The sequence below is a fragment of the Brevibacillus sp. LEMMJ03 genome, from assembly GCF_007197875.1.
Classification (GTDB): Bacteria; Bacillota; Bacilli; order Brevibacillales; family Brevibacillaceae; genus Brevibacillus; species Brevibacillus thermoruber.
The window spans coordinates 1-55469 of the sequence record NZ_VKJN01000015.1 but is presented as its reverse complement, the minus strand read 5'-3'; the positions used below and the strand labels follow the sequence as shown (position 1 = coordinate 55469).

At 60.9% G+C, this 55469-nt stretch carries 56 protein-coding genes, 2 tRNA genes and 1 pseudogene (1 of these 59 running past the window's edge); 39 read left to right on the top strand and 20 right to left on the bottom strand.

All coding sequences use genetic code 11. The features are described 5' to 3' along the window. The 4 genes from FOI68_RS17815 to FOI68_RS17800 form a co-directional block, all read left to right on the top strand. Positions 1-99 carry the end of a 3'-5' exoribonuclease YhaM family protein gene (locus tag FOI68_RS17815; RefSeq protein ID WP_143863924.1) on the top strand. It extends 846 nt beyond the left edge of the window, so 99 of the gene's 945 nt are visible here — the last part of the coding sequence; the start codon falls outside the window, past its left edge; the stop codon is at positions 97-99. 351 nt (positions 100-450) lie between these two features. Beyond that, positions 451-1527: a hypothetical protein gene (locus FOI68_RS17810; RefSeq protein WP_143863923.1), complete on the top strand. Its 1077-nt coding sequence runs from the start codon at positions 451-453 to the stop codon at positions 1525-1527. Continuing rightward, on the top strand, positions 1524-1787 hold the full coding sequence (locus FOI68_RS17805) for a hypothetical protein (protein ID WP_044897784.1): 264 nt from the start codon (positions 1524-1526) through the stop codon (positions 1785-1787). Before FOI68_RS17810 ends, FOI68_RS17805 begins: the two co-directional genes overlap by 4 nt. Positions 1788-1830: 43 nt before the next feature. Then, a complete protein-coding gene (locus FOI68_RS17800) occupies positions 1831-3936 on the top strand; it encodes an SEC-C metal-binding domain-containing protein (protein ID WP_370512143.1) in 2106 nt (701 codons plus the stop codon). An 84-nt stretch (positions 3937-4020) separates the two neighbouring features. On the opposite strand, the gene FOI68_RS17795 is transcribed toward FOI68_RS17800, so the two are convergent. Further along, complete coding sequence (locus FOI68_RS17795; protein ID WP_143863921.1) at positions 4021-5247, bottom strand: MFS transporter; 1227 nt, start codon at positions 5245-5247, stop codon at positions 4021-4023. Between the two features lie 203 nt (positions 5248-5450). Here FOI68_RS17795 and FOI68_RS17790 point away from each other — a divergent pair, with 203 nt between their 5' ends. The 9 genes from FOI68_RS17790 (at position 5451) to FOI68_RS17755 (ending at position 14291) form a co-directional block, all read left to right on the top strand. Further along, positions 5451-6401 carry a carbohydrate kinase family protein gene (locus FOI68_RS17790; RefSeq protein ID WP_035295495.1) on the top strand — a complete coding sequence of 317 codons (951 nt, stop codon included), beginning with the start codon at positions 5451-5453 and terminating at the stop codon, positions 6399-6401. 53 nt (positions 6402-6454) lie between these two features. Continuing rightward, positions 6455-6592 (top strand): hypothetical protein, encoded by a 138-nt coding sequence (locus FOI68_RS23590; protein WP_162836717.1) that lies wholly within the window; start codon positions 6455-6457, stop codon positions 6590-6592. A gap of 229 nt (positions 6593-6821) precedes the next feature. Beyond that, the gene (locus FOI68_RS17785) at positions 6822-8249 is read left to right on the top strand and encodes an LCP family protein (protein WP_143863920.1); all 1428 of its coding nucleotides are present in this window, start codon (positions 6822-6824) and stop codon (positions 8247-8249) included. Positions 8250-8459: 210 nt separating this feature from the next. After that, the gene (locus tag FOI68_RS17780) at positions 8460-8774 is read left to right on the top strand and encodes a hypothetical protein (RefSeq protein WP_029099792.1); all 315 of its coding nucleotides are present in this window, start codon (positions 8460-8462) and stop codon (positions 8772-8774) included. A 70-nt stretch (positions 8775-8844) separates the two neighbouring features. Continuing rightward, on the top strand, positions 8845-9318 hold the full coding sequence (locus tag FOI68_RS17775) for a hypothetical protein (RefSeq protein WP_255433668.1): 474 nt from the start codon (positions 8845-8847) through the stop codon (positions 9316-9318). Positions 9319-9415: 97 nt separating this feature from the next. Next, complete coding sequence (locus tag FOI68_RS17770; RefSeq protein ID WP_143863918.1) at positions 9416-11419, top strand: NADPH-dependent 2,4-dienoyl-CoA reductase; 2004 nt, start codon at positions 9416-9418, stop codon at positions 11417-11419. A gap of 140 nt (positions 11420-11559) precedes the next feature. Further along, positions 11560-11856 (top strand): hypothetical protein, encoded by a 297-nt coding sequence (locus FOI68_RS17765; protein WP_029099795.1) that lies wholly within the window; start codon positions 11560-11562, stop codon positions 11854-11856. A gap of 67 nt (positions 11857-11923) precedes the next feature. Further along, entirely contained in the window at positions 11924-12769 is an 846-nt protein-coding gene (locus FOI68_RS17760) for a YtnP family quorum-quenching lactonase (protein WP_044897789.1), read from the top strand. A gap of 286 nt (positions 12770-13055) precedes the next feature. Further along, positions 13056-14291, top strand: coding sequence for an MDR family MFS transporter (locus FOI68_RS17755; protein WP_044897790.1), 1236 nt, complete (start codon positions 13056-13058; stop codon positions 14289-14291). Here FOI68_RS17755 and FOI68_RS17750 read toward each other — a convergent pair. Then, positions 14283-15071 carry a GDSL-type esterase/lipase family protein gene (locus tag FOI68_RS17750; RefSeq protein WP_143863917.1) on the bottom strand — a complete coding sequence of 263 codons (789 nt, stop codon included), beginning with the start codon at positions 15069-15071 and terminating at the stop codon, positions 14283-14285. The two genes, FOI68_RS17755 and FOI68_RS17750, sit on opposite strands and share 9 nt — an antisense overlap. A 103-nt stretch (positions 15072-15174) precedes the next feature. Between FOI68_RS17750 and FOI68_RS17745 the strand changes: the two genes are divergently transcribed. Together FOI68_RS17745 and FOI68_RS17740 are read left to right on the top strand one after the other, a co-directional pair. Then, the gene (locus FOI68_RS17745) at positions 15175-16149 is read left to right on the top strand and encodes an ABC transporter ATP-binding protein (RefSeq protein ID WP_185973976.1); all 975 of its coding nucleotides are present in this window, start codon (positions 15175-15177) and stop codon (positions 16147-16149) included. Next, the gene (locus tag FOI68_RS17740) at positions 16115-17110 is read left to right on the top strand and encodes an ABC transporter permease (protein ID WP_035289901.1); all 996 of its coding nucleotides are present in this window, start codon (positions 16115-16117) and stop codon (positions 17108-17110) included. The genes FOI68_RS17745 and FOI68_RS17740 overlap by 35 nt, the downstream gene beginning before the upstream one ends. A 112-nt stretch (positions 17111-17222) precedes the next feature. On the opposite strand, the gene FOI68_RS17735 is transcribed toward FOI68_RS17740, so the two are convergent. From FOI68_RS17735 to FOI68_RS17725, 3 genes are read right to left on the bottom strand one after another with little or no spacing between them, the layout of a single operon-like run. Next, positions 17223-18659, bottom strand: coding sequence for a hypothetical protein (locus FOI68_RS17735; protein ID WP_143863916.1), 1437 nt, complete (start codon positions 18657-18659; stop codon positions 17223-17225). Beyond that, positions 18640-19209: an RNA polymerase sigma factor gene (locus FOI68_RS17730; protein ID WP_029099802.1), complete on the bottom strand. Its 570-nt coding sequence runs from the start codon at positions 19207-19209 to the stop codon at positions 18640-18642. Before FOI68_RS17730 ends, FOI68_RS17735 begins: the two co-directional genes overlap by 20 nt. 52 nt (positions 19210-19261) lie before the next feature. After that, entirely contained in the window at positions 19262-20941 is a 1680-nt protein-coding gene (locus FOI68_RS17725; RefSeq protein ID WP_143863915.1) for a DNA repair helicase XPB, read from the bottom strand. Between the two features lie 177 nt (positions 20942-21118). Here FOI68_RS17725 and FOI68_RS17720 point away from each other — a divergent pair, with 177 nt between their 5' ends. From FOI68_RS17720 to FOI68_RS17700, 5 genes are all read left to right on the top strand, one after another. Continuing rightward, entirely contained in the window at positions 21119-22432 is a 1314-nt protein-coding gene (locus tag FOI68_RS17720; RefSeq protein ID WP_029099804.1) for a hemolysin family protein, read from the top strand. An 86-nt stretch (positions 22433-22518) separates the two neighbouring features. Further along, positions 22519-23526, top strand: a complete 1008-nt coding sequence (locus tag FOI68_RS17715) for an ABC transporter substrate-binding protein (RefSeq protein WP_143863914.1) — start codon at positions 22519-22521, stop codon at positions 23524-23526. Positions 23527-23615: 89 nt separating this feature from the next. After that, entirely contained in the window at positions 23616-24653 is a 1038-nt protein-coding gene (locus FOI68_RS17710) for an ABC transporter substrate-binding protein (RefSeq protein ID WP_029099806.1), read from the top strand. A 21-nt stretch (positions 24654-24674) separates the two neighbouring features. Continuing rightward, positions 24675-25607, top strand: a complete 933-nt coding sequence (locus FOI68_RS17705) for an ABC transporter permease (RefSeq protein ID WP_029099807.1) — start codon at positions 24675-24677, stop codon at positions 25605-25607. Next, entirely contained in the window at positions 25600-26394 is a 795-nt protein-coding gene (locus tag FOI68_RS17700) for an ABC transporter ATP-binding protein (RefSeq protein WP_029099808.1), read from the top strand. The genes FOI68_RS17705 and FOI68_RS17700 overlap by 8 nt, the downstream gene beginning before the upstream one ends. A 12-nt stretch (positions 26395-26406) precedes the next feature. Here the strand turns inward: FOI68_RS17700 and FOI68_RS17695 are convergent, their stop codons facing one another. Continuing rightward, entirely contained in the window at positions 26407-27642 is a 1236-nt protein-coding gene (locus FOI68_RS17695; protein ID WP_255433667.1) for an MDR family MFS transporter, read from the bottom strand. A gap of 125 nt (positions 27643-27767) precedes the next feature. Here FOI68_RS17695 and FOI68_RS17690 point away from each other — a divergent pair, with 125 nt between their 5' ends. From FOI68_RS17690 to FOI68_RS17660, 7 genes are all read left to right on the top strand, one after another. Then, the gene (locus FOI68_RS17690) at positions 27768-29579 is read left to right on the top strand and encodes an SgrR family transcriptional regulator (RefSeq protein WP_143863912.1); all 1812 of its coding nucleotides are present in this window, start codon (positions 27768-27770) and stop codon (positions 29577-29579) included. 105 nt (positions 29580-29684) lie between these two features. Continuing rightward, entirely contained in the window at positions 29685-30110 is a 426-nt protein-coding gene (locus FOI68_RS17685) for a tellurite resistance TerB family protein (RefSeq protein ID WP_029099811.1), read from the top strand. Positions 30111-30373: 263 nt separating this feature from the next. Then, positions 30374-31174, top strand: a complete 801-nt coding sequence (surE, locus tag FOI68_RS17680; RefSeq protein ID WP_143863911.1) for a 5'/3'-nucleotidase SurE — start codon at positions 30374-30376, stop codon at positions 31172-31174. Further along, a complete protein-coding gene (locus tag FOI68_RS17675) occupies positions 31171-32220 on the top strand; it encodes a hypothetical protein (RefSeq protein ID WP_143863910.1) in 1050 nt (349 codons plus the stop codon). The genes surE and FOI68_RS17675 overlap by 4 nt, the downstream gene beginning before the upstream one ends. Positions 32221-32486: 266 nt before the next feature. Next, positions 32487-32897: a hypothetical protein gene (locus tag FOI68_RS17670; protein WP_231558633.1), complete on the top strand. Its 411-nt coding sequence runs from the start codon at positions 32487-32489 to the stop codon at positions 32895-32897. Between the two features lie 113 nt (positions 32898-33010). Beyond that, a complete protein-coding gene (gene thpR, locus FOI68_RS17665) occupies positions 33011-33607 on the top strand; it encodes an RNA 2',3'-cyclic phosphodiesterase (RefSeq protein WP_065066954.1) in 597 nt (198 codons plus the stop codon). Between the two features lie 73 nt (positions 33608-33680). Further along, the gene (locus FOI68_RS17660; protein ID WP_065066953.1) at positions 33681-34349 is read left to right on the top strand and encodes a hypothetical protein; all 669 of its coding nucleotides are present in this window, start codon (positions 33681-33683) and stop codon (positions 34347-34349) included. A gap of 173 nt (positions 34350-34522) precedes the next feature. Here the strand turns inward: FOI68_RS17660 and FOI68_RS17655 are convergent, their stop codons facing one another. The 5 genes from FOI68_RS17655 to FOI68_RS17635 all read right to left on the bottom strand — a co-directional run bounded on the left by FOI68_RS17655 (position 34523) and on the right by FOI68_RS17635 (position 38243). Further along, on the bottom strand, positions 34523-35002 hold the full coding sequence (locus FOI68_RS17655; protein ID WP_143863909.1) for a chemotaxis protein CheW: 480 nt from the start codon (positions 35000-35002) through the stop codon (positions 34523-34525). Between the two features lie 90 nt (positions 35003-35092). Continuing rightward, complete coding sequence (locus FOI68_RS17650) at positions 35093-35413, bottom strand: AzlD domain-containing protein (RefSeq protein ID WP_029099818.1); 321 nt, start codon at positions 35411-35413, stop codon at positions 35093-35095. Further along, a complete protein-coding gene (locus tag FOI68_RS17645) occupies positions 35410-36144 on the bottom strand; it encodes an AzlC family ABC transporter permease (RefSeq protein WP_029099819.1) in 735 nt (244 codons plus the stop codon). The genes FOI68_RS17650 and FOI68_RS17645 overlap by 4 nt, the downstream gene beginning before the upstream one ends. Then, the gene (gene pdxR / locus FOI68_RS17640) at positions 36141-37568 is read right to left on the bottom strand and encodes a MocR-like pyridoxine biosynthesis transcription factor PdxR (protein ID WP_029099820.1); all 1428 of its coding nucleotides are present in this window, start codon (positions 37566-37568) and stop codon (positions 36141-36143) included. Before pdxR ends, FOI68_RS17645 begins: the two co-directional genes overlap by 4 nt. A gap of 153 nt (positions 37569-37721) precedes the next feature. Further along, positions 37722-38243, bottom strand: coding sequence for a hypothetical protein (locus tag FOI68_RS17635; protein WP_029099821.1), 522 nt, complete (start codon positions 38241-38243; stop codon positions 37722-37724). 129 nt (positions 38244-38372) lie between these two features. On the opposite strand from FOI68_RS17635, the gene FOI68_RS17630 reads away from it, so the two are divergent. Then, the gene (locus tag FOI68_RS17630; RefSeq protein ID WP_029099822.1) at positions 38373-39056 is read left to right on the top strand and encodes a TerC family protein; all 684 of its coding nucleotides are present in this window, start codon (positions 38373-38375) and stop codon (positions 39054-39056) included. A 167-nt stretch (positions 39057-39223) separates the two neighbouring features. Here the strand turns inward: FOI68_RS17630 and FOI68_RS17625 are convergent, their stop codons facing one another. Beyond that, positions 39224-39841 carry a MerR family transcriptional regulator gene (locus FOI68_RS17625; protein WP_029099823.1) on the bottom strand — a complete coding sequence of 206 codons (618 nt, stop codon included), beginning with the start codon at positions 39839-39841 and terminating at the stop codon, positions 39224-39226. Positions 39842-40157: 316 nt separating this feature from the next. On the opposite strand from FOI68_RS17625, the gene FOI68_RS17620 reads away from it, so the two are divergent. The 4 genes from FOI68_RS17620 to FOI68_RS17610 all read left to right on the top strand — a co-directional run bounded on the left by FOI68_RS17620 (position 40158) and on the right by FOI68_RS17610 (position 43370). Then, the gene (locus tag FOI68_RS17620; protein ID WP_143863908.1) at positions 40158-40880 is read left to right on the top strand and encodes a ZIP family metal transporter; all 723 of its coding nucleotides are present in this window, start codon (positions 40158-40160) and stop codon (positions 40878-40880) included. Between the two features lie 71 nt (positions 40881-40951). Beyond that, a complete protein-coding gene (locus tag FOI68_RS23585; RefSeq protein WP_156110356.1) occupies positions 40952-41119 on the top strand; it encodes a hypothetical protein in 168 nt (55 codons plus the stop codon). Positions 41120-41225: 106 nt separating this feature from the next. Then, the gene (fabI, locus tag FOI68_RS17615; protein WP_029099825.1) at positions 41226-41999 is read left to right on the top strand and encodes an enoyl-ACP reductase FabI; all 774 of its coding nucleotides are present in this window, start codon (positions 41226-41228) and stop codon (positions 41997-41999) included. A 135-nt stretch (positions 42000-42134) separates the two neighbouring features. After that, complete coding sequence (locus FOI68_RS17610) at positions 42135-43370, top strand: MFS transporter (RefSeq protein WP_143863907.1); 1236 nt, start codon at positions 42135-42137, stop codon at positions 43368-43370. Positions 43371-43586: 216 nt separating this feature from the next. Here FOI68_RS17610 and FOI68_RS17605 read toward each other — a convergent pair whose 3' ends face one another. Together FOI68_RS17605 and FOI68_RS17600 are read right to left on the bottom strand one after the other, a co-directional pair. Beyond that, positions 43587-45959: a UvrD-helicase domain-containing protein gene (locus tag FOI68_RS17605; protein WP_143863906.1), complete on the bottom strand. Its 2373-nt coding sequence runs from the start codon at positions 45957-45959 to the stop codon at positions 43587-43589. A gap of 182 nt (positions 45960-46141) precedes the next feature. Next, positions 46142-47509, bottom strand: coding sequence for a hemolysin family protein (locus tag FOI68_RS17600; protein ID WP_029099827.1), 1368 nt, complete (start codon positions 47507-47509; stop codon positions 46142-46144). A 265-nt stretch (positions 47510-47774) separates the two neighbouring features. On the opposite strand from FOI68_RS17600, the gene FOI68_RS17595 reads away from it, so the two are divergent. Beyond that, the gene (locus tag FOI68_RS17595) at positions 47775-48410 is read left to right on the top strand and encodes a YitT family protein (protein ID WP_143863905.1); all 636 of its coding nucleotides are present in this window, start codon (positions 47775-47777) and stop codon (positions 48408-48410) included. A 49-nt stretch (positions 48411-48459) separates the two neighbouring features. Next, positions 48460-49356, top strand: a complete 897-nt coding sequence (locus FOI68_RS17590) for an MBL fold metallo-hydrolase (RefSeq protein WP_185973977.1) — start codon at positions 48460-48462, stop codon at positions 49354-49356. Here FOI68_RS17590 and FOI68_RS17585 read toward each other — a convergent pair. Continuing rightward, positions 49347-49709 (bottom strand): YugN family protein, encoded by a 363-nt coding sequence (locus FOI68_RS17585; protein ID WP_035295428.1) that lies wholly within the window; start codon positions 49707-49709, stop codon positions 49347-49349. The genes FOI68_RS17590 and FOI68_RS17585 overlap by 10 nt on opposite strands. A gap of 108 nt (positions 49710-49817) precedes the next feature. On the opposite strand from FOI68_RS17585, the gene FOI68_RS17580 reads away from it, so the two are divergent. Further along, positions 49818-50660 (top strand): PHP domain-containing protein, encoded by an 843-nt coding sequence (locus FOI68_RS17580; protein WP_143863903.1) that lies wholly within the window; start codon positions 49818-49820, stop codon positions 50658-50660. 48 nt (positions 50661-50708) lie between these two features. On the opposite strand, the gene FOI68_RS17575 is transcribed toward FOI68_RS17580, so the two are convergent. The 3 genes from FOI68_RS17575 to FOI68_RS17565 all read right to left on the bottom strand — a co-directional run bounded on the left by FOI68_RS17575 (position 50709) and on the right by FOI68_RS17565 (position 52112). Then, positions 50709-50912 carry a hypothetical protein gene (locus FOI68_RS17575; protein ID WP_143863902.1) on the bottom strand — a complete coding sequence of 68 codons (204 nt, stop codon included), beginning with the start codon at positions 50910-50912 and terminating at the stop codon, positions 50709-50711. A 129-nt stretch (positions 50913-51041) separates the two neighbouring features. Next, positions 51042-51497 (bottom strand): GNAT family N-acetyltransferase, encoded by a 456-nt coding sequence (locus tag FOI68_RS17570; RefSeq protein WP_035295424.1) that lies wholly within the window; start codon positions 51495-51497, stop codon positions 51042-51044. Between the two features lie 105 nt (positions 51498-51602). Then, positions 51603-52112, bottom strand: a complete 510-nt coding sequence (locus FOI68_RS17565; protein WP_029099833.1) for a 2'-5' RNA ligase family protein — start codon at positions 52110-52112, stop codon at positions 51603-51605. A gap of 150 nt (positions 52113-52262) precedes the next feature. On the opposite strand from FOI68_RS17565, the gene FOI68_RS23580 reads away from it, so the two are divergent. Next, positions 52263-52421, top strand: a complete 159-nt coding sequence (locus FOI68_RS23580; protein WP_162836718.1) for a hypothetical protein — start codon at positions 52263-52265, stop codon at positions 52419-52421. Positions 52422-52423: 2 nt separating this feature from the next. On the opposite strand, the gene FOI68_RS17560 is transcribed toward FOI68_RS23580, so the two are convergent. After that, a complete protein-coding gene (locus FOI68_RS17560) occupies positions 52424-53128 on the bottom strand; it encodes an alpha/beta hydrolase (RefSeq protein ID WP_143863901.1) in 705 nt (234 codons plus the stop codon). 810 nt (positions 53129-53938) lie between these two features. On the opposite strand from FOI68_RS17560, the gene FOI68_RS17555 reads away from it, so the two are divergent. The 3 genes from FOI68_RS17555 (at position 53939) to FOI68_RS17545 (ending at position 54926) form a co-directional block, all read left to right on the top strand. Continuing rightward, entirely contained in the window at positions 53939-54499 is a 561-nt protein-coding gene (locus tag FOI68_RS17555; RefSeq protein ID WP_143863900.1) for a phosphatidylglycerophosphatase A family protein, read from the top strand. A gap of 242 nt (positions 54500-54741) precedes the next feature. Next, a tRNA-Ile gene (locus FOI68_RS17550) sits at positions 54742-54818 on the top strand. Between the two features lie 32 nt (positions 54819-54850). Beyond that, positions 54851-54926, top strand: a tRNA-Val gene (locus FOI68_RS17545). A 125-nt stretch (positions 54927-55051) separates the two neighbouring features. On the opposite strand, the pseudogene FOI68_RS17540 reads toward FOI68_RS17545, so the two are convergent. Then, positions 55052-55354, bottom strand: a pseudogene (locus tag FOI68_RS17540) (site-specific integrase); the annotation flags it as partial. Positions 55355-55469 lie beyond the last annotated feature (115 nt).

Genomic DNA, 55469 nt, shown 5'->3' with positions numbered 1-55469 from the left:
AGCAAGATGAACGCCCTGGGCCAGGCGCTGGCCGAGATGGGGGACGAGGAGTGGGCCTACGCCGGCGCCTTGAGGCGAAAGGTGTGGCGGGGCTATTAAAATCGACGAGTCAGGCAAAAGCGACTGCCGCTTGCGCAAGCCGGAGGTGCGGAGCGTGCAGTCTGTGCTTCCTTGCTGGGCGTAAACTGGGCCCCGCCGAACGCGAGCGTTAGCTTGTGTTCGGTGGGGAAAGCACGGAGCGGATGCCGGAAACGTGCTTCTCCCCTCAGCAGTTACTTTGTCTACACACTGACGAGCGGATCGGATCCGCTCGTTTTTTTCATTTTTGAAACAGACCGAATAGACAATCACTTTTGGCCGCAGTAGGATTTTTCCCGCAGGTGTCGAATACCCATCTTGATTCCCATTTGCTTGGCAGACCATTGCCAATAGCGTAGAAGGAGTAAGTTTATGAAACGGCCAACCTATACCCTGTCGAGTATCATCAAAAAGGTGTTTCGGTCTGGCGAACGCTCCCTTCCCCGCGAGGAGATCTGTTCCCGTCTGGAAGCGAGCGGGCTGATAACCGGCTTCGGCATGGACGGCAGCGCCCTGCTCGCCAAGGTGCTGCGGATGGATCAGTCACCGGTGCGGGTTGGGCGTTCCGAGGCGATCATCGAATTGACCTACCAGCCCCATCAACTGTTTGATCTGGCGTACCGTTTTGTGCGTGATACCCATACGCCCAAAACGTTGGAACAAATAGCGGCGGAGCTTCGCCGCCAGACCCAGTTCGGCTGGAATCAGATCATGCGCATGCTGCAGTTGGAGCGGGATCCCCGCTTCGTCCAGTACCAGGGCGATGCCCGCTGGTTTCTGGCGGAGTGGACGCTGGCCAACGACCAGGTGTACGCGTTCTGCCGCGCCAACGGCATCACCCAGGTGGCGGCCCGTTCCGTTCACCATTTTCTGGAGCAGGAAGCGGGCGTGGCGGTCGACGCGATGTTTTTGCCGGCGCTGGACGACCGGTTTCGTCTGGACGGCGAGACCTTGTACATAATCGCCCGCGACGGCGACGAAGAGGAAAAGCATGCCGGTCTGGAAGCGGCCGCAGCCGTGGAGACAGCGGAAGAAGCGGAGCCGGAGGCAGATCCGGCAGAAGCAGGCCAAACAGCCGCCGGTACGATAGACGCGGGGCTGTCCGGCGCTTCCCGGCCGCAGTCCACGGACGTGCAGCAGGGACGCGAGGAGCAGCGCGAACGAAGCGAAACACACCACCATCACGAAGTACACGAGCAACTTCACTTTGAGGAGGAACTGTCCATGAATACCGTACAAAACCAATCGGTTCTTGAAGAAGTGCAGCAACTGCTTCGCCAGGCGCTGGGACGCCTGGAGGCGCGCAGTGCGGAGATGGCCCAGGAAGTGGTGGCCCATTTTCAGCAAAGCAACATGCAGGCGATAGAAGTGCTGATGAAAGAGAAACATAAAAACGAGCAGATCGCACTTGGCATTCAGCAAGTGCTGGCGGCTACCGAACAGCAATGAGCGATCTGGAGGCCATGATCCGGTTTGAGCAGAGGTTTTCCTTGCTGCGCAAGATCATCGCGCGTTATCGGATTCGCCTACAGGAAATGGAACGGGAAGTGGTGGAACTGTTCGCCGCGAATCAGCTTTCCGCCATCGCCGACTGCATGAGCGAAAAGCAGCGCATCGTCGCGCTGATAAACCGGCTGGAGCAGTTTATCGCCCAGTGGGAGTCGTCCGCAGAGGCGGGCATCGCTCATGACCGAAACGAGAACACTTGAACACCTGATAAGAAATGCGGTATATATAGGGGGATTGCGCTAGATTCCCCGCGCATGCCGCGGCGGGAATGAAAGGAGATCCAAACCCCTTATGTCTGTAGGAAGAAATGATCTTTGCCCCTGTGGAAGCGGGAAAAAATACAAAAAATGCTGTGGGATCGTGACGCCAATCACGGAGCTGCGCAGCCGACACGAACAAAAGCTGCAGAAGGAGTACGCAGCTTGGGTGGAACGGCTGAACCACTTCGTCGCCGGCCAGGTCAGCAGCGAAACGGTTCAAAAGGCACGGGAGCGCTTTGCCGCGGACGTCGGGCTGTCGGATGAGAGCGTCATGCAGCCGGAGTGGGCGGCCCACTTTTTCAACTGGTTCGTCCTTGACGTCAAGACCAACGGCGAAACCGTGCTGGAAAGCTACCTGAAGCAGCACGGCCGCCGGATGGACCCGGATCTGCGCCGCTCCTTCACCCGCCTGCACCTGAACGCCTACGAGATCGTGCAGGTGGAACGGGACGTGCTGACGGTCCGCCATCCGCTCAGCGGCGAGACGCGCTATGTGCTGAGAACCAGCCCCCTGAACATGCAGCCTGGCCAGATCATTGTGGGCCGTTTGCTCAATCTGGGGCTCCGTGATCTTTTGTTCTCGGGCAGCATCATCCTGCAGCCGCATGTAAAGCCCGCGTTGGTGGAGTGGTTGGGCGAACATCCGGAAGTGGCGGAAGCGGCGGCCGACTCCGGAAAGCGCACCTACACCACCTCGCTGTACCGATTCATCGTCGCCTTTGGCGAGTCGGAGGGCGGCAGCCGCAGCGCCGGCCTGACTCGGCGCATCTACGCGATTCCGGACATGGACCGGCTTCGTCAGGCGATCGATTCGCAGCGGGCGTTTGAGTTGAAAAAGCGGGAAGGCAGCCGGGAAATCTGGGTGTACGCCCCGCGCAAGGAAGAGCATCTCTTTCCGGCGCTCAAAGATGCGCTCTTGGAGCTGTACGAGGTGCAGGCCGAAGTGATCCTGCAGGACAAAACGGCATGGGTGGAAGGCTATCCGGCGCAGCTTGACGAAGTGGCGTCGCTGTTGCAGCTTCCCGGCGAAGCCGCCGAGGAAGAGATTCGCGTGCTGACGTCCACCGGTTCCAAGCTGGCGAAAGGCACGTTGTTTGTCACCAGCGAGCCGATGCTGCCGTCCAACGTTCTGCAGTGGGCGATGCGTGCCTATTTTACGGAAAAGTGGCTCGTGACCCCGCATGAAGCCTTGGACGGTCTGGCTCCCACGCTGGCAGCCGCCTCCGCAAGCGAGCCGCTGCAACACAAGCTCCGGGAACTGATCGATCACCTGGAGCGGGACGGCCAGTCCGGCCAGGGTCTGGCCCGGCTCATCCACCTGGATACGCTCAAGCCGCGGCTGGCGCTGCCGAACGACACCCTGCACGTGGCCAACCTGCTCAGCCGTCCCCTGATTGAAGGACTGCCGGAGAGCGTCTATACGGTGCAGCCGGAGCGGCTGGCCGACATCAACCGCTTTGTGGTGGAAATGACCGAGGGCAAGTCGGAAGCGACGGTCAAGAAGTACGACGAAGCGATGAGCAACTTCCGCACCTTTGTCCGCAGCGCGTTTGGCCCGTCCTTTTCCTGGGAGCAGCTTCGGCAGGAAGACGTGGCGTACTTCCTCGTCCACGACATCTTTACCCGCGTGGACGCGGCGACCAAGACGCTGGCCGGCAACCTCTTGTCGGTGCTGATGGCCTTTTTCAAGTGGCTGGACAAGCAGTACGGCACGGCGATTGCCGCCGCCATGCAGCCGCTGTTCGGCGAGTTGAAAGAGGCGCTGCCGGAGGCGTACCGCCTGCGCGGCCTCCTGGAAAAAGAGGCGCACCAGCATCTGTTTGGCGCTGACGGGCCCAAGCAGGTGGCGGAGGAACACCTCGTGCTGATCGGCCGGGAAACAGACGGTTGGCTGGCGAAACGGCCGGGCGGCGAAACGATCCGGCTGTCGCTTGCCGCAGAGGCGGCCGACGCGCTGGCGCCCCATTGGACGATCGCCGGGCTGATCGGCCAAACCAAGGACGGCACCTGGTGTCTGTACGGGACACCCGAGCTGTATCCGCCGGCTGTATCCCAACTGCTGGGCGTCACCACCAGCGTTCCCGTGTAACCCGCATCACAGCAGAAAAAATCCCCCGAGGGCTGAACACCCCGGGGGATTTCGCTTTTGCGGCGCCGCTTTCGTGTCCCGCGCTCACTGTTCACCGCGCGCCCAGGCACGCAGGGTCTGATCCTTGGGCAGAAGCAGGCCGAGGGCGCCGATCAGCGGCATGAGCGAGCAGAGCGTGATGACGGACGTAATGCCGTACAGGTCGGCCAGGTACCCGAGCACCAGCGCGCCCATGCCGCCCATGCCAAAGGCCAGGCCGATGATCAGGCCGGAGACGGTGCCGATGCGTCCCGGCAGCAGTTCCTGGGCGTAGACGACGGTGACGGAAAAGCTGGACAGCATGACCAGACCGCTGAGGAACAAGGCAGGATAAATCCAGAAACCGGACACGTACGGTGTCAGGAGCGTCAGCGGCAGAGCGCCGAGCGTGGAGACGATCAGCAGGTTGCGTTTGCCGAACCGGTCGGCAATCGGGCCGCCCAAAAAGGTGCCGATCGCGCCCGCGAGCAGGAAGCCGAACACGCAGAACTGCGCGCTGTCATAGCTCATGTGCCGGGTGTCCATCAGGTAAAACTGGTAGAAGCTCTGGTAGCCCGCATTCATCCAGGAACGGATGCTGACGATCAGGACCAAGAGGCCCAGGGCGACCAGGCGCTTGTTGCGGTGGGTGTAGGCGATGGCCGCGGCGACCGCTTTTTTGGCGCGCTGCTGTCCCTGGTACCAGAGAGCGACGTACACCAGCACCGCACTGGCGGCAGCCGCCGGGACCAGAAACCACATCGCGCCCGGCTGGCCCAACTGTTTGAAGATCAAAATGGTCATCAGCGGCGCGAGCGCCTGGCCGGCATTGCCCCCCACCTGAAAAATGGACTGTCCCAATCCCCGGCGGGAGCCGGAGGCGTGGTGGGCGACCCGCGAGGCTTCCGGATGAAAGACGGCCGAACCGATGCCGACGCAGGCGACGGCGAGCAGCACGACGTAGTAATTGCTGGCCAGGGCCAGCGCCAGCATGCCGAGCCCGGAGATCAGGAGGGCGACCGGCGGCATGTACGGCCGCGACTTGCGGTCAGAAATGTACCCGACGACCGGCTGGAGAACGGAGGCCGTCAGGTTCATTACCAGCAGGATCATGCCCACCTGGGTATACGTCAGGGCCAGGTTGGCTTCGAGAACAGGCAGCAGGGCGGGAATGACCGCCTGCAGGCTGTCGTTCAGCAGGTGGACGAGGCTGATCGCAAACAACATGCGGTACACCGTGGGAGCGGCATGTACCGCCACAGAAGCGTTAACACTGCCGGTATGGGCACTCATAGGGTCATCTCCGTGATCGTTTTTGCTCTTAAATGTAGCACTGTTTGCGGCGGCCGTCACTACTGAACACCGATCATATGCCGACTCGGCATACACGTGCACGCGGACGCCCATTCCATCTCCGGTAGGGAAAAACAGGATGGTGTCGAATGAGTAAGGGAACTCATTCAGACAGGGAATGGCGACGAGGGAGGGCTGCTGAAATGCTGGGAAGCATGAAGGAATACTGGGTGTGCGCAGGGGGAGCCAACGTGGACGTGCAGGGGATCACATCCGCCGGACTGCTGCCGGGAACGAGCAATCCGGGCACCGTACGCCAGACGGCGGGCGGAGTGGCGCGCAACGTGGCTGACCACCTGGCGCGGCTGGGAGAAGAAGTGCTGCTGTTCGCGCTGGTCGGCGAAGATGCGGAAGGGGAATGGCTGCGCCAGACGACGGCGCAGAGCGGCGTGGCGACCAACGGGATGGTCCGCGTTCCCGGCGGCAGGACGGGGCGCTATCTGGCCATCCGCGCCGCCGACGGCGAACTGCTCGCGGCCATCTCCGACATGGCGGTGAACGAGGCGTGGACGGAGCAGATGGTGGAGGACGGCGTGAAGCGGCTGCAGCACGCATCCGGCCTGTTTCTGGACGCCAACCTGCCGCAGCCGGTCATCCGCCGTTTTGTGGAGGAAGGGAAGCGCCTGGGCAAACCTGTCGCGGCCGATCCCGTCTCCGTGAAAAAAGCGGAGCGGTGGCGGGGGCTTTTGAACGGCGTCAAGCTGATCGTCATTGGCACGGACGAGCTGGAAGTGCTGACGGGGAAGCCCGCGGCCTCGGCCGATGGCGCGGAAGCGGCAGCCCGCCTGCTGCTCAACGAGGGAGTCGAGCAGGTGATGGTGCTGTGCGGCGAAAACGGCCTGTATCTGTGCCGGCAGACGGAGTCGCTCTGGCTGCCGCAGCCCGATTGCTCACTGCGCGAAACCGCCAAGGATGCGTTTGCGGCGGGCGTGCTCGCTGCCCTGGGAAAAACCGAATCGCTCGCCGAGCAGGCGGCTTTTGGCGTGGCCGTGGCGGAACGGGCGGCCGCCTCGCTGCCGCTCGATCACGAAGCGCTGCGGCAGCGGACGGCAGCCTACGCGGCACAAGCGCGGGATGCCGTCGGCCGGGAATGAGACGCGGCGGTGTGACGTACACTATCCGGTAGCTTCAGTGAGGAGGAGTGTACATGGAAAAGAAGTCCAACGATCTGAACGGCAAGCAGGAAAGCCGCGTGCGGCACGGCGGAGACGCGCACCGCTCGACGCAGAAGCCGCCCGAAGGCCCCGTCCAGGGGTTCAGCCAGGCGCCGCAGGGGCGTCAATAAATCCATCCAATTGTTCAAAAGGAACCGCTCCCCCATCGACAGCCGATCGGGGGAGTTTCACGTTATGGTAACATTTTTCTACAAAAACGGACAGAGATGTGGTATAATACCGAAGTCAGAGTATTACTATTAGGAAGAAATATGCGGTGCTTCTTGTCGAAAAGCACTTTTCTTGTTTTTTTCAATCTTTTCACAACTTTTGCCCAAGCAAACAAGGAGTTCGATACATATGCCTGAAACTGTCGCAAGAACGCGCGCTTCCGCGCAGAAGAAAAAGCCGGCGCGCCGACGCAGACTGCGCAGGCGGCTGTTTTTGTTCAGCTTGTTCATGCTGCTGATGATCGGCGGCGCGGCCGGCGCGGTTTACTGGAAGATCGATCAGACGCTGGATACCGTGACACAACCGCAGGACGACTTTGCGCCGCTGGCTTCAAACACGGACCCTACCTACCATTCCGACAAGCCGCTGTCGTTTATCATTCTCGGCCGGGATACGCGCCCGGAGACAGGGACGATGAATACGGACGTGATGATCGTCGCCGTCGCCAACCCGGAGACGAAAAAAGTGACCATGGTGTCGCTCCCGCGGGATACGCGGGTAAAGATTCCGGGGTACCGGGACTACCATAAAATCAACGCGGTCTACGCCAACGGGGAGGCGGAGCGCCGGCAGGCGGAGCGGAACAACCAAACGCCGACGGAAGACGGCATTTCGCTGACGAAAAAGACGCTGACGGAACTGCTGGGCATTCCGATCCAGCACTACGTCGCAGTCGACTTTGAAGGCTTCAAGGCGGTCATCGACGAGCTGGGCGGCATTGAGGTCAACGTCGACCGCAAGCTGGTGTACGACGATCCGACGGACGGCACTCACATCAACCTGGAGCCCGGCCTGCAGCTCTTGAACGGCGAGCAGGCGCTGGGCTACGTCCGCCATCGGCACGACAACCGCGGCACCAAATACTTTTCCACCGACTTTGACCGCAACCGGCGCCAGCAGGAGGTCATCCGCGCTGTCGTGGACAAGACCACTTCGCTGGACGGCTTGACGAAAATCTTCAAAATCATGGACGTAGGCGCGAAGCACATCCATACCGATCTGTCCAAAGAGCAGATCAAGGGGCTCGCCTACGATTTCAAGGGGTTCAACTCCTCTTCCCTGGTCACGCTGGATAACGGGGCGTACTGGAAAGGCGGGTACACCTACCTGCCCAGGGAAAACCTGAACGCCATCCGAACCGCCCTGCAGACGGAAATGGGCCTGTCGGGAAGTGTCGTCGCCCAGTTGAACGACTCCCCCGTACTGGAAAGCGCCGAGGAGACGGTGACCGTCAGCAGCAAACCGCGCAAAAAGAGCACAACCGCGACGGTGGAGACGGCTGCGCCGGCGACCCCGCCAGCCAAGCCGAAGCCGAGCGCGGAAACGCCATCCAAGCCGGCACCGGTCGAAACCGAGCCGCAGCCGGAAACAGGTGCAACGCCGCCGCCGGACATTATTCCGCCGGCGACGGGACAGGAAGGCACGCCGTCGTCCAATCCCGTGCCTGCGCCGGCGACGGGAACCACTCCGCCGCCGGACATCGCGCCGCCGGGAAGCGGCCAGCAGCAGGAAGCGACAACTGTCGATCCGTCCGGCAAGCCGATCAGCAGTTCGTAGTCACCACAATACCACGTCAATACCAAGCAGAAAAACACCCGGGAGACCGGGTGTTTTTTGCTGGCGGAAGACGATGCCATTTTCGGCACACAAAAAGTTTTTTTGCAAAATAAACGCACAAGGTGGTTTAAAAACACCAAAACCATGGTAGAATAATAATATACTGATAAGACAGATCATTCAGACAATATGCTGACGGGAGGGATTTGGATGACGATTTTTTTAGTCAACCTGTTTCTGGTGATCGCGTTCGTATACCTGATCAGCCGCCAACAAAACGAAGAAATCATTTACGATGAAGATTTTTTTCTCCAGAACCCCTCAGCCTTGGAAGAGTATCAACAAATGCCGATCGACTTTCAGCAGGCGTTTTTCCGGAAGCATAAAGAGTGGATCAAGGAAAAGTACATGCGCGGTGAGAGCTACGTCCTCGCCTTTTGTCCCAATAAAGAAGTCCGGCGCGCCTGGCTGACGGAGTTCGTGAACCAAAAAAACGTCAAGAATACCCCGACCCCTTCCTCGTGAAGGGGTTTTCCGCTGCCCGGGCGGGCGTGATATACTGCAGAGGAAAGAGCCACAGCAAGACAGGAGGAGCATGTTTGTGTTGCAGCGCATGATGGAAGCATTGGATCAAGCACTCTCGGGCCACGGGGTGATCCGTGACGTGATCCTGCGGACGGAGCATTCCCTGCTGGAGGACGAGGAGACGCGGGAGATCACGGTGTACGTGACAGCTACGGCGGAGGAGGCCGAACAGCCGCTCGCGACCGTGCATCTGTTTCCGCTGCCCGACGGTGCCGCCTGCGAAGTGGAGGCGGAGATCGCCTATCCCGGAGCGGGTGAGGCAGAGGCGGCCGCTCTTCTGTGGGAGCGGGCGCGGGCGATCGTGCCGGAGGTCTCCCTGACGGAAAAGCGGCGCTGTCTCAAGCCGGGCGTTCCCGCCGAGCGCGGCGTGACGCTCGATTTTCACTTCGTGGTGGAAGGGCCGGAAACGAATGAAGCAAACGTACGGTGTCGGCAGGCCCTGGATCGCTTCGCGGCCGACCTGGGCAGATTGCTCCGGCTGTAAACAGGCCGGAGCGAGCAGGAAAACCGGCCGTGCCCGCCGAAATGATGGGAAACCAAAATGAATGAGCATTCATTCGATTTGTCAGGAGGGGGCACGAATGGAAACAAAACGCGTCTGGGAACCGATTCGCATCGGGGGGATCACCCTGCCCAACCGCATCATGATGGGCTCCATGCACGTTGGGCTGGAAAAGCTGGAGGGCGGCGTGCGGCGGTTGGCTGCGTTTTACGCGGCGCGGGCCCGTGGGGAGGCAGGCCTGATCGTCACCGGAGGGGCCGCCGTCCGGCCGGAAGGCGGTATGGGCGAGCAGTATTGCAGCGTCTGTCGGGATGAGCACATCGGGCCGTTGAGGGTGATCACCGAAGCCGTGCATCAGGCGGGAGGCAAAATCGCCCTGCAGCTCTTTCACGCCGGGCGTTACGCTTATCGGGAAGCCACCGGCCTGGAGCCGGTCGCGCCATCACCGCTGCAGGCGCCGATCAATCGGACGAGGCCGCGTGCGCTGACCGGCGAAGAAATCGACATGACGGTGCAGGCGTTTGCCGACGGCGCGGTGCGGGCGCGGAAAGCCGGTTTTGACGCGGTGGAAATCATGGGCTCCGAAGGATACTTGATCAATCAATTTCTTTCACCGGTCACCAACGTGCGCGACGATGAGTGGGGCGGCGACTTTGAACGGCGGGCCCGCTTCGGCGTGGAGGTGATGAGACGCGTCCGGGAGGCGGTCGGCCCCGATTATCCGGTGATCTTTCGCATGTCCGGGCTGGACTTGATCCCCGACAGCACGACGATGGACGAGACGCTGCGGTTTGCCCGCATGCTGCAGGAGGCGGGGGCCGACGCCCTCAACATCGGGATCGGGTGGCACGAATCGCGGGTGCCGACGATCGGGATGATGGTGCCGCGCGGCGCGTATGTGTGGGTGGCCCGCCTCGTGAAGGAAGCGGTGACGATTCCCGTCATTGCCAGCAACCGCATCAACGACGTGCGCCACGCCGAAGCGATTCTGCGGGACGGCTGCTGCGACATGGTTTCCATGGCCCGCCCCCTTTTGGCCGACCCGGATATCATCCGCAAGAGCCGGGAAGGGCGCTTTGACGAAGTCAACACCTGCATCGCCTGCAACCAGGCATGCCTCGATCACGTGTTCGAGGGAAAAACGGCGTCCTGTCTGGTCAATCCGGCGGCCGGCCGGGAAGAGGAATGGAGGCTGTCCCCCGCCCCCGTCGCGAAAAGGGTGGCCGTCGTGGGAGCGGGACCGGCCGGACTGGAAGCGGCCCGCGTGCTGGCAGAGCGCGGTCACCAGGTGGTCCTGATGGAAAAACGGCCGCAGATCGGCGGCCAGCTCAATTACGCGCGGCAGGTGCCGGGCAAATCGGAATTTAACGAAACGCTCCGCTATTACCGGACGCAGCTCGGCCTGCTCGGAGTGGAGATCCGGCTGGGCGTGGAAGCACAGGCGGAAGCGCTGCTCGCCGAAGGATTTGACGAGGTGGTGGTGGCCACGGGCGTCATCCCGCGGCGGCCGGAGATTCCCGGCATTGATCTGCCGCACGTGGTCAGCTACGCTCACGTGTTTGAAAAGCAGGCGGATGTCGGGCGGCGCGTGGTGATCATCGGGGCGGGGGGCATCGCCTGCGACCTTTCCCACCTGCTGGTCCAGGACGACAGCGTCTCGCCGCAGACCGCCCGCTACCTGCTGGAGTACGGCATTCTCAGCGCCGAGGAGGTGCATCGCCTGCAGCAGAGCGGCAGACAGGTGCGGATGCTCCGCCGCGGTCGGCACGTGGGCACCGGATTGGGCAGGACGACGCGCTGGGCGGTGCTGGCCAATCTCAAGCGGCACGGCGTCGAGATGCTGACCCAGGTGGAGTACAAGGAGATTACGCTGGAGGGCGTGCGCATCGTCCACGCCGGCGAAGAGCGGCTCCTTCCCGCGGACACGGTGGTGATCGCGGCGGGCAGCACCCCGGACAACCGCTTGTACGAAGCGCTGAAAGGACGGCTGCCGGTGCACCTCATCGGGGGCGCCAAGGAGGCGGGAGAGCTTGACGCCAAGCGGGCAATTTACGAGGGAGCGCTCATCGGCAGATTGATTTGAGGGACGCGCCCTGCTTTCGCATGGAAGGGGCCTGTTGTCGGGTTATGGGATCTTTTGTCGAAAGACTTTCATTTGGACATGAATTTTTGCAAAATGAAAGTACGCTGTTCAAATTCAGTTGAATGGGGGCACTCGCCTTGATGAATCACAATGGCATACTGCTGGGAAAACGGCACTTTCTCTACTCATCCGAGCGGGTGGTGGAAGTGGAGGGCTGGACGTTCACGATTGCCCCGGGGTTTAAGGTGATTGCCGGCGGAAGCGCCAACCCGCTGCAAACGTTGATCAGCATATACCGCGGAAGCGAGAAGGTCGCGCAGCTTGTGCTCAGCCATAAACGCCACGACTCGGATTTGGCGGTCCAGGCGGTGTCCAGTGACGTTCTGTTGGAAATGTCTCCGGCCACACGCACGGTCAGCGTAGCAGAAAAACAGTAGGGCACCCTGTACGGGGTGCTCTTTCACGCTTCCCGCATTTGCGCAAAAACACGAGGAGGCTGGTACCATGCAATTGACGAACATGCAGGCAGGCGCATTTTCCCTGACGTGGCTGCGGGGAGGGCTGACGCAGCTTGACGGAGGCGCGATGTTTGGCGTGGTTCCCAAACCGCTCTGGAGCAAGCGCTATCCGCACAACGATCTCAACCAGATACCGCTGCGGGCGGATCCGATTCTGGTGGAAGGCGGCGGCAAAATCATCCTGATCGAGTCAGGCCTGGGCAACGACCGGCTGACGGACAAGCAGAAGCGCAACTTTGGCCTGCTGGAGGAGTCGCAGGTGACGGAATCGCTGGCGGCCAAGGGATTGACGCCGGCAGACATCGACATCGTACTGATGACCCACATGCATTACGATCATGCCAACGGGCTTGTTTCCTGGCAGGACGGCCGGCTGGCCTCGACGTTTCCGCGGGCGGTCATCTACGTCCAGGAACAGGAATGGGCGGAGATGCGCGAGCCCAACATCCGCTCCCGCAACACCTATTGGGAGGACAACTGGAAGCCCATTCAGGATCAGGTGCAGACGTACGGCGACACGCTGGAGGTGCTGCCCGGCATTTCGCTGCACCACACCGGCGGACACAGCCAGGGACATGCGATCGTCCGCATCGAAAGCGGCGGTCAACTGGTGCTGCATCTGGCCGACCTCCTGCCGACGCACGCACACCAGAACTCCCTGTGGGTGATGGCCTACGACGACTACCCGATGACCTCCATTTTCGCCAAGGAAACATGGATCAAGGAAGGGATCCGGCAAGGCGCCTGGTTCACGTTTTACCACGACGTCAAGTACCGGGCGGTGAAATGGAACGAGCAGGCGGACATAACAGATTGCATTGAAGTGGAATAAGATCGGCCGTCGCCGGCGCTACACGCCTCCTTTCGGTACAGCGTAAGCATGTTCCCGAGCGGGGGGCTTTTTTGTGCCGGTTTGACAGCGTCTCCTCCCGTTCGGCCCTCCGTTTTTCTGTCCGGTCTTATCGATTTTTCGATATTCGCTCTAGAAAATTTTCATAATCCAAAAAGTTTGAACAGCGATTGACGAACACATGACCGCTCACTACAATTAGAAAAAACTTGCGATGACTGTTCTGTTTCGATTGTCGGGCAGAACAGTTGGAGGAGAGAGAGAAACAATGGATAGGGTCAAGGGGTTGTTGCGCGAATTTCACCCAATCGTCTGGTCGCTTGTGGTCGGCACGGTGTTTGTCCGCGCGGCCAGTTCGATGAGCATGCCGTTCTTGTTTTTGTATCTGTCCAATCACACCGGCATGGATCTGGGGACCATCGGCCTGACGATCGGCGCGGGGGCGCTGGCCGGGACGGTGGGGGGCTTCATCGGCGGGACGCTGTCCGACATGTTCGGCCGACGCCGCGTCATGCTCGGGGCGCTGTACGTCTGGACCCTGGTGTTTGTAGGGTTCGCATTCGGCAAAAGTCCGCTGTTCTTCTTGCTGTTAAACGTCGTCGGCGGGCTCTGTCGTTCCTTTTACGAGCCGGTGTCGCAGGCGCTGATGGCGGACGTGACGCCGCCGGAGAAGCGGTACCGCGTCTTCGGCCTGCGCTATACCGCGATCAACGTGGGCGTGGCCGTGGGGCCGATCGTCGGGGCGATGCTGGCGATGACCTCGGCCGCTCTGCCGTTTCTGATGACCGCCGTCATCTACCTGGTGTACGTCATCAGCTTGCAGGTGATGCTGAACGTGTTTGGCATCAAGCAGATCGAGGGACAGAAAAAAGAGCCGGTCAGCTTTCAGCGCGCACTGGAAGTGGTGGTGCGCGACAAAGCGTTCCGACTCTACATGGTGGCGGGGACGCTGGGGGCGATCGGCTACTCGCAAATGTCGACGACGCTGGCCAAGTTTACGGAGATGGCCGTTCCCGACGGGGCGAAGCTGTTTGCCATCCTGATGAGCGTCAACGCCATCGTTGTGGTGCTGATGCAGATGCCGCTGACCCGCTGGGCGGAAAACAAGACGCCCCTCACCAGCATCGTGGTGGGGAACGCCATGTACGCGCTCGGGGACCTGGGCTACGCCTTCGCCCACTCGTGGGTGATGTTTATCGTGGCGATGGTCGTCTTTACCATCGGGGAGATTCTCACCTTCACCGCGTCCGACGTCCTGATCGACCGGATGGCGCCGGAAAACATGCGCGGCACGTATTACGGGGCGAAAAGCTTCAGCAACCTCGGCCAGTTCATCGGACCGTGGATGGGCGGCATCCTGCTGGCTTCGTACGGCGGTCCCGTGCTGTTCGGAGTGGTCGCCGTCCTCTCCATGACGAGCAGCTTGTTTCAATGGGCCGGGCAGCGCGCCTACCAGCAGCGCACCGGCAAGTCGATCAACATCGCCCGGAACGCGTCACTGTAGCGCCTGCATGATCCGCTCGGCGATGCGGGCGTAGCCGGCCTCGTTGGGGTGGAAGTGGTCCGTGTAGAGATAGGTTTTTTCCTTGTGGACGAACAGGTCGTAGGTGGGGACGACGATGACGCGCGGATAGCGGGCCGCGATGGCGGCAGCGTCGCTGTTCCAGTCCAGCACGGGCTTGACGGTGTCGGCGGCCGCATCGGTGTCCCCGAACGGATTGTACAAGGTGGCGTAGACGATCGGCGCGCTGTCGTTCAGCTCCCGGATGTGCCGGAGAATCTGCTCGTAGTTGGCCGCAAGCCCTTTGACGGCAGCGGCCAATTTGTCGTTGTCGACGCGGTAGACGCCCCCGGACTGCTTGAACAAATCGTTTCCGCCGATGGTAAACAGGATGAGATCGGCCTGCGTCAGCAGCTTCTGCACCTGGGGCTGGGACAACTGCCCGACGAGGCCGGACGATTCCTGGCCGTTGATGGCCAGATTGGTCAGCGTGACCGGGTGGCCAGTCTGTTTTTCCAGCGCCTGACGGACGTGCCCCACGTAACCGAGCCCGTTGGCGTCGCCGGTTCCGCGCGTCAGCGAATCCCCCAGCGCCACCACGTGACGGATGCCTTCCCCCGGCGCCGGCGGGGCCGGATTGGCATGCTCGGCCGGTTCCGCGACCGGGCCGGATGCGAGCTGGCGGGGATCCAGCGCGAACACAAACCCTGCGGCAAACAGCAGAAAGGAGAGAACGGAGAGCAGGCCGACCGTACGCCACATGAGTTGACCGGATGTGCGCATCGGGTACCTCCCATTCGTTGTTCGATGGTCATGCATGGTATAATGTGACATGTACTGTCAGTGTATCACAAACGCCGTTTTCGCGTCAGCGAACGGAGTCAGGATGGGAGGGCGAGCAGTGGCCGAAACGGTCCTTTCCGTAAAAGGATTGCGCAAAACGATCGGCGGCAGGCCGATCATTCACGATATGACGTTTGACGTTTACGCCGGAGAGGTCTTCGGCTTTCTCGGGCCCAACGGCGCGGGCAAGACGACGACGATCCGCATGCTGGTCGGGCTGGCCTCCGCCGACGGGGGAGAGATTGACATCGGCGGCATTTCCCTGCGCCGCTCGTTTCCGCAGGCGATCGCCCAGGTGGGCTGCATCGTGGAAAACCCGGAGCTGTACAAATTCATGACCGGCCGGGAAAACCTGGAGCATTTTGCCCGCATGAGCGGGGGCATTCCCCCTGAGCGGATCGAGGAAATCGTCCGCTTTGTCGATCTGGAGCGGGCCATCGACGACAAGGTGAAAACCTATTCGCTCGGCATGCGGCAGCGGCTGGGCATCGCGCAGGCCCTCCTGCACCGGCCGAAGCTGCTCATCCTCGACGAGCCGACCAACGGCCTGGACCCGGCGGGCATCCGCGAACTGCGCCAGTTCATCCGCAGGCTGGCGGAAGAAGAGGGGCTGGCCGTGTTCGTCTCCAGCCACCTGCTCAGCGAGATCGAGATGATGTGCGACCGCGTCGCCATCATCAACAAGGGACGGGTGATCTCCGTCGGACCGGTGCAGGACCTGATGGAACAGTTTGCTGACCGGGTGGCGTGGACCTTTCCGCCGGAGGCCGAGCGGAGGGGACGCGACGTGCTGAGCGGCCTGCCCTTTGTGGAACGGGTGTGGCCGGACGGAGAGGGGCGGCTGTACTGCCGCATGGATACGGAGCGGATCGGCGAGGCAAACGCAGCGCTGGTGCGGGCCGGCGTCCCCGTCCTCGGCATCGCCGCCAAGACGGTGACCCTGGAAGATCTGTTCCTGGCGCTGACGGGGGGAGGTGGAGAAGATGGGGCCGAGCATGCTCGCACTGGTACAAAATGAGACGATCAAGCTGCTCCGCCGCCGCCGCTTTCTCGTCGTGCTGCTGATCCTGGCCGTCCTCATCCCGATCTTTACCTACGCGCAGTACCGCTCCGTGGTGACGGCCCAGGAGCGGATGGGCACGACCGACTGGCGGACGCTATTGCAGCAGCAGATCGTGGACACGCAAAACCGGCTCGCCTCCAGCAGACTGCCGGAGGAGTGGCGGGAGTTTTTAAAAATTCGCGTCCAGCAGCAGCAGTACTATCTGGACCATGACATCAATCCGATGGCGCCGGGGGCGCCCACGTTTGCGCGGGGCTTCATGGATCAGGCCGTGTCGCTGTTCCTGCCGATGATCATCGTCGTGCTGGCGGTCGATCTCGTCTCCGCCGAATACAGCGAGGGGACGATCAAGCTGCTGCTGACACGGCCCGTGCGGCGCTGGAAGGTGCTGACCAGCAAGTACATCACCCTGCTGCTGTTTACCTCGCTCACGGTGCTGATGACCTTGCTGTTGGCCTACCTGATATCCGGTGTGGTGTTTGGCTATGCGGGCTGGGACCTGCCGGTGCTGACCGGCTTCGACGTGACCGGCGGCGAACTGGTCACGTCCGCGGTGTTCATGCTGCCGCAGTGGAAATACCTGCTCATGCAGTACGGACTGGGCTGGTTTGTGTGCATCGTGGTCGGCACGATCACGTTCATGGTCTCCGTGCTGGTGCGCAGCGCGGCAGCCGGCATGGGCATCATGATGGCGGCCCTGATCAGCGGAACGATTCTGACCCAGATGGCGTCGACCTGGGAGTCGTCCAAATACCTCTTCGTCGTCAATTTGCAGTTGACGGACTACCTGGCCGGCACGCTGCCGCCGATCAAGGGCATGACGCTGCCCTTCTCGCTCGCCGTGCTGAGCGTCTGGGCGGTGGCGGCGCTGATTGTCGCCTACGCCGTGTTTATCCGCAGGGATGTCGCGTCGTGACCTTCTCCTGACCGAAGTGGGCGGGAAAACGAACAGGGACACTGCTTTTGGCAAAATGCCTAAAGCAGTGTCCCTTTTTTCCGCGCCCGGCTGTTTGTGTCGGCAGGAAGCATCAGCGCCACGTCAACTGCTTGGACACTTCGACCAGTTGGTCGAGACGGATGCCCCGGGCGGTCAGCACGACGTAGAGCGAGCGGTTTCCCGTCTGGGCGTTGAAGTGGACGGCGTGCTGGGCGGCCGCTTCGCCAGACGAGGCCTGCAGGTCAAACGAGACGGCGATGGCCTGTTCGCCGTTGACCGTGAACAACTGGGTAGCCGTAAAGGTGCCGGGGATGGACAAGCTGCGCTTCCCCTTTGCGTTGGGCACCACGTCCACCTTGATCCACTCCTTGCTGTGCCGGTATTGGGCGGAGAGGCGGACCACCTTTTGGCTGGTCGGCGATTCGTACTGTACGGTGACCGCCTGCAGGGCCATGCCGTCAGGCGGTTGGTTCAGCACGGGCACAGGCAGGTCGGATGACCGGACGGCTGTCTCCAGATCAGTGAAGGTGGAGAGCGTAATTTCCTGTTTGGCCAGAGCGGTCGCGGGCGGACCGGCTACGGGCGGCACGCTTTCGGTTGACGGATCGGCCGCGAGCGCAGCGCTGAACGTTTGGACGCCCGATTCGTTCTCCGCTGCGCGAAAAGCGGTCACCCCGCCTGTCGGATTGCTCGCATCCGTCTGTCCGGACGGCGTGTTCTCTTGCTGGGCCTGGTCGGCCGCCGCTTTTCCGTTGGCGTTGCGGGCGGCGATGATCGTCCGCTTGTGCGGGGACGGCACCGATTCGTTGACCGTTTCTGCAGCCGGCTGCTGCGGCGTCTGGGGGGCTTGGGCCTTCTCGGCGGCCGCCTCTCCCGGCCCGGCCTGCGGTTCCTGCGCCTGGCTTGCATCTGCTCCGGGCTGTTCGGTTCCGTTTCCGTTGAGCGCCAGCGCGCCCGGCTGATCCATGGACGCGTCCGGAGACGTCTGCCCGTCGGGTTGTTTCGCGGCGGGGGCTGACTGACCGGACCCGGCGGCCGGGCTGGACACGGACGTGTCAGGCGAAAGCCGGATGGACGGAGCGTCGGCAGGTTGACCGGCTTTCTGCTCGTCTTTGGCCGTGCTGCCGCTCTGCATGGCGCTTTCCGTGGCGGCGCCTTGCCCGGCCTGATGGAACTGCTGGTAGCCGGCCACCCCGACAGCGAGAAGGATGGCGGCTGCGCCGACCCACGTCAGTGAAGGGAGGAGGAACGTCCAGCGGCGGAATTCCGCCTGTTTGGGTGACGTCGTGACGGATGCCGACGCGGCGTGAGGAGGGACGCCTTGTCCGGCGGTTTGATAGATCGCCTGCATGATTTTCTCTTCCAGATCGGCCGTCGGTTGAGGAACCTCTTTCAAGAACTGCACCTCCTCGCCGCTAGTCAATTGGGCTTCCATCCAGGCGATGCACTCCTCGCACGTCTCGATATGGGAAAGCGTTTCGATGTCCGTCTCGTCTGTCCATGCTTTTCTAAATTCCTGGCAGTTCATGCACGAGCCCCCCTTCCTTGCGAGTAAGCAGTTTGGCCAGTTCCTGGCGAGCGCGCAGATAGCGGACACGGGCCGTTGACTCGGCGATGCCGAGCAGCGACGCGATTTTTTCAAACGGATATTCGTGCGTGCAGCGCAGCACGATGACTTCCCGATACGATTCGGACAGCATCGAAAAGGCTTTCTCAATCTCCCGGCGGCGCTCCTTGTTCATGAGGGAGTCCTGCGGCGATTCGTCGCTCGCCTGGGAGGGGACGTACGCCAGTTGTTCGTCGGATTCGTGAAACTTGCGCCGGCGCAGGAAGTCGATGGTCTTGTTTCGCGCCAGCGTATACAGCCAGGAGGAAAACTGGCTGTCCCCGCGAAAGCTGGAGAGTTTTTCATACGCTTTGACGAAGACTTCCTGGGTCAAATCTTCCGCATCGGAGCGGTTGTTTACCATCTTGTAGATAAACACGTAGATCATGTGCTGATACCGCTGGATCAGCTCGCGGTACGCTTCGATGTCGCCTTGGAGAATCCGCTGAATGATTTCGGCGTCGGATTGCATTGAATCTCCGGCCTCCCTTCCTCTATGAGACGCTGGTATCGAAACGAACGTTTCAATCCAGCGATTCCATTTCTATCACGTCGTAGTGGTATCCCTGTTCCACCAGAAACAACTGGCGGTGAAGCGCAAACTCCTGCTCGCGCGTGTCCCGGGTGACCAGCGTATAAAAATGGGCGGCGTTGTCGCGCTCTTTGGGGCGCAGAATGCGGCCGAGCCGCTGCGCTTCTTCCTGGCGCGAGCCGAACGTGCCGGATATCTGGATGGCTACATTGGCATCCGGCAGGTCGACGGCAAAGTTGGCCACCTTGGATACGGCGAGCCGGGTAATCTCGCCGCGCTTGAACTGGCGGTACAGCGCCTCCCGTTCCTTTTCCGGCACCTTGCCGGTAATCAGCGGGAGATTCAGCGCTGCGGCAAGCTGCTGGAGCTGTCCCACGTACTGGCCGATGATCAGGACGCGGTCGTCGGCGTGACGCTCCAGCAGGCGGCGCACGACCTCCAGTTTGCGCGGGTTTTCCGCCGCGATCCGGTATTTTTGCCGCGCGCCGGCACGGGCGTAGGCCTCCCGTCCGTTCGCTTCAAACGGCAGCCGAATTTCCCGGCAGTGCGCTTCCGCGATCCAGCCCTGTTCCTCCAGGGCCTTCCACGGCATTTCGTACTTTTTCGGCCCGATCAGGGTAAACACGTCTTCTTCCCGGCCGTCCTCCCGAACCAGCGTGGCGGTCAGCCCGAGCCGGCGCGTCGCCTGAATCCCGGAGGTGACGCGGAAGACGGGAGCGGGCAGCAGGTGCACCTCGTCGTAGACAATCAATCCCCATTCCCGCTCCGAGAACAGGCTCATGTGGGGAAACGATTCGTCCGCTTTCGAACGGTACGTCAGGATCTGATAGGTGGCCACGGTAATCGGTTTGACCTCTTTCCGTTCGCCTGTGTACTCTCCGATCTGCGAGGGATCGAGGTCGGTCTTGTCCAGCAGCTCGGCGATCCACTGCCGGACGGATGTGGTGTTGGTCGTCAGGATCAGCGTGGCCGTCTGGAGCTGGCAGATCGCTCCCAGGCCGATGACCGTCTTTCCCGCGCCGCACGGCAGCACCAGCACGCCGCTGCCGCCGGTGGCCGCGCCGGCCGCGTGGAAGGCGTCCACCGCCTCCTGCTGGTACGGCCGCAGCGCAAACGGCCGCCCGCCGGCGGTCACCTCCCGCAGCGCGACGGGACAGGCTTCCCCGGACGTGTAGCCGGCCACGTCCTGGACAGGGTAGCCGAGCCGGATCAGCTCCTGTTTGATCAACCCGCGGGCGTAGGGTTTCACCCGCCAGACGGCCGGACCGGTCTGTTCTTCCAGCAGGGCGTCCACCGTCTTGTATCCGGTGAGCTCGGCGAGCAGGAGCTGATCGTCGCCGGTCAACAGCAGGTGATCGCCGTCTTTTTCCAATCGGATCAGGCCGTACCGTCCCATCGTTTCGTCGATTTCCCGGACAATGGACGGCGGAACCCCGTATTTACTATACGTGCTCAAGACGCCGGTTACCTGCTCCGCCGTAAGGCCCCCTGCCGCGGCGTTCCACAGGGAGAGCGGGGTAATCCGGTAGGTGTGTATGTACTCCGGGCTTTTGATCAGTTCAGCAAAGCCGGACAGCGCCTGCCGGACTTCCGCAAACAGCGGATGCTGCGCTTCCAGCAGGATGGTGCGATCGCTCTGCACGATCAGCGGCAACTCGGGACGGTACGACACGGTCTTCACCTCTGCGGCTTTGTGGTCTCCATGTTCATACAGTCAATCGTATCACAATCGGGAAAAGAATGAAAAACGGGTTTCCCGCCGTCGCGCGCTTTTGACAGGAGCGGGCAACATTTGGCCGCCCGTGGGTTACACTAACGCAAGAAAACGGGCAAAAGGAGTAGGGACGGCATGGCGATATGGAGTACCCTTTTCAATCTGGTCCTGGTCGCATTTCTCGTCTTCCTCAACGGCTTTTTCGTGGCGACCGAGTTTGCCATCGTGAAGGTGCGGGAATCGCGCATCGCCCAACTGGTGGCGGAAGGAAACAGGCGGGCGGGCGACGTCGAACAGGTCCTGGACAACCTGGATGCGTACCTGTCCGCCACCCAGCTCGGCATTACGCTGGCGTCGCTCGGATTGGGATGGCTGGGGGAACCGGCCGTCGCCCATCTGCTCCACCCCGTCTTCCGCTACTTCGGGCTGAACGAGACGCTGGTCGGCAGCATTTCCTTCATCATCGCGTTCTCCATCATCACCTTTTTGCACATCGTACTGGGCGAGCTGGCACCCAAATCGCTGGCCATCCAGCGCTCCGAGCAGGTCTCGCTGTACGTGGCCCGTCCCATCCGGCTGTTTTACAAGCTGATGTACCCGTTTATCGCCTTTCTCAACTGGGCGGCGGCCAGGATTCTCGGGCTGCTCGGCATTGGCATGGAACCGCATCAGGAAGCGCACACGGAAGAAGAAATCCGCATCCTCGTCAACGAGAGCCACAAAAGCGGCCTGATCGACCAGACCGAGCTGATGCTTGTGGACAATATCTTTGATTTTTCGGAGACGATGGCCCGGGAGATCATGGTGCCGCGCACGGACATGGTGGTGCTCAACCTGCGCGACCCGTTTGAGGAAAACGTCAAGACCGTGCAAAACGGCCGGTTTACCCGCTACCCGGTGGTGGACGGGGACAAGGACCACGTGGTCGGCAGTTTGCATATCAAGGATTTGCTGACCAGCCTGCTGGAGGGGGAGCAAAAGAGCCTGGAGCAGTTGAGCCGCCCGGTGCTGACCGTTCCGGAGACGATATCCATCAGCCGGCTGCTGACCATGCTGCAGAAACAGCGCAGCCAGATGGCGATTATCATCGACGAGTACGGCGGCACGGCGGGCCTGGTGACGGTGGAAGATATAATGGAAGAAATTGTCGGTGACATTCAGGACGAATTTGACGACGAGCGGCCGGAAATCGAGCGGAAAGACGGCCTTTTGTCGCTGGACGGCCGCATGCTGCTGGAGGAGGTAAACGACTACCTCGGGCTTGATCTGGACGACAGCGAGGTGGACACGCTGGCCGGCTGGATCTACACGCAGATCGACCATCCGCCGCGCGTGGGGGACGCGGTCAAAGACGGCGGCTACGAGTTCATCGTCGGCGAGGTGGACCACTACCGGATCACCCGCGTATGGGTAAAAAGAGGAACGAAGGAAGCGGCGCAACAGGGATAAAACATCTTTTCATCGCCGGAAAGTGTGTTATAATGAAACACAAGTTTCTGTTATTGCAGAGCGCGAGCTTAGAGGAGGAAGAACAGATGAGACGAGCTGTGCATGCTGTACTGGCCGCATGTCTGTCGATTGCGCTGACGGCGTGTGGCGCCCAATCCGGCCAAAAGACGGACGCAACCGCGACCGCCGCGAACGGCCAGCAAACGGTGAAGCTGGGGCTGACCCAATTCGTGGAACACCCGGCGCTGGATGCGATCCGCCAGGGAATTGTGGACGGATTGAAAGCATCCGGATTTGAAGAAGGCAAAAACGTGGAGCTGGATTATCAAAACGCCCACGGTGACATGAACAACACGGTCTCGATCGCGCAAAAATTTGCCGGTGACGGAAAGGACCTGGTCGTGGCCATCGCCACGCCGTCCGCCCAGGCAGCAGCCAAGGCGATTGCGGACAAGCCCGTGATCTTCAGTTCCGTGACTGACCCGCTGTCCGCCCAACTGGTCAGCAGCCTGGAGAAGCCGGACAAAAACGTGACCGGCACCTCCGACAAGGTCTCGATGGAGCAGCAGTTGGAGCTGGTCAAACGCTTCCTGCCGCACCTGAAGAAACTGGGCGTCATCTACACCACGTCGGAAGTGAATTCCGAGGTGCAGGTCAAGGAACTGGAAGAAGCGGCGAAAAAACAAGGGATTGAGGTCGTCAAGGCGGGCATCTCCCAACTCTCCGAGGTGCAGCTCGCGGCCCAGGGGCTGGCCAGCAAGACGGAGGCCATGTTCATCCCGATTGACAACACCGTGGTCTCTTCGTTCGAAGCGGTGCTGGGAGCGGCGGAACAGCACAAGGTTCCGGTCTTCGCTTCCGACACGGATACGGTGAAACGGGGAGCCGTGGCCACCTACGGCATTGACTACTACCAGATCGGCAAGCAGACCGGGGAGATGGCCGCCCGCATTCTGAAGGGGCAGAAAGTGGCCGACACGCCGGTGGAAGTGTCCAAACAGACCGAGCTGTACATCAACGAGACGGCAGCCGCCAAGTTTGGCCTTGCCATCCCCGATGAACTGAAACAGCAGGCGAAAGAGATCTTCAAGTAGAAAAAGAGAGCCTTGCTCTCTTTTTCTGTTTGAAATGTGTTTCCATCATGGTAAAATGAAAAAAATTTCATACCTAGGGGGATTTTCACATGAGAAAGCAAAAATCTTGGCGTGTCGTCCAGAAAATTCTGTGTCCTTTGCTGCTTTTATCCGTTGCAGCTTGTGGGCAGCAAAGCGCTCCGGCGGACAGTCAGCCGGCCAACTCGCCGGCTCCTGCCCAGGAGACGAAGCAGTTGAAGGTGGGCATCGTCCAGATCGTGGAGCATCCGGCACTTGATGCGGCGCGGGACGGGTTCATCGCGAAGCTCGGGAAAAACGGCTACGAGAAGGACAAACAGGTGGTGTACGACGTCAAGTCGGCCCAAGGAAACATGGACCAGGCCGTGCAGATCGCGCAGAAGTTTCAGGCGGACAACGTCGATCTGATCCTGGCGATCGCCACACCGGCTGCTCAGGCAGCCGCCCAGGTGACCAAGGATATTCCGATTCTCTTCACCGCCGTGACCGATCCGGTGGCGGCTTCGCTGGTGCAGTCGATGGAAAAACCGGGCGGCAATGTGACCGGCACGACGGACATGAACCCGGTGGAAGAGCAGTTGAAACTGGTACAGGAACTGAAGGCGGACGCCAAGACGGTCGGCATCATCTACAACTCCGGCGAGGTAAACTCCAAGGTGCAGGTGGACGCGGCCAAAGCCGCATCGGAAAAACTGGGCCTGACCATCCGGGAAGCGGCCATCACCAGCCCGACGGAAGTGAAGCAGGCGGCCGAGTCGATGGTTGGCAAAGTGGACGCGTTCTACATCCCGACCGACAACATGGTGGTCTCGTCCATCTCCGCCGTGCTGGGGGTGGCGGAATCGCAAAAAATCCCGGTGGTGGCCGGCGAGGAAAACTCCGTGAAGAGCGGCGCGATCGCCACCTACGGCATCGACTACGGCAAACTGGGCGAACAGACCGCCGACATGGCGGCGAAAATCCTCAAAGGGGAAGCCAAACCGGCTGACATGCCTGTAGAGAAGCAGGCCGAGATGAAGCTGGTGCTGAACAAAAAAGCGGCGGAAAAAATGGGCGTAACCCTTCCGCAATCCCTGCTCGACCGGGCAGCCGAAGTGGTCGAGCAATAATCGCAGCAACAGGAGGACGCTATGAACCTGGCATATCACGGAGCAATCGAACAGGGCTTGCTGTTTGCGATCATGGCCCTGGGCGTGTATCTGACCTTTCGCATCTTGAACTTTCCTGACCTGACCGTGGACGGCAGCTTCGCGCTGGGCGGGGCATTGGCAGCCAAGCTGATCATCGACGGCATGAATCCGCTTCTCGCCACCCTGGCGGCCTTTGTGGCCGGCGGGGCGGCGGGCGCGTTTACCGGCCTCCTGCACACCAAGGGGAAAATCAATGGACTGCTGGCCGGGATTTTGACGATGATCGCGCTGTACTCGATCAACCTGCGCATCATGGAGAAAGCCAACCTGCCGCTTCTGCGGGAGGAGACGCTTTACACGTTTGTCAAAGACCTCGGCGTCCCCAATGTGGCCGTGGGCGGGTCCGTGCTGCTGACCGGTGTGGCGGTTGTGTTCCTGATTGGCATTCTGCTGCTGAAAGCCCTGATCGATTGGTTCCTGCACACCGATCTTGGCCTCGATCTGCGGGCCACCGGCGACAACCCGAAGATGATCCGCAGTTTCGGCATCAACACCGACACGACCACGATCATCGGCCTGGCCTTGTCCAACGCGCTGGTGGCCGTCTCCGGAGCCTGGGTGGCGCAGTACCAGGGCTTTGCCGACGTGGGCATGGGGATCGGGATGATCGTGATTGGTCTGGCCTCCGTCATTGTCGGGGAAGTGTTGTTTGGCAGTTCCTCCATCGTCCGGGCCACCATCGCCGTTATCGGCGGCTCGATCGTCTACCGGCTGGTGATCGCCCTGGCGCTGGACAGGGGGCTCAACCCGTCCGACATGAAGCTGATTACCGCCCTGATCGTGATCATCGCCCTGACGGTGCCGACCGTCGCCAAAGGCGTGTGGAAAAGACAGGGGATCCGCACGGCGAAAGGAGGGAACGGCGATGCTTAAAATTTCCGGCGTCCGCAAAGTATTCAACGAGGGAACCGTCAACGAGAAGGTGGCGTTGAGGGAAATCAACCTGCACGTCGCCCCCGGCGATTTTGTCACCGTGATCGGCAGCAACGGGGCCGGCAAATCGACGCTGATGAACATCATCTCCGGCGGACTGATCCCCGACAAGGGCACCGTGACGATTGACGGCAAGGACGTCACCCGGCTGGGCGAGCACCAGCGGGCCACCTTTGTCGGCCGCGTGTTCCAAGACCCGATGGCGGGCACGGCTCCCAACATGACCATCGAGGAAAACCTGGCTATCGCCTACGGCCGCGGCCGGCGGCGGACATTGTCGTTTGGCGTTACCAACCGCAAGCGGGAGCTGTTCCGCGAGCACTTGAAACAGCTCGACCAGGGGCTGGAGAACCGCTTGAAGACCAAGGTGGGCTTCCTCTCCGGCGGCCAGCGCCAGGCGCTCAGCCTGTTAATGGCGACGTTTACGGAGCCGAAGATCCTGCTGCTGGACGAACACACGGCGGCCCTGGACCCGAAACGGGCGCAGCTCATCGTCGAGCTGACCCGCAAGATCGTGGAGCGGCACAAGCTGACGACGATCATGGTCACGCACAACATGGAGCAGGCGCTGAACATGGGCAACCGCCTCCTGATGATGCACGAGGGCAGCATCATTCTGGACATTCCGGAAGAGAAAAAGCGGACGATGAAGCCGCAGGATCTGCTGCAGGCGTTTGAAGCGGCGCGCGGCGAATCGTTCAGCGAAGACCGTTACCTGCTGTCGTAGCGCGCGCCCCGTTTACATGCTTGAGCCTTCCCGAAGCGACGGGGAGGCTTTTTCCATTCGCTGCAGGAAAAGGTGCTGGGCCAGGGCCCCGACGAGCAGGAGAACGGCCGTGGCGCCGAACAAAAACGCGCCGCCGAAATGTAGAAGGACCAGACTGCCCAGATAAGGACCCACCGCGCGGGAGATGTCCCAGTGCAGCCCGGTGATGGCAAAGTAGCGGCCCCGCATGGAGGGCGGCGCGATCCGGGCCACCAGCGTCAGCAGGTGATTGAGGCCGACGCTTTCGCCGAGGATGAACACGAGCTGCATGGCAAGCAGCACGGCTGCACTGTCGGAATGGGCGTAGGCAACCGAGACGACGGCGAAGCAGACGTAGGAACCGGCGATGAGAATCCGGGGAGACACGTGCTGCGTCCATTTGACCAGCCAGAATTCCAGGAGGATGGATGCGGCCGCTTTTGTGGCGGCCAGCATGGCCAGCAGTTCCACATAGTCGGCGAATGTGTTCTTCAGATGAAGCTGCAGGTTGGTTTCCGTTTGCGCGTAGAACAGGCTGATCGGCATGGCCAAGAGCATCAGTCGGAGCGCGGGACGGAACGCGTGCGGGGCGCCGGGAGCACGCAAGTCCCCATCTGAGGCCGATGACGGTGTGCGTGCCAAAGACGACGCTTCTGGCGCAGACGCCGGTATCTTCCACCAGACGCACGCGGCGTAGAGAGCGAGCGAGAAGGCCGTCAGCAGAAAGGCGAGGCCGGGGGCGCTTTGATAGACCAGCACGCCCACAAGCGGACCGGCCGCCGCGCCGATATAGCTGGCCGTATTCAACAGGGCGAACGCTTCCGACTGGAGCCTGTGGGGGACGGTATCGGCCAGGAGGGCGCGTGCCGCCGGGATGAAGAGGGAGCGGCCCGCACCGTTCACCATGTACAGGATGGCAAAGGCCGCAAGCGAGTGGGCAAAAGCCATTCCCAGCATGGCCAGCGCCTGCAGGCCCAGGGCGACCAGCATGACGGATTTGCGCCCGTACCAGTCCGTCACGCCCCCGGCCGCGAGCGTCAGCGCGATTTCGCTGGCGGGCTGCAGCCCGATCACCAGCATGGTGAGGGGAACGGAGCTGCCCACCTGCTCGTTCAGGTACAAAATCAGAAAAGGGGCAATCATGCTGAGGGAGAGCTCCGTCACCAGTTCGCCGAAGAGACGGACCCAGACCGTGGTCGGATAGCGGGAGAAAAACAGTGTTCGTTTCATGTTCATCCTGGTATCCTTTCTGTATCGGGATTGGGGTTGTCCCCGATTGTACGCCGGGGGGAACGAAAGAAAAAGCGTACAAAACGACAGGTCGATTTTTCATGTTTTGAGGCGGTGACGTGGTCATGATCCTGTTTGAACACTATCATCGGCTGTTCGCCGGCTGCCCGCAGGCGGCGCTCGACAAGCCCATCACCCTCTCGCTGGCCCGTGCGGCTTCCATCTTGTGCTGCACCCCGCGCAATGCGGCCGGTACGGTAAAAAAGCTGCAGCAGCGGGGATGGATTCTCTGGCAGCCGGGAAAGGGCAGGGGAAATCAGTCCGTGCTGACGTTTCGCATCCATCCTGCCGACGCCGCGCTCTCTGTCGCCAGGGAACTGGTCCGGCAGGGAGAGATTCGCGGGGCGCGCGCGTTTGTTTCCCGGTATCGGGAGGAGTGGGCCGAGCTTGAGGAAACTTTTCAACGCTGGATGAGCAGCCAGTTTGGCCTGCATGTCAGCAGGAGCCCGGGAAGCCGGAAGGATGTGCTGCGCCTGTCCCAGGGCAGGCCGTTTCCCGTGCTGGATCCCTCCCGCGTGCTGCTTCGTTCGGAAGCCCATCTGGCCAAGCAGGTGTTTGACGGTCTTGTTCACTTTGATCCGGAGCGGGGCCGTTTCCAACCCCGGCTTGCCTTGTACTGGGAGGCCGATCCCCAGGGAACCGAGTGGACGTTCATTCTGCGGAAAGGGGTCTGGTTTCATCACGGCAGAATGCTGGAGGCGGAGGATGTGCGGTATGCCCTGCTTCGCCTGCGAGACCAGTCTCCCCTGCACCGGTGGCTTGTCCGGTCGATCCGTGCGGTGGACGTGGTCGATGCGTACACGCTGCGGATCAGGCTGCACCATCCGGACTCCCTGTTTCTGCACGCCTTGAGCAAGGAGTTCGCTTCCATCGTCCCGTTCGACTACACAGAGCGGATGGGCGGGCAATTTGGCCGCATGCCGTCGGGAACCGGGCCGTTTCGCGTGGTCCGCAATGACGACTCCATGCTGGTGCTGGAAGCGTTCGAACCGTATTTTGGCGGCCGTCCGTTTGTGGATCGGATCGAAATCTGGTGCGTCCCGGACATCGCGGCCGAAACGGAAGCCGGATGGCCCGAAATCGTGTACGCCAACGTCCCGGGGAGGGAGAAGCGGGATGGCTCGCGGTCAACCTGGACGGAGCTGTCCCGCAGCGAGCGGTGCTTTCAGTACCTCGGGTGCAACATGACCAAGCCCGGGCCGGTTCGGTCTGCTGCCTTCCGCGCCATCCTTGACCGCATCCTGGATCGCCGGCTGCTGCTGGAGGAACTGGGAGGAAGCCGGGAGCCGGCGGTCATCTGGGGAGAGCCGGAGACGGAGAGACGGGAGGTCGTCAGCTGCCCCCCGATGAGCGACTCGGAGATCCTGCGGCGCTTGAAGGCGATCGGTTACAAGGAAGAACCCATCCGGCTCGTCAGCTATCCCGACGAGGATCACGCCGAGGACGCGGAGTGGATTCGGCAGCGCTGCGCCCGTTATGGCATCGACGTTCGGATTGTGTACGTAGAGCCGGAAGAATTGGCCCGGCCCGAGACAATCAGGGGAGCCGATCTCGTGCTGGACAGCGCCAACATCGACGAGCGGGAAGAACTGTCGCTCCTGGAATTTTTGCACGACCAGGCATTCAGCCCCTGTCACCACCTTCCGCCGGAGGCCGTCAGGGAAGTGATGGCACGATCAGCGGTTCTCACGCGCACCTTCGATGAAAAAGAGCGGCGCCGGCAGGTGCGGGCGATCGTGTCCTGGCTGCGCCGTCAGCGGGTGTTTTTGCCGCTGTACCGGAATCGCATCGAGCTGCTCGCCCACCCCCGATGGTCCGGCCTTTCGCTCAATGCGCACGGGTGGCCTGATTTTTCCCGCATGTTTGTCCGGTCGTGATAAAAAATGTCACATTTTTGTCTGAAACCGCTTTCCCCTTTCGTCGTATAATTAGGCAAACACGGCATCTCACATTGCAGTGAGTTTCGGGGGAGGAAATACGAATTGCATACCAAAACGGAAAAGGACAAACAGATTTTGTTTGCGTCCATTCGCTTGATGATCTGCGTCGGCCATGCCGACGGATATATAGGCAACAAAGAAGTGACCCGGATTCAGGAGATGGTCAATTCGGAGCACTTCACGCTGAAAGAGCGGCAGATTCTCATGGATGACATGGATTATCCCAAGCGTCCGGAGACGATCGTGGCCGACATGGTGGACCTGACGCGGACGGAGAAGCTGATGCTGCTGCGCCAGTTGTACCGGATCGCGCTGATCGACCACAAGCTGTCGCCGGCCGAAACGAACGAGATTCGCCGCATCGCCCGCCTGCTGGGGATTCCGGAGGAAAAGGTCGTCCAGGTGGAGGAGTGGATCGAAGAAGGCATCCGGTGGCGGGATCGTTGGAAACAGATCGTCGACGAGTAGGCGGCGATCCGGAGGCGAAACGCGTGCAGCCCAAAACTTCGTGCGGACCTCAAACAGGATTGGGGTCCGTTTTTCATTTTTGGTACAATAAGGAGAAAAGCGGGCAGCGCCATTAAAGTACCCTGCGGGCACCCTGATGTGGCTTGACGAAGAAGCATAATCGAGGTGGCAGCGCCACTACGAAGCACCCTGCGGGCACTCTAATGTGGCTTGACGAGGAAGAATACTCGAGGTGGCAGCGCCACTAAGAAGGAGGACACAACATGTTGCGGATTTTGTTGACCAACGATGACGGGATTGAAGCGCAGGGCATCAGGCGGCTGGCGGAAGCGCTCCTCGATCTGGAGGAAGCGGAGATTTACGTCGTGGCCCCGGCGGAAGAGCGGAGCGGGGTAGGGCACGGCCTCACCTACCGCAGCGCGCTGGCTCCTGTCTCTCACGCGTTTTACGGCTTGCCGGTAAAAGCATGGGCGATCAACGGCAACCCGGCCGACTGCGTCAAGGCGGCCTGCCATCTGCTGTTTGAAGACCGGCGCAGGCCGGACATCGTCTTTTCCGGCATCAATGTCGGCACCAACCTGGGCCGTGACATCTATTACTCGGGCACCTGCAGCGGGGCCAGGGAAGCGGTCATTCTCGGCGTTCCCGGCGTCGCCCTCTCCTACGACAACTGGTACGCCCAGGACGACTTCGGCCGGGTGGGCGAGCTGATTCGTCCGCTGCTGCAGATGTTCTGCGAGCAGGCGGCCGACAAGAAACTGCCCGCCGACGTTTTCTGGAACGTCAACATCCCCCACCTGCCTCCCGAACAGGTGAAAGGAATCGCACCGGCCGCGCTCGCCCTGCACCACTACGAAGACAGGTACGATCGGGAAGACGGGGGGTACTGGCTGACGCGGGAATACCCGGACGGCCAGCAGCAGTCGGATACGGACGACTACCACTTGGTCAAAAACGGCTACATAACGGTCACGCCGGTACATATCGACGCCACCGACCGCTCGCTTTTGGCCGAAATGGCCGAGTGGCCGTTGGTGAAGCAGCGGGGACAGGGCACAACATGACAGGACAGCCGTTTCGTCCGGAGGTGGCGCCCGATCCGACGCTGACGTCGCCGACAGCGGCCACGCAGGGGGATGTGCTGGACGCCGCCGTCTTTGCCGATTTGTACCGCCTGGCCGGCGAAGAAGGGCTGCCCTACTTTGCCCGTCTCAATGCGGCCGGTGACGTGGAGCTGTTCCTCGTGTTCGAGAGCGTCGACGCGTTCAGCGAAGCGACCCGGGACGCCGTCTCGGTGGAGTTCAAGACCTACCGCGACAAGCTGCTCGCGGTGGTCTGGACCCTCTCCGATCCGATCCATCCGCTCGGCTTCCCGCTCGCGTTTGACATCAAGCGGCCGCAGGAGCGTCACATGGCCCTGCGCATGCTGGAACAGGAAAAGACGCTCCTGCACTACCTCTCCTACGAAGCAGGCCTGCTCACCCATATCTACACGGAAGCGATCACCTTTTCGCCGCTGGAGGCATCCCGTGCGGAAGCAATGATCCGCTCCCTGTACGAAGGGCGGACGGAAGAGGTGCCGCGCGAAGCAGCCGTGCGGGAAGAAGAGGCAGAGACCATTTCCGCTCTGGCGCTTCCCGATCAGGTGCTGGCGGAGACGGGCGTCGCCTACCTGATCGACTACGCCCGCATGCGAAAGAAGCACGGGGAGGAAGGGGCCCAGCACCTCTTGATGAGCGCCGTCCAGCAAGCGGTCTGGGTCATGCGCCGCCACGCCCGCAGCGAGGTGCGCGAGACCGCCTTTACGGTGTGGGCGGCCGAGCAGGGAGAGCAGCTTCGGCTGATCGTCACGCCTTCCTTGTCGCACGTGTTTGAAGTGGTGCACATGTCCGCTGACGAGGCCAACCCGTTTGCCCGGTTTCTCCTCGCGCTGCCGGAGTTTGTCCGTACCGAGGAGGCTGCTCCCCTTGCGTGGGGCGCCTTTCCGCTGATCCGCATGGAAGACGGCCGCCTGTTTCACCTGGAACTGGACGAAGCCGTGCAGGAACGGCTGCAGCGCTTGTTCGCGTCCCGCTGGCCCGCAGCGTCCAATCCGTACGGGCCGCGATAGGGGAAGCAAAAAGCCTGTCCGTCGCGACTGCCTGATACGCGGGGCCAATCCGATCGTTCGACACGTTTTCCGGTGGAATGTTTGTCGTTTCGCGAAAATATGGGTAAAGTAGTCAGGTTTCCACAAAGGAAACGACAAGCGGTGCTGCGAAGTTAGGAAGGACAGATATTCTGCTGGGAAGGGTGAGAAGGATGTACTCTGTTCAACCTTGCGTGTTTGAGGCGGTTTCGGACTGCGCCCGCCGTTTTCAGGAGGAGGTCGCGCAGTTGGCCGAGCGGTTCGCGCTGCGCATCGACGGCGGATTCCCCGCGCTGGAGCTGCAGGTCCATCCGCATTTTCAGGCGATCCTGGAGTACACCTTGTGGGGAGAGGCCGGCGTGGTGGTTATCCGCGGCAGGGTCAGCACGCAGAACGAGACGCCGCCGTGCGAGCCGATCGCCGTGACGATGAAATTTTCACTGTCGCACGACCCGCATCTGGACATCGAAGGCAAGAAGCAGCGGATCGAGGAAATCCTCGCCGGCGAAGCGGAGCTGTTCTGGATCGTCCCGCCGGCGGGACACGTCGGCCATGTGGAGCTGACGCTTCGCTTTGAAAGCAAGCCCGGTTCCGGCCTGGTGGGCGAATACGCCCGTACGGTCCTGGGCATTGTAACCGGAAAGGTGATGGCTGCCTGACCAAAACCTGCGCACCGCGGCTCCCCGGCTTGGGGGAGCCATTTTTTGACGGCGCCCGGAGCGGACAACCGCAGCCGGCCGGGCGCAAAACAACGAGGAGGCACGACTGGTTCATGCGTCTGTTTGTTGCATTGGATCTACCGGAAAACGCCGTTCAGTACATCGCCGGCGTCCAGCAGCGGCTGCGCTCGCAGCTTGCCGCCGACCGCTGGCAGCCGCTTTCGAACCTGCACCTCACCCTCCACTTTCTCGGGGACGTGGACGAGAAATGGCTGCCCGCCCTGCGCGAGGATCTGGACATCGTGAGCGCGATCATCCCGCCGTTTTCGCTGCAGACGGGCCGGTTGGGCGCCTTTCCTGACGCGGAGCGGCCGCGCGTTCTGTGGCTGGGGCTTGGCGGCCAGACTGACCGGCTGAAACAGCTTCACCTGCTCCTGGGCAAGCGCTTTGAGCTGCATCCCGGCGTTTCGTTCGACCGCAAACCGTACCGGCCCCACATTACGCTGGCGCGCGGCCCGCACGCGGCGGATGGCGGGCTGCCGCTGTCCGAGTGGAATCAGGATGTTCTCGCTCAACATCCGCCCCGCTGGCAGGTCACCTCGATGCACCTCTTCCGGTCGGAACTGCGGCCAGGCGGCGCCGTCCACACCGTTCTCCACACCAGCACGTTTGGCAAAGATCACGGCAAAAAACAAGCGCCTGATGAATAAACTGGTAGGGAGAACCATGGCTCGCACCGTTGCGCCAAGAAGGGGGAGCCTGCCAGAAAGCGGTGGAAATCGGATGGGTGAGTTCACGACCGGGATTTTGTATCCGCGCAAATACGAACCGAAAGTGCTGACCGCCCTGCCCAAATCGCGGCAGCCTTACTTCCACAGAAACGTCAATCACGACTGGAACGCCTTTTTCCTGCGGGACGAATGGCTGGAAACGCATCAAACCGTGCAGTTTCTCCTGCAGTTGTCCCGCCATTGTGTGCCGCTGCTCTGGTTTCACGACTCCGAAGAGAATGGGTGGGGCTTTCGGCTGTTCGACGGCGGGTACGAGGTATCCTCGGCCACGATCAGCTATTCGCTGGACGTGGAGCTGGCGGAAGCGGAGTTTGGGCGTCTGTTTCCGCACGTGGATCTTGAGGAAGGCATCGACGAAAGCGACGACGTCCGGCAGAAGTACGAGGAGATCCTGGATCGCGTGGTGCGATCCGACCGGTATCGACGGGAAGTGGGCAAAGGCATTACCCGGGTGCGTCCCCAATGTTTCAGCCGGTTGGTCGGCCACAAGCAGGTGCAGCAGATCCGTTCGCTGTTTGACCTGCAGCTCCTGACCGAAGTGGACGAGGAGACCGGGTCTTCGATGCTGTACGACTCGGTCGATCTGTTCAAGGAAATTCTCGGGATTGAGGAGATGGTCTGGGTCAATTACTCGTACCTGGCCAGCGGCGGCCGGGAGTAACAGAGAAGCGCGCGCCGATCACCGTTCGTTCCAGGAAGGGATCAACATGTCCATGGGAAGACGGCCAAGTCTGTCTCGCCGCGTTTTGCATGCGTGCTGTTTTCAGCGAACAATCCGGACAAAAGTGAAAACGCCCCTGTACCCGTTCCAGGTACCAGGGGCGTTGTTCGGTTTCAATCCTTTTTCCACTGCGCAAAAATTTCGTCCGCGTCCAGCAGCATGATCAGCTTGTCCTCCAGCCGGGCGATGCCGCTCAAGTATTTGCCCTCGACTCCGGCCACGATCGGGGGGGCCGGTTCGATCAACTGCCTGGACAGGTAGATCACTTCCGACACGGCGTCCACGACGATGCCCACATTCAGCCCCTCCAGCTGCAGGTCGATAAACCGGCTCTCTTCCGTCAGCGGCAGCGGCTCCAGACCGAACATCGTCCGCAGGTTGATGATCGGCAGAATCCGTCCCCTCAGATCGATCACGCCTTCCACGTACGGCGGTGACTTGGGGAAGCGGGTCACCGGCAGCGGCTTGATAATCTCCCGCACCAGCGAGATCGGCAGGCCGTAGGTTTCGTCCCCCATGCGAAACAAAATGGATTGGACGGAATCGCCTTCCGCTTTCCACTCTGTACCGTCCCGTAGTTGTACCGTTTCCATCTTCCATGTCCCTCCCACAACGCTTTACCATTCTTTACCCGTATTGTACCATGGACAAACGCTGAGGGTAGGCATTTTTTCCCGGTTTTCTCAGAGCGGGATCACGCCGAGCGACACGAGGACGACCAGCCCCAGGCTGACGCCAAAGCTGATAAAGACGTTGCGGCTGACCGCCATCACGGCCAAACAGACCGCGCTGGCGATCAGAAACAGCGGCTGCACCGCCAGTTGTCCCTCGGCCACGAACAGGGAGGGAAAGATGAGCGAGGCAAAGATGCCAAGCGGAATAAAGCTGAGACCGTTCTTCAGCCGGACGGAAAAGTGGCGGCTGGGCAATCGGAGAAACGCCCGGCGCGACAGGTAGGTGGCCGCCGCCATCACGAGATAGAGCAGGAGCGGATGGGTGCTCACGTCGACTCCACCTCCTTGGCGTTCTGCGGTTGGGTTGTTTCGGTCGGTTCCGGCGCGGGCAGGAAATAGCCGACGGCAAAGGCGAGCAGGCCCGCTACCAGCACGGGCAGCCCGTTGGGGAGCACGAACGTCAGCCCGACGGCGGCCGCCCCGCAGAGCAAAAACGTCAGGATGCGGACAACGGACGACAACTGGTAGTACGCGAGCGCCACAAACATCGCGGTAAAGCTGAAGCCAAGGCCCAGAGAGGCAGGGTCCGGTATCCACTGGCCGGCCGCCGTTCCCAGCCAGGTGCCGGCGCCCCAGGCGATGTACAGCGAGAGGCCCACCCCGAGGATGTACGACGTGTCGCTCGGATAGCGGCGAAAACGGTTCAGGGTAATGGCGTACTGCTCGTCGGTCAGCAGAAAAGCCAGCGCATTCACCTGGGCGGGCGAAAAGCGCTGATAATAGGGAGACAGCGACAAGCCCATCAAAAAGTGGCGCACGTTTAACAGGCAGGTAGTCAGAATGATCGCCCAAAAGCCTGCGTGTTCGGCGATCATCGAGCTGGCCGCAAACTGCGCCGCCCCCGAATAGACGAAAAGCGACATGGCCATGCTTTCCCAGGCGGCCAGGCCGGCCTGACCGGAGAGCATGCCGAATATGGCGCCGAACAAGACGTAGCTGGCCGTGATCGGCAGGGCGTCCAGCACACCCTGCTTCCACGCTGCGGTCTCACTCGTGTTCATGTCATCAGCTCCTTTCGGTCGTGCAGCAGACGGGCGATGATGGCCATGCCCCTGTCGATCTGCTCCGGCCGTTCGTGCGTAAAGCAAAGCCGGATATACGGCTGTTCCGCCTCCCGCAGCAAAAACATGTCGCCGCAGGCGAGCAGAACCCCCTGTTCCCGGCAGAGCGTCATCAGCCGGCGGGGGTTGATCTCTTCGGGCAGGGACAGCCAGAAATAAAACCCGCCGGCCGGCCGCTCCCAGCGGATGCCGAGAGGCCGCAGCCGTTCCAGGTGGCGTTCCATGATCGCCGCCTGCTCGGCGTATTGGCGGCGTGCGTCCGCCAGGTGAGGGAGCAGGGCGCCGTCCCGGAGAAAGGCTGCCACCGCCAACTGTCCCAGCGTATTGGTCGTGATCGACAGTTCCTTCAGCCGGGTCAGCAGGCGGACAAACGGCCGGCTGGCCGCCACCCAGCCGATGCGCAGGCCGGGGAACAGCAGTTTGGAAAACGTGTTCAGGTAGATGACGCTGCCGGTCTCATCCAGCGCCTTCAACGGCGGCGGCGGTTCCTCCGCGAGATGCAGGTGCCGGTAGGCGTCGTCCTCGACGATCGGGACGCCGTATCGTTCGCTCAGCGCCAGGAGCCGCTTGCGCCGTTCAAGCGACAGCGTCCGGCCGGTCGGGTTGTGATACGTCGGCACCGTGTAGAGAAAGCGCGGCCGGCAGCGGGCCAGCACGCCTTCCAGGACGTCGATGCGCATGCCGTCTGCATCCAGCGGCACCGGCACGATCTGCAGGCCGAGCGACTGGAAGAGCTGCAGCGAGCCGAAATAGGTGGGCATTTCCGTGACGATGCAGTCGCCGGGCCGGGCCAGGAGCGTGGTGATCAGGTACAAGCCTTCCTGGGAGCCGCTGGTAATCGTCACCTGCTCCGGTGACGAGACCTGTTCCATCCCCATCCACTCCACAAGCAGCTCCCGCAGGTGGGGCAGTCCCTGCACCGAGGTAAAGTAATACGAAGGCAGCTCTTCCGCCGTCGCCTTCACGTAGTCGGAAAAGCGGGAGGAGGCCAGGGTGTGCTTGCCCCCGTCGCCGTGGGCAAAGTTGATGGTATCCGGATAGCGGTCGGTGACCCCCAGCAGGTCCGCCATGTGCGACGGGGAGGCGGCCAGCGATTCGTAACCGTGTCGGCTGTTCCAGTCAATCCGCCTGATCCCCGGAGCGGGCGGGAGGGCTTCCACGTACCGGCCGCTGCCCATCCGGCTGGCGATGAATCCTTCCGCTTCCAATTCGCCATAGGCCCGAACCACCGTATTGCGGCTCACGCCCAACTGCTCGGCCAGCTTCCGCTCCGGCGGCAAAGGGGAGCCAATTGCCAATTCGCCGCTTAAAATTTGATAGCGCAGGTGATTGTACACGCGCGTGTAAATCGGTTTTCGCCCCATGATGCTGCCTCTTTTTCTGTCTGTGCTTTGCTCTCCACTATACCGGCTCCCGGCAAAAAATAAAAGAGCCAATTTTCCGGCAATAAAAAGCCAACAGACGGGCTGGGCCAGAGCCTGCCGATCTGTCCGTGAAAAAAGAAGGAGGAAGCCGTTTTACGGCTCCCGCAGCTCGTCCAACGAGATGCCTTGTTCCAAGGCAAATTCAAAGTCGTCTACATCGTAAAACTGAACGGGAACAACATATTCCAAAATCCGATCCTGGTAATCCGTCTGGTCGGTGATCAGCGGTATCTCAAAGCGCATCGATGTGAGCAGCAGTTGGGTTTCCACCGGATCGAACAGTTCTCCCCACATGGCGTTGTCGTCCACCTTGACCACGTTGAGCGTCACGCCGTTCGGAAACGAAAACGGCACGATGGACCAGGGAGCGATCAGGCCCTTTTCCATGCGCTTGCGGTTGAACGGGTCGGAGAAAAACTGGATCATTTCCTGCATGACCTTGCGTACGTGCTGATCGTCGGCCGGGATCGGCATGATCGGTTCCGGGCTATGGTAAAACTCGTCCAATTCGTAGATTGTCGACGCGGGTATGAAATACTCTACCGGTTGCGACGGTGCCATCAATTCCCCGTAGATGGCCAGCATGATCGCTTCGATAACGAATTGTTTCGGCATTTCGACAACCCTCCTCGTAACCATCATACTGAAATCGGAAGTTGACAACAACCCTGGACAGGCATAGCATGAAGGTGATTTCGATACGGCGTGGAAGACCATACTCATTTCGACAGGGGGTTGTCGGCCTTGTGGGATCCGGCGTTTTTTTCCGCACTCTTGCTTATTATTACCATCAATATCGTTCTGAGCGGCGACAACGCGGTGGTGATCGCGATCGCCTGCCGCAAGCTCTCGCGGGAACACCGCAAAAAAGCGATCCTCTGGGGGACGCTGCTCGCCATCATCGTCCGGATCGTCGCCACGCTGCTGGCCGTTTACCTGCTGCAGATTCCGTACCTCTACCTGATGGGCGGCATCCTGCTGGTCTGGATCAGCTACAAGCTGCTGGTGGACGATGACGGGGAAGCCCACATCGACTCCAGCGAGAGCCTGATCCAGGCGATCCGGACGATTGTGGTCGCCGATCTGATGATGGGGCTGGACAACGTGCTGGCGATCGCCGGCGCAGCCAACGGCAATGTGACCCTGATCATTCTGGGCCTGTTGATCAGCATCCCGATCATGATTTTCGGCAGTCAACTGATTCTGAAAGCGATGGAGCGCTTTTCCTGGTTGGTCTACATAGGAGCGGGGGTGCTCGCCTTGGCGGCGGCCAAGATGATTTTGCAGGAAGAGGTGGTCGCCGAACTGGCGCAGGCCTACACCTGGCTGGATGAGACGGTCAAGGGGGTCATCGTGGCAGGGGTGATCCTGGCCGGCCTGCTGCAGCAGAAGCGAAGCCAGGGGGAAAAAGCGGCGAAACAGCCGTAAGCCAAACCAAAAAGCTGAGACGAGGGTCTCAGCTTTTTTGGCTTTCCCGGAAATCGGCCTCATCCGCCCGCGCAGTTGGCGGCAGGCTTGTCCGGTGTGGGGGATTCGCTCCGTCCGGCCTGACCGTCATTTCGGAAACGACGCGGCACGGAACCAGGGGCATGCGGCTAGTTCCCGGCGGTGGCGCCCCGGTCGGAACGCGTAAACCAGCGGAACGGATTGAGCGACCAGCGGGGCTGATGCCGCTCGAACCGCTCTTTTCGCCGGGTCAGACGCTGCTGCATGAGATCCATTTCAAACGTGACGCGGCGCATCTCCAGACGCAGCGATTCCTGCATCTCCTCGATGTCCGCGATTTTTTGCAAAATGGTGGACTGCAGTTGGTTCAATGACGACAGTTGGGCCAGCTCATGCTGAAACTGAAGCATCATCTCCTGCACGGTCAGCTCCATCTCGCGGAGGCCGGCTGCCTTTGGCCCGGTCACGGAGACCAACTGCTCCTGAGCGGCGGCCGTTTCCTCATCGACCAGCATGTCCGCCGGGATTCTGCCTTCTTCAATCAACTGCCGCTGTATGTCGCGCAGGGAGTAGCTGCCTTCGTCCTTGCGGTGCTTGACTTCTTTCAGCAAGGAAAACCCTGTCTCACTGATCAGGTAGTGACCCTGCGGATTTTTCTGCCGCTCCTGCGCCGGCACGAACATCTCCAGCCAGTTTCGCAACGTCCGGACGTGAACATCCAACCGATCCGCCACTTCCTTGGAAGCCATCCACACTTGTACATCCATCCCGAATCACTCCTTTTCCCATCAGGTATTCCCGTGGCCTCATTATAGCACCAATTTTTCCCGGTAAAAGGGAATCGACAAAGGTTCTGAAAACTAGTCGCGTTTCGGCCTTTTCGGACAGGTTGGCGGTTTTTGTCATGCGTTCGCCGGACATGGAAGTAAGGGCGGGGCCATGCGAAACGGCTCCCCGCTTTGCCCCGGGAACCCGCAGCGGCCGGTTTTGCCTGCGGGACGACGGACGATCATAATGACCGGGACAGGCGCGTAGAATGGAAGGGACACACGTCCGACACCCCGGATGGAAAGGGGACGTGCCATGGAACCGGATCTGATCGTGATACTGGCGGCGGCAGCCGCCGCAAGCAGCATCGGCGGGCTTCTCTTGTGCCTGCGCGCCTGGTCGGAAGAGACGCTGTACGCCATGGTCAGCGTCGGCGGCGGGCTGCTATTGGCGATAACGCTGCTGGACCTGCTTCCCCATACATTGGAAGGGGAAAGCGAGCGGGCCATGCCGTTTGTGATGCTCGGGTTTGCCCTGCTGTTCGCGCTGGAGCTGATCGGCCGGTCGGAGCGGAAAGCGGGCTCCCCCAGCCTGATCGGCCTGCTCTCTGGATTTCTGCTGCACGCGTACGTGGAGGGCGTCTCGCTTATCGCCAGCTTTCACCTGGACAACGGCGTCGGGTTCTCCGTCCTGCTGGCGATGGTGCTGCACAAGGTGCCGGATGGAGTGACGGTCGCTTCGCTGGTGCTGGCGGCGACACGCTCGCAGCGGAAAGCGTTTTGGGGTACGGCCGCGCTGGGAGCGGCCACGCTGGCGGGAGCTTTCAGCGTAGGGGCCGTGGAACGGGTTTTCCCAAACGGATGGTCTTCCGTGGTGGTGGCCGTCACCACCGGCGTCTTCCTGTACGTCTCGGCCAGCCATTTGGTGCCGCTGATTCAGAACGGACGACGGGTACTCGGGGTGTACTTTTTTGCCGGGATGCTCGCGTACCTGCTCGTCACGGCCGTCTGGCTTCCGGGCGGTCACGTCCATGCATAAATGGCCGCTTCGCAAGCCAGCCTAAGAATGATTGCGGGCAGCAAAGCCTGGACGGAAGGGAGCGATCATCCATGGAGAACAGGGAAGGCTTGACGCCGGCCGACGAACCTGCGCAGCTGCAAGCGGAATTCCCGGCAAACGGAACGCCGCTCAATCCGGTGGAAGAATCCTGGGTCTTTTCCGACAGGGCGGCCGCTCCGGCGGACGATTTGGCGAAAGCGATGCAGCAGGGAGAATAACCGGCGGCAGCGGTCCCGTTTCGCGTTTTTCCGGCAGCCTCTCGTAACCGCGGACAAGATCGGTTATAATGTCAGGGAAAAAACGTTGAAAAGGGGCCGATACATAATGAATACATGGATGCAAGGCAAGAACATCGTCATCATGGGCGTGGCCAACCACCGCAGTATTGCCTGGGGAATTGCCCAGTCCCTGCACAAGGCCGGGGCCAACCTGATCTTTACCTATCAGGGGGAGCGGCTGCGGGAAAACGTGGCGGAACTGGCCCAAAGCCTCGGCGGCGAACCGATTTTGATCAACTGCGACGTGACCAAGGATGAGGAAGTGGAAGCCGCGTTCGCCCAAATCAAGGAAAAAGTGGGCGTCATCCACGGCGTGGCCCACTGCATCGCCTTTGCCAAGACGGAAGAGCTGGAAGGCGAGTTTGTCAACACGTCCCGCGACGGCTACGCGCTGGCTCAGGACATCAGCGCCTACTCGCTGGTGGCGGTGGCGCGTGCCGCTCGTCCGCTGATGACCGAAGGCGGAAGCATCGTCACGCTGACCTACCTGGGCGGCGAGCGCGTCGTTCCCAACTACAACGTCATGGGTGTCGCCAAAGCGGCGCTGGATGCCTGCGTCCGTTATCTGGCGAGCGACCTCGGCAAAGACAACATCCGCGTCAACGCCATCTCCGCCGGACCGATCCGCACCCTGGCGGCAAAAGGAGTGCGCAACTTCAACAGCATTCTGAAGGAAATCGAGGAAAAAGCACCGCTCCGCCGCACCGTGGACCAATCCGAGGTGGGCGACACGGCGCTCTTCCTGTTCAGCCATCTCTCCCGCGGCATCACGGGCGAAATCATCCACGTCGATGCCGGCTACAACATCATGGCACGATAAACGGCAGACACATAGCCCCTGCTCCGGTTTTTTCGACCGGACGCAGGGGTTTTCCCGTTTTCCTCAGCCCGAACGGCTGCGGCAGAATGTTTTGTATACAAATAAGAAGCAAATTTCCTGGAGGAGTGAAGCAGCGTGAACGAACGAAGATGGCGGATGGGCGTTCTCGTCATCGTCTGGATGGCGTTTTTGTTTTCCTTTGTGGACAGGCTTTCCTGGCCGCCGATCATCCCGCTCGCATCCAAGGAGCTGGGGCTGAGCAAGGCGGAGGCGGGCAGCTACATGACCGCCTTTTACATCGGGTACGTGATCACCCAACTGCCGGGCGGACTCTTGACCGACCGGTTCGGCTACCGGAAAGTGCTGCTCAGCTCGTTTTTCGTCATGGGCGTGTTTACTGCGTCGATGGGCCTGATTCACGATTTTGCGGCGGGTTTCGCGCTGCGCGTGCTGGCCGGTCTGGGATCAGGCGCCGTCTTTTCCGCCTGTGTCCGGGCGATTTTTGACTGGTTTCCGGCGAAAGGGCGGGGAACGGCGATGGGCTTTTTCATGACCGCCTCTTCGCTGGGGGTCTCCGTCGTCAACATGTTTGTCCCGGCTGTGGCCAATGCCTACGGCTGGCAGACGTCGTTTCTGGTGGCGGGGCTGCTGCCGCTGATCGGACTGGCGGCGGGGTATGTGATCCTGCGGGAAAACACGCCGGCAGCCGCCCGGCGTGCGCAGGCGCCATCCTCTTCCGACTTCTGGAAAAACGTGGGGCGCCTGTTTCAAAACCGCAACCTGATGATCACCGGCTTTTCCGGCTTCTGCGCCATGTGGGCCACCTGGGGAACGGCTACCTGGGCCAACACCTACCTGAACAAAGGGCTGAACCTCTCGCTGGTGGAAGCGGGCGTGATCATGTCGCTGTACGGCATGACCGCGCTCCTGTGCAAACCGGTCATCGGCATCCTGGCCGACGTGCTGAAGGTGCAGCGCAGGACCCTGCTCTTTATCGTCCTGGCCCTGTTCGGCCCGGCGCTGCTCTGGTTCGGCACCACCACCAGTGTCGCGATGCTGTACGCGGCGGCGGCGGTCCTGGGCGTGGCCGCCTTTGTCTACAGCCCGATCATGAACACGTTCATCGGCGAGCTGGTGCCGCCGGAGATGGTGGGAACGGCCACCGGCTTCGTCAATACCATCTGGCAGCTCGGGTCGCTGATCTCGCCGCTGGCGGTGGGGGCCGTTCTGGATGCGACCAACAGCTATGTTTTTGCCTTCCTGGCCTTGGCCGTCGGGCCGATGCTGGGGGCAATCATCATCCTGTTCGTGAAGGAACGACAGCCGTCCGCCGAGGTCGCGCCGGAACAGACGGAACGGGCGGGGGCGTAAGGGAGCACGGCACTCCCTCGGCCCATGGGCTGCGCGGGTCTGCCCGATAAGGGCTCGCAGTCCACGCATGAAGCGCCGGCCCATCCCCGCACGCATAAAAGGCTCCCCATTTCCGCACGCTAGTACCAAACGTACGGAAGGGAGCCGTTTGCCGTGTTTCCAATCATTGCGTCGATGGAAGAATGGCTGATGTACATGGGCGGGGGACTGGACCGGCTATCCGCCCATTTCGGCGATGAACCGGGAGGGCCTGGTTTTCCGGCCGAACCGCTCGCGGGGGATGCCGACCGCGAGGGAATGGCGGGCCCGCGTGATGGCCACGTATAGGAGGCGCCGCTCTTCCTCCAGGGCGGACGACTCTCCCTTGCGCACGGCGTCCAGCGCGTACTCGTGAGGGAGAGCGCCTTCCACCAGGTCGGGCAGGAACACGTGGTCGAATTCCAGTCCTTTGGCCCGGTGAATGCTGAGAACGTGAACACCTTCCTCCGGGAGTGGCCGCTCATGGCGCCACTCCTTTTCCCGTTCCGCCATGCGTTCCACATGGTGCAAAAACTCGGCGACGGTGGCGTGCCGCCTGGCCGCGGCCAAAAGCTGCTGCAGTTCGTCGCTCCAGCGCTCCCGGCCGTCGTCCCGGTCCTTGGCCCGTTTTTTCAGGTAATCCCGCAGCCGGCCGTCCTCGTAAATCAGCTCCAGCGCCTGGGCGGGCGGACATTCCCGGCAGGCAGCGAGGATGTCGGCCACGGTTTGCAGGTGCTTGCGCTGGTAGACTTTCCACTGCGGCAGGCGGGGCAGCACGTGCAGGACCGGCAGATCCTCCAGAATGGCCTGGCTGCGTACCGCGTTCCACATCTCCTGGGAGATGTAGAGGGTGGGGAGAATCTCCCTCAGCGCGTCGGCATCGTCCGGGTCCAGCGCAAGCCGCAAATAGCCCAGCGTCCAGCGAACGGCCTGCCGCTGGTAAAAGGAGTCCTCCTCCTGCGTGTAGTGAAACGGGATGCCCGCTTCGCTCAGCCGCTCCAGGATCGGCCGGGCCGACTCGCTGGTGCGGTAGAGGATGGCGCACTCGCCGGGCGGGGTCCCCTGCTCGATCCGGTGGCAGATCTCGTCCACGATCCGCGAGGCCTGTTCTTCCTCGTCGTCCGGCTCGAACAGGTAGGTTTCTCCTTCCTCGCTGTGAAACGAAAGGCAGTCTTTTTTCCAGCGCGCCCGATTGTGGCCGATCAATGAGTAGCCCAGCCCGACGATGGCGGAGCGGGAGCGGTAGTTCACTTCCAGCGTAATCGTTTGGGCCTGGGGAAAATCGTGGGTAAAGCCAAGTATGTACTGCGGATCGCTGCCGCGAAATCCGTAGATCGACTGATCGTCGTCCCCGATGACGCACAGATTGTTTTGCGGCGCGGCGAGCAGCTTGACGGTTTCGTACTGGATGCGGTTGATGTCCTGAAACTCGTCGATCATCACATGCGTGATCCGCTCCTGGTAGCGGCGCAGGATCTCCGTCTCGTCCCGCAGCATCTCGTAACAGCCGATCAGCATGTCGTCAAAGTCAAACCAGCCGAGCTTTCGCTTGGCCTCCTCGTACAGCGGATACAGCTCGCCTGCCTGCCGTTCCGCGTCGCTCGCCGCTTCCCGCCGGACGGCCTGGCCGGGCAGCAGGTACTCGTTTTTCCAGCGGCTGATCACGCCGAACGCGTCCAGCACGTCGTGTTCCTTTTGCCCCAGGAGCTCGGGATGGCCGGCGAGCACGCCGCTTTCCCTGAGCAGCCGCCACTTTTGCCAGTCTTTTTTCAGCAGGCGGCGCTGATCCCAGCGTTCCGGCTGGTGGTACAGCAGCATGCGGTAAAAGATGCTGTGGAACGTGCCGGCGATCAGCTCCCGCGCCTGCTCGCGGGGGAGCTGGCGGGCCAGCCGCTGCCGGATCTCGTCCGCCGCCTTGGTGGTAAAGGTGACCACCATGATCTGCCGGGGCGGGACGCCTTTGTCCCGGATCAGGTGGGCGGTCCGGGCCGTCATCACCCGCGTCTTGCCGCTGCCCGCACCGGCCAGGATGAGAAGGGGGCCGTCCGTGGTCATGACGGCCTGCCGCTGGCGGGGATGGAGCGGTTCGTCCCGCTGTTCCGCCAGGTGCTGGATGCGCGTTTTCGGCATCAGCCGTTTGCGAAACAGCGGCGGTTCCGGCGCGGGCGTCACGCTGCCGCCGCCGATCGGCCGCCGTTTGGGCAGGCGAAAGGAGCCGACCCGAACGGATTCGCCGTCGATGTCATCTCCCACTGGAGAGGCGGCGTCCGTCCGACACGGGTTGGCGTCACGCGGCGCGGGATCGGCCGCAGCCGCGACAGCGGCCGCCAGCTCCGGACGCGCGGCGAGCAACTCGGGCGGGGGCTCGTCCCGCCCCTGCCAGGCACAATCGCTGTCCGCGGGATGGAGAAAGCGGGGTTCCGCACTGATCCCCGCCATCAGGCTGAGCGGTGAACCGCAGGCGGGGCAGCGCACCTTCCCCTGGCGGGCGGCCATCCGCCAGGCGGGTATGCGAGGGTAAGTCTCGGGCGTAAGCAGGATGACCTGGTCGTCTAGCTGCGCGAATTTCATTGCGACACCTCGTACGGAATGCGGCGTGCGAAATGGCGGAGTCGCCGCCTTGACACGCCTGCGGATGAGTCCATCGGATGATGGGAACGGGGGCTGCCGGTGTTGTACCGCCGGCAGCCGGAAAGAAGAAGTGCCCCCTGCGGACAGGGGACACTTGCCTGTTCATTTGTGGGATCGGTACGTCATGACTGTGCGGGCAAAAGAACGGTCTCTTCGTTCTCTACCGGTTCGTTTTCGCCCACGTAAGTGATGCCTACCCGGGTGATGCGGTGGTTTTCCAGCTCGGTGATGGTGAAGAGGTAGTCCTGGAAGCGGACCGACTTGCCTTCCGCCACTTCCTCGTTCAACTGGCTGTAGAGCCAGCCGGCAATCGTGTCTACCTCATCGGAGTGCATCTCCACGGCGATATAGTCGTTCAGCTCGGTGAGCAGCGTCTTTCCCGAGACGGACCATTCGTTGTTGTTGGAACTTTCGATATCGGGACGTTCGTGTTCGTCGAATTCGTCCTGAATGTCGCCCACAATCTCTTCCAGAATGTCTTCCATGGTGATCAGCCCGGCGGTGCCGCCGTACTCGTCGATGACGATCGCCATCTGCGAGCGGCGCTTCTGCATCAGCCGCAGCACGTGGCTGATTTCCATGGACTCCGGCACGGTCAAAAGCGGGCGGAGAAAATCCTTCAGCTCCGCTTTCCCATAGGTGAGAGCCGACAGGTAAAAATCCGAGGTGTGGACAAAACCGATCAGCCGGTCCTTGTCCTCGTGGGCCACCGGAAACCGGGAGTGTCTCGACTGGCGCATGATTTCCAGGTTCTCCTCAAACGTGTTGTCATCGTAGAGGCAGACCATGTCAATCCGCGGAATCATGATTTCCCGGGCCAGACGTTCGGAAAACGCAAAGACGTTGTCCACCAGCGCCAATTCGGTCTGGTCGATGTGGCCGCTTTTGTGGCTTTGGTTGACGAGCAGGCGAATCTCTTCTTCCGTGTGGGCGGAGTCGTTTTCCGTCGCGGGCTCGACGCCCAGCCGCCGGATGAAGAAGTTGGCCGTACCGTTCAGCATCCAGATCAGCGGATAGCTGAGCTTGTAAAAGAACATCAGCGGCGCCGCCGTCCAGAGGGACGTGGTTTCCGCTCTCTGGATCGCCAGCGACTTGGGAGCCAGCTCCCCGAAGACAATGTGCAGGAAGGTAATGAACCCAAAGGCGATCGCCAGCGATACGGGCGTTGCCAGGGATTGTGGCAGGTTCAAAGAAACCAAAACGGGTTCGACAAAATGGGCGACGGCCGGTTCACCTACCCACCCCAGTCCCAGCGATGCCAGCGTGATGCCAAGCTGACACGCGGACAGATAAGCGTCCAACTGGCGGGTCACCTTTTGCGCGTAGGAGGCGCGCTTGTTTCCCTCGCTTGCCAGTTGGGCCAGACGGGTTTGGCGCACTTTCACCAGCGAGAATTCTGCTGCGACAAAAAAGCCGTTCAGGAACACCAGAAAGCCGACGAGCAGCAGATTCAGCACAATCTCCCCTATCGGACCTATCGGACTCTCCAAGAACGTCTCCCCTCTCGCATCCGCTTGCGCTTCTGCGACAGCAGGAGAATTCACCTCCACTTGTTATTGTCGGTTGTCGTTTTTCATGTACGAACGCCCCATGGCCAACATTCGCACCTATCCTGTTACTGGATAGTATACCAGTTGAAAAAGCGAAGAGTCAAAACCATCCGATTTGTGCCGGCCCATCGGCACAATTGCCATACATACCCGCACCCGCTCTGACATACAGTTAAGCGAAACCCTGTCCGGGGAGGAGAAGCGTGTGTACTGGCTGCAGAAAAGCGTGGCAATCCTGGCGGGCAGCGTGCTGGTCGCCGTGGGCGTCAACCTGTTTCTCGTTCCGCACAAGCTGATGGACGGGGGCATGATCGGCCTGGGGCTGTTGGCCACGTACTACCTGCATGTGCCCCCGGGGCTGGTGATGATTCTGGTCAGCCTGCCCGTCTACGCGCTCGTCTTCGCCTTCGACCGCAGGCTGTTTGCCCACAGCTTTCACGGCATGCTGATCTCTTCCTTTTTCATTGACATCTTCTCGCCGCTCCGGTCCAGGAATGCCTGGTCGACGCCCGCCTCGGCTGTCTGGGGCGGCGCTCTGATCGGCTCCGGCATCGGACTGATGCTGGCGTACAAGACCAACACGGGGGGCACCGACCTGTTGGCCCAGTTTGCGGCGAGGCGGTACGGACAGCCTGTGGCGCTCCTGATTCTCGGCATCGACGGAGTGATTGTCGCCGGTTCGCTGCCGGCGATCGGCTGGGAACGCACCGTCTATTCCCTGATCACCATCGTCGCCGTCGCGTCCTGCACCCATGTCTTCAGCGGCATTCGCCGCCGGCCTGCGCCGTACGTGGTAATCGGGCCGATCGGCAGGGATGGGGGACGCGCGTGGAGAAAATAAGGAAAAAGCCAGAAAAGAGGGAACGCGCGTGGCACAGCATATGCCCGAAATGATTACCGATCGGATCGGCTACTTTCCCGGCAGCGTCAACATCGGCCTCGTCCTGGGAACAAGCGGCGCCATCCTGATCGATTCCGGATTGGACGCACAGACCGCGAAAAAAATCAAAAAAGGGCTGGAGGCAATGCCCCAGCCGCTGGCTGCCATCGTTCAGACCCATGCCCATGCCGATCATTTCGGCGGCAATGCCTACCTGCTCACCTGCTGGCCGGAGGCGGTCGTATACGCTCCGCCGCTGGAGGAGGCGATCATCCGCTACCCGCTGTTGGAGCCGATTTACCTCGGGATGGGCGCCCAGCCGCTGGCAGAGCTGTGCAACAAGTTTTTGCTGGCGGAAGCCTCCCGGGTGGACCGCCTCCTGCCGGCGGAAGGCGAACTGGACATCGACGGCGTCCGCTTTGAGGTCATCTCCCTGCCGGGACATAGCTGGCAGCAGGTGGGCCTGGTGTGCGACGGCATCTGCTTTGCCGCCGACAGCTTTTTCGGCGAGGAAACGCTGAAGAAGCACAAGCTGCCGTTTCTCGTCGATGCGCATGAAACCCTGCGCAGCCTGGTGAAGCTGCTCGAGTCCGGCTGCCGCGGCTATCTGCCGGGCCACGGTCCCTACACCACCTCCCCGGAAGCGATCCTGACGAAAAACATCCACTGGCACCGCCGCCTGTACGACGTGATTGAAGAGATCCTGGCGGAGGAGAAAACGCTGGAACAGACGCTGGCCTTGCTGTGTGAACGCTTGCACATTTCCATTCAAAACGCCACGAGCTACGTGCTGTACCGGACCGCGCTGATGGGCTACCTGATCGGACTGGTGAAGGAAGAGCGCGTCAGCTACCGCTTCGCCGCCAATCAATGGCTGTGGAGCCGAAAAGGGACCGGTCAGGGCTGAGCGGCGGGACGGGACAGGTAGTCCGCGATTTCGGCCAGCTTGTGCTCGGCGGCTTCGCGGATTTCTTTGGGAATCACGAACTGGTCTTCGGCCGTCGCGTGCATGTAAAACTTCGCTTCCAGATAAGGGTGGCCCAATTTGACGGTCAATTCTCCCTTGCCGGTGGTGGTGCTGGTGTAGTTGGTCGGAATGCGGAGAAAATACGAAGTGCTGGTGGCGGAGTCGTAGATGACGACATCGTAGGTGGGGGGGCTGTCGCCGCCGGAGCGGTGGAACCCTTGCTGCCGGAGCATTTTGTCGACGTAGGACAGCGGCTGGACAACACCGGTCAGGTTTTTGCTTTTTAACCGCATGGACATCCTCCTTGGCTGACGCTCGAAATTGTGTGTTGCCTAATCATATGTGGAGGGGCGGCGATTCAGACTTACAGACAGGAGAATCATGAAGGAGTGGAACATCCCGTGAAACAAGCCGATCTGCATACCCATACACGCGCATCCGACGGCACCTGCGAGCCTGCGGAAAACGTCCGTCTGGCCGCGGAAGCCGGACTGGCCGCCGTCGCCATCACCGACCACGACACCGTCGCGGGGATTCCCGCCGCGCTGGAAGCGGCAGCCGGGCTGAACCTCGAGGTCATCCCCGGCGTGGAGATAAGCTCTGCCGCCAACGGACAGGATATCCACGTGCTCGGCTATTTCGTCCCGTACGACGACGAGACGTTTCAGGAGAAGCTGCGCGGGCTGCGCGAGACCCGGCACGAGCGCAACAAGCTGATGATCGCCCGCCTGCGCGAGCTGGGCATCCCGATCACCCTGGAGAGCGTCTACCGGCGCAAGAAGGGGGAGGACAAAAACATCGGCCGCCCCCACATCGCCGAAGAGCTGATGGAACTGGGCGTGGTCGGCTCCATCGACGAAGCGTTTGCCAAGTACCTGGGCCGCGAAGGAGCGGCCTATGTAAACCCCCCACGCATCTCGCCCCAGGAGGCGATCACGCTGATCCAGGAAGCCGGCGGCGCCGCCGTGCTCGCCCATCCCGGCCTGTACGACGACGATGAACTGGTGCGGGAACTGATCGCCTTTGGCCTGGACGGCATTGAAGTATGGCACCCGGACAACGACGCCGCCAACCGGGAGCGGTACCGCACCTGGGCAGAGGAGCACGGCCTGGTCATGACCGGCGGCTCCGACTTCCACGGCTGGCGCGGCGAAGAGCCGTTTCACGCCATGCTGGGCACGCACACGGCACCGCTGTCCGCGGTGGAGCGGCTGCGGGAAATTGCGGCGAAGCGGAAGGGGTAAAAGGAGGGCAGAGGGCCCGAACCATCAGGCAGACCGCGGGCAGCCTCCTTATCTTCGTTTTTTCTCGTCGTATTCCCGTGCCTTTTTGTCCAGATACAGATGGTTGTCGATACCGTACACCTGCCCGATGGCAGTCAGGACCGTAATGAGGAAAAAGATCAATCCGTACGCGATCATGAACCGGTCCAGCGCAAAGCAGGCCACAATGGCGGCGATCAGAACGGCGAGCGCAGCCCATACGACTGTTTTCATGGCCATCCCCCTTTTTTGATTCGTTCACGTCGAATCATACAGCGTACTTGTATGTACGGAGGATGTTTTGGAACGTTTCGGAAACGGACAACCCCGCGTCCAGTAAGGGCCGCGGGGTTGTTGGCGTACTTAGTTTGTATCCAGTTTCTTTACCATGGCGATGTGCTCAATGCCGGCTTCGTCAAACACGTCACCGTGCGGCTGGTAGCCGAGCTTTTCGTAAAAGCGTTGGGCGTGGGTCTGGGCGTTCAGCTTGAGGCTGTGGTAGCCGAGACGGCGGGCGGTTTTCTCCACGGCCAGCATCAGCTCCCGGCCCAGGCCGGTGCCGCGCTCGCTTTTCAACACGGCGACCCGCTCCACTTTGCCCACACCGGGAGCGTACGGACGCAAACGGCTTGCTCCGACGGGCGTTTCCCCCGCGTAGGCGACGAAGTGAACGGTCCCTGTGTCCGGCCGGTCATGTTCGTCAATCTCCAGCTCTTCCGGCACCTGCTGTTCCTCGATAAACACGGCCCGCCGCACCGACAGGGCATCGTTCATCTGCTTGTCAGACTGGACGGTCTCGATTTGGTACACCTGATTCATCGTCACGCTTCCTTTCGCTCTGCACAGAAGTTCCCTCCCCGCTAACCGTGAAGGGGGTTTAGAAAGGAGTCCGCTTGCATTCGCCCGCGCGGTATGTCCGCGTGGTTATTTTTTCAGCAGGAAGGTTTGATACACGCTCCAGATGCCGTCCTCCAACTGGTAAATCAAGTGGAAGCGGTCAATCTCCGAGGTCAGGTCGATCTTGACCATGCTCAGTTGGCTGGTCACGTCGCGCAGCTCGTCGTTGGACAGATCGCGACCGATGGTCAGATGGGGCACGTAGGCGTACGTTTCCGGGGTATTGACGCACTTGTTCACAATCTTTTCGTGCAGGGCCACAAACGGCTCCTTGTTCTGCACGGCAATGTAGATCACGTTGCTGGTCGGGTGGAACGACGAGATGCGGTGGAAATGAGCCGTAAAGCTTTCCGTCGATTGGGCTACCTGCTCGAGGTGGCTCACCAGTTCGGGCAGACGGTCGTCTTCCAGGTCAAAAGCCTCTTTCAGGCGGATATACGGCGGGATCAAAGCGTAGGTCGGGTCGTAGCGCTTTCGGTATGAGTTGGCCACTTCTTGCACCTTGCTGGATGGGAATACGACGATACTGTATTTCATATGGAACCCCTCCTTCTTCACGTTTGAACATGCCATCATATCCAATTATTTTAACAGAAAATTCTCCATTTGTGTAATGTTATGCGTCAACCCGTATATTCCTCCCGCGACGGGACAGACTGTTAACAGCAGGGAGGTGTCCAATCCATCGTGAAAACAGCCATGATGATTACCTTTATGTTCCTCGTTCTTTTTCTGCTGGCGCTGCTTACCTTTACGATCATTACGGTCATCCGCAAAGCGGAATTCGAAGAGGCGCTCGTCTCGCCGGGAAAGGAAGACGGCACGCAGGAAGAACGACCACGGTAAGTTTACCCAAACAGCGTGCGCAGCATGCGCGGCAGGTTGGCCTGCCAATCCCCCCACGTGTGGTCACCCGCAAAGGTCTCGTAAGCCAGGGTGACCCCTTTTGTTTCCAGGATGGCGCGCAGCCGTTCGTTGGCCGCGAGCAGGTTGAGCGTCCCGCGCGACGTCTCCACCGCCGTTTCGGCCGTCCCCACTTCCAGGTAGACGTGCAGGGAAGCGGGCAGAACCGCCTCCGCGACACGCCGGTTCAGCGCCTCGTCCATCGCCGCCGACTGGCAGGCCACCTGGCCAAACGTGTGCGGATACGCCAGCGCCGTAAACAGCGACACGACGCCGCCCAACGACTCGCCCAGCAGCGTCCGCGCCTGCCCCAGCGGATGGGTGGAGTAGTGACGGTCCACGTACCCGACCGCCTCGACGGCCAAAAAGCGCCGGTAGGCCAGATGCTCGTCGCCGTCCGGATGGTAGCGCGCGTACCGCCGGGCCTTATCCACCGGCAGGAAGACGGCGAGCAGGTCCGGGATCTCTTTCTCCCGGTGGAGCTGTTCCAGAAGCGTCGCCAGCCGGCCCAACGACAGGTAGTCCTCGCCGTCCTGCACGTACAGGACGGGATAGGAGTAGAGCGGGGAGTACCGCTCAGGGGTGTAGATGAGGAGCCGTTCCGTGGTTCCCAGGCAAATGCTCGTCAGCGTAATTTCGTTCAGCGGCACAGGGATATCCTCCTTTGGGTGTGCTGGTTTCATTATACCGGAGGGGAGGGGGCGGGGGGAAAGCGGTCATTAGTTGGCAGGCAATTCGGGCGTATGGCGCGATTGCGGATATGGTTTAATCATGAATTTGTTCGTGACTTGATTGTCCGTGCTTGGATAGGTTGGCTTTGTTTTGATCGGTGATCTTGTTTCGGAGCTTTACCCTTGCTTCGATCTTTGCTCCGTTTCGATCACTGCCTTTGCTTCGAATTCTGTCCCTGCTTCGATCTCGGTCTCTATTTCGATTTATAGCTATGTTTCGATCTTAGTCCTTGCTTCGATCATTTTCCTTGCTTCGACGGTTGTCCTTGCTTCGACAGTTGTTGCTTCGACCGTTGCCTTGCTTCAACCGTGGTCCTTGTTTCGACCGTGGTCCTTGTTTCGACCATTGCCCTTGCTTCGATCATTTTCCTTGCTTCGACCATTGTCCTTGCTTCATTGACCCTGCTTCGATCATTGTCTCTGCTTCGATTATTGCCCCAGTTTCGGTCAATTGTCCTTGCTTCGATCATTGACCTTGCTTCGAGCTTTGTCCTTGCTTCGATCATTGCCCCTGCTTCGATCTTTACCCTTGTTTCGTTTCTTTACGCTTGCTTCAGTCTTTGCCCTTGCCTCGATTACCATAAGCCTTGACCCATCTCGCCACATTTACCACCATGTAGCTCCTCCCTCGGACGGACACCCCGCCGGCCGAAAGATTGTCGCAATTCCGCCATCGTATGATACTATGATAGGGAATGACTTCACTCAATGGTGGAAGGGGTTGTCTCAATGAAGAAGCACGTACACAGCAGCGAAGTCAGAAATGCCGCCCTGACGCGCCTGGCGGAACGCGGCGTCACTGTGGAGGATATCGCCGAAATCGTCTATCTGATGCAGTCGCCGTACCATCCCGACCTGACCATGGAACCCTGCATTGAGAGCGTAAAAGCCGTTTTGGAAAAGAGGGAAATGCAGCACGCCATCCTCGTCGGCGTGGAATTGGATACATTGGCGGAAAAAGGCATGCTGTCCGAGCCGCTTCAAACCCTCATCGCGACGGACGAAGGCCTGTTCGGCTGCGACGAAACCCTGGCGCTCGGCTCTGTGTTCGGCTACGGGAGCATCGCCGTCACCACCTTTGGCCACCTGGACAAACATAAAGTCGGCGTCATCAAACGACTGGACACCAAGCGTTCCGGCCGCGTCCACACATTTCTGGACGACCTCGTCGCCAGCATCGCCGCCAACGCCTCCAGCCGCATGGCCCACCGCCTGCGCGACGAGCAGGAACAGCAAGCGGAGCAGGCGGAGATTCGGATTGAGAAGAAGAAGGCGGATCAGGCTGGGTGAAAAAGGGAGCGGACGGCTCCCGGGACAGCTTTCGCGAAATATGGTTTCATGTGGATAGAGATGAAGCAGAAGAAGTACCGGAAACAAAACGAGAACAGGGCCATTCTCTTGCGCGTGTGGTGAGGCAGAGAATGGTTCTTTCTATGTCGGTAAAATTTTTTACTGGAATTTTGATTTTTCCTCTTGAAATCGAAAAGAAAATCCGGTATATTAAATCATGTGATCGGCGTCCGGTACGATTCGGGCCCTTAGCTCAGTTGGTCAGAGCGGTCGGCTCATAACCGATTGGTCGTAGGTTCGAGTCCTACAGGGCCCACCATGTGACAGGTGTTTGTGAAGTACATACGACATGATCCGGTAGCTCAGTTGGGAGAGCACCATCTTGACAGGGTGGGGGTCGCTGGTTCGAACCCAGTCCGGATCACCATACATAAGAAGCTGAAACCCTTGAGAAATCAAGGGTTTTTTGATTTTCCATTTCCTGGCTGGGACAAAAATGGGGGTGAAAACGCCTTGTGGTCACAGAATGGTCACAAGGGTTTCACCCCGAAATTACGTGGTTCCAAACAGTATTTTCCCGAACGCTTTGGCGGTTTCCTTTTGCATGCTGGGCAGCAGGTGACTGTACGTATCCAGTGTCATCCGTGTGTCCGCGTGGCCGAGCCGTTCCGCGACGATTTTGGGATGAACGCTCTGTTTGAGCAACAGCGTTGCGTGCGTATGCCTCAGATCGTGGAAGCGGATATCCGGAAGACCAGCCTTTTTGATCAAAGACTTGAACGTACGGGAAAGATTGCTCCGATCAATCGGTTTTCCAACAGGTGTACAGTTAACCAGATCGAGATCGTGATACAGGCTTCCTGGGGTCTGTCAATGATTTTGTGTAAACTCCAATAGCCGTTAGGCTCAGCGGAGATATGGTTGAACTCGCTCCGGAAACTGAACGGACAGTTGCAACAGAATTTGGCCC

What these genes read in the sequence shown, in the direction of transcription:
- pdxR (WP_029099820.1), bottom strand. Translation starts at nt 37,568, where the DNA reads ATGGGGCGAAAACCGATTTACACGCGCGTGTACAATCACCTGCGCTAT.
- FOI68_RS17795 (WP_143863921.1), bottom strand. Translation starts at nt 5,247, where the DNA reads ATGAGTGCCCATACCGGCAGTGTTAACGCTTCTGTGGCGGTACATGCC.
- FOI68_RS17745 (WP_185973976.1), top strand. Translation starts at nt 15,175, where the DNA reads ATGGGAGGGCGAGCAGTGGCCGAAACGGTCCTTTCCGTAAAAGGATTG.
- FOI68_RS17585 (WP_035295428.1), bottom strand. Translation starts at nt 49,709, where the DNA reads ATGCGGTTAAAAAGCAAAAACCTGACCGGTGTTGTCCAGCCGCTGTCC.
- FOI68_RS17760 (WP_044897789.1), top strand. Translation starts at nt 11,924, where the DNA reads ATGCAATTGACGAACATGCAGGCAGGCGCATTTTCCCTGACGTGGCTG.
- FOI68_RS17700 (WP_029099808.1), top strand. Translation starts at nt 25,600, where the DNA reads ATGCTTAAAATTTCCGGCGTCCGCAAAGTATTCAACGAGGGAACCGTC.
- FOI68_RS17645 (WP_029099819.1), bottom strand. Translation starts at nt 36,144, where the DNA reads ATGAACACGAGTGAGACCGCAGCGTGGAAGCAGGGTGTGCTGGACGCC.
- FOI68_RS17735 (WP_143863916.1), bottom strand. Translation starts at nt 18,659, where the DNA reads ATGAACTGCCAGGAATTTAGAAAAGCATGGACAGACGAGACGGACATC.
- FOI68_RS17780 (WP_029099792.1), top strand. Translation starts at nt 8,460, where the DNA reads ATGACGATTTTTTTAGTCAACCTGTTTCTGGTGATCGCGTTCGTATAC.
- FOI68_RS17790 (WP_035295495.1), top strand. Translation starts at nt 5,451, where the DNA reads ATGCTGGGAAGCATGAAGGAATACTGGGTGTGCGCAGGGGGAGCCAAC.
- FOI68_RS17720 (WP_029099804.1), top strand. Translation starts at nt 21,119, where the DNA reads ATGGCGATATGGAGTACCCTTTTCAATCTGGTCCTGGTCGCATTTCTC.
- FOI68_RS17565 (WP_029099833.1), bottom strand. Translation starts at nt 52,112, where the DNA reads ATGAAATACAGTATCGTCGTATTCCCATCCAGCAAGGTGCAAGAAGTG.
- FOI68_RS17710 (WP_029099806.1), top strand. Translation starts at nt 23,616, where the DNA reads ATGAGAAAGCAAAAATCTTGGCGTGTCGTCCAGAAAATTCTGTGTCCT.
- FOI68_RS17675 (WP_143863910.1), top strand. Translation starts at nt 31,171, where the DNA reads ATGACAGGACAGCCGTTTCGTCCGGAGGTGGCGCCCGATCCGACGCTG.
- FOI68_RS17555 (WP_143863900.1), top strand. Translation starts at nt 53,939, where the DNA reads ATGAAGAAGCACGTACACAGCAGCGAAGTCAGAAATGCCGCCCTGACG.
- FOI68_RS17705 (WP_029099807.1), top strand. Translation starts at nt 24,675, where the DNA reads ATGAACCTGGCATATCACGGAGCAATCGAACAGGGCTTGCTGTTTGCG.
- thpR (WP_065066954.1), top strand. Translation starts at nt 33,011, where the DNA reads ATGCGTCTGTTTGTTGCATTGGATCTACCGGAAAACGCCGTTCAGTAC.
- FOI68_RS17750 (WP_143863917.1), bottom strand. Translation starts at nt 15,071, where the DNA reads ATGCGCACATCCGGTCAACTCATGTGGCGTACGGTCGGCCTGCTCTCC.
- FOI68_RS17620 (WP_143863908.1), top strand. Translation starts at nt 40,158, where the DNA reads ATGGAACCGGATCTGATCGTGATACTGGCGGCGGCAGCCGCCGCAAGC.
- FOI68_RS17765 (WP_029099795.1), top strand. Translation starts at nt 11,560, where the DNA reads ATGAATCACAATGGCATACTGCTGGGAAAACGGCACTTTCTCTACTCA.
- FOI68_RS17625 (WP_029099823.1), bottom strand. Translation starts at nt 39,841, where the DNA reads ATGGATGTACAAGTGTGGATGGCTTCCAAGGAAGTGGCGGATCGGTTG.
- surE (WP_143863911.1), top strand. Translation starts at nt 30,374, where the DNA reads ATGTTGCGGATTTTGTTGACCAACGATGACGGGATTGAAGCGCAGGGC.
- FOI68_RS17805 (WP_044897784.1), top strand. Translation starts at nt 1,524, where the DNA reads ATGAGCGATCTGGAGGCCATGATCCGGTTTGAGCAGAGGTTTTCCTTG.
- FOI68_RS17740 (WP_035289901.1), top strand. Translation starts at nt 16,115, where the DNA reads ATGGGGCCGAGCATGCTCGCACTGGTACAAAATGAGACGATCAAGCTG.
- FOI68_RS23585 (WP_156110356.1), top strand. Translation starts at nt 40,952, where the DNA reads ATGGAGAACAGGGAAGGCTTGACGCCGGCCGACGAACCTGCGCAGCTG.
- FOI68_RS23590 (WP_162836717.1), top strand. Translation starts at nt 6,455, where the DNA reads ATGGAAAAGAAGTCCAACGATCTGAACGGCAAGCAGGAAAGCCGCGTG.
- FOI68_RS17785 (WP_143863920.1), top strand. Translation starts at nt 6,822, where the DNA reads ATGCCTGAAACTGTCGCAAGAACGCGCGCTTCCGCGCAGAAGAAAAAG.
- FOI68_RS17810 (WP_143863923.1), top strand. Translation starts at nt 451, where the DNA reads ATGAAACGGCCAACCTATACCCTGTCGAGTATCATCAAAAAGGTGTTT.
- FOI68_RS17715 (WP_143863914.1), top strand. Translation starts at nt 22,519, where the DNA reads ATGAGACGAGCTGTGCATGCTGTACTGGCCGCATGTCTGTCGATTGCG.
- FOI68_RS17755 (WP_044897790.1), top strand. Translation starts at nt 13,056, where the DNA reads ATGGATAGGGTCAAGGGGTTGTTGCGCGAATTTCACCCAATCGTCTGG.
- FOI68_RS17590 (WP_185973977.1), top strand. Translation starts at nt 48,460, where the DNA reads ATGATTACCGATCGGATCGGCTACTTTCCCGGCAGCGTCAACATCGGC.
- FOI68_RS17775 (WP_255433668.1), top strand. Translation starts at nt 8,845, where the DNA reads ATGTTTGTGTTGCAGCGCATGATGGAAGCATTGGATCAAGCACTCTCG.
- FOI68_RS17660 (WP_065066953.1), top strand. Translation starts at nt 33,681, where the DNA reads ATGGGTGAGTTCACGACCGGGATTTTGTATCCGCGCAAATACGAACCG.
- FOI68_RS17770 (WP_143863918.1), top strand. Translation starts at nt 9,416, where the DNA reads ATGGAAACAAAACGCGTCTGGGAACCGATTCGCATCGGGGGGATCACC.
- fabI (WP_029099825.1), top strand. Translation starts at nt 41,226, where the DNA reads ATGAATACATGGATGCAAGGCAAGAACATCGTCATCATGGGCGTGGCC.
- FOI68_RS17695 (WP_255433667.1), bottom strand. Translation starts at nt 27,642, where the DNA reads ATGAAACGAACACTGTTTTTCTCCCGCTATCCGACCACGGTCTGGGTC.
- FOI68_RS17655 (WP_143863909.1), bottom strand. Translation starts at nt 35,002, where the DNA reads ATGGAAACGGTACAACTACGGGACGGTACAGAGTGGAAAGCGGAAGGC.
- FOI68_RS17690 (WP_143863912.1), top strand. Translation starts at nt 27,768, where the DNA reads ATGATCCTGTTTGAACACTATCATCGGCTGTTCGCCGGCTGCCCGCAG.
- FOI68_RS17635 (WP_029099821.1), bottom strand. Translation starts at nt 38,243, where the DNA reads ATGCCGAAACAATTCGTTATCGAAGCGATCATGCTGGCCATCTACGGG.
- FOI68_RS17575 (WP_143863902.1), bottom strand. Translation starts at nt 50,912, where the DNA reads ATGAAAACAGTCGTATGGGCTGCGCTCGCCGTTCTGATCGCCGCCATT.
- FOI68_RS17605 (WP_143863906.1), bottom strand. Translation starts at nt 45,959, where the DNA reads ATGAAATTCGCGCAGCTAGACGACCAGGTCATCCTGCTTACGCCCGAG.
- FOI68_RS17570 (WP_035295424.1), bottom strand. Translation starts at nt 51,497, where the DNA reads ATGAATCAGGTGTACCAAATCGAGACCGTCCAGTCTGACAAGCAGATG.
- FOI68_RS17730 (WP_029099802.1), bottom strand. Translation starts at nt 19,209, where the DNA reads ATGCAATCCGACGCCGAAATCATTCAGCGGATTCTCCAAGGCGACATC.